Here is a 56,669-nt window from a genome sequence, read left to right as displayed (position 1 = left end):
GTAGTTCGTCCAGAATCACCTCGTGCACGGTGCCGGGACGGTCGGCTGCCAGTCGTCGCACCCAGCCGGCGGCTGGCCTTTGAGTCCTCATCGCACGCAAGATAACGCGCCTTTGTTTCAGCTCCGGGTCTTATCGGTCACGCTGTCACGTGGTCACCGGTCCAGCGCCGACCATGCTCTTCACAGGACCGTCGCGGACCTCATGACAGCCAGAGGTCCCGGTTGCCCGCGATCAGTATGCGGCCGTCGGAGAGAAGGGTCACCGCGCTTGGGGGGTCCTGGCTGCAGCCGAGGCCGCCGCGCTTCCAACCGGAGAGCGTCGCATCACCCAACCAGACGGCACCGCACCACACGGTGGGTGCTTCCGGCTTGGACTTGGGCCGCACCGCCGAGCCGACCAGGACGGGGTGGCCCGAGGAGTCGACGGTCGCGGCGGTGATCTCGCCGGCGCCCATCGCGGACGTGTCCAGTCGGGCCCAGTGAGTGCCGTCATGGCTGGTCAGAACCAGCGGGAGGGAGTCGTAGACGGCGCCGGCCCGGGCATAGCCCCCCACCGCGACCCATTGGCCCGACGCGTACAGGACCCTGCGCACCTGGGTTCCCGGCGGCACCCCGACGATCTGGCCGGAGGTCCAGTGGCTGCCGCTGTCCGTGCTGTGCCAGAACGGAATCGTGCCGGTGGAGCGGAAGTCGAAGGCGTTGGTCGCCGCCGCGCCGACCGCGACGACCTCAGCGCCGTTGACGCCGAAGTCGCCCACGGGCGTCGACGGCGGCAGGCCGTCGACTGCCGGCAGCGGTACCCGGCTCACGGTCCGGCCCGCGTCGTCGGATGCGAACACGTACGGAGTCTCCGTCTTGTCGATGGTCTGACCACCGCCGATCAGCAGCCGCGACCCCACCCGTACCGCGGTGTTCACCGAGGCGTCGTCGGCGGTCTCCTGTTCGGGGTGGGCGTTGAACGTCAGCGGCAGCGTGGCCAGCCGTGTCTGCTGTCCGTTCGGCGCCCGACGGGTCACGGCGGCGCCGACCGCGAGCAGCGAACCGTCGTCCCAGGGCACCACCACGTCACCCGTCAGGCCGCCGCCGGCCCAGCCGCTGCGCATGGAGCCGGGTACGTCGGTAGCGTCGTCAGAGGTCGGCTTCGGGGTGATCGAGAGCTTCGTGCAGCCGGCGCTGCCGGTCCAGTTGACGTTCACATAGTGGTAGCCGTTGGCGAACGTTCCCAGGCCCAGGGCGCAGTCGCCCAGCGGCACCAGCTGGCGCAGCCCCTCGCCGGGCGCCACGTATCCGGTGTTGTGCGGGCCGGTCATCGTCGGGTAGTCGACCGCACCCGCGTACTGCTTGAATCCGAGTGCCGTCGCACTGGTGTCCCCTGTGCCGCCGCCCGTACCGGTGCTGCCGCAGCCGCCCAGTGCCAGCGCCAGTGCAGCGATCGTCGCCAGGCTCGTCATGGTGGTGAGCCCGCCCCCGCGTGTCCTCATCCCGCCACGCTACCGGCCTGCCGGCTTGTGCATCACGCCGCCAGAGCAGTCGGATCGGGTGCAGGCTGTACCGCAGGGCGCCGTCGGGCACTAGCGTGGAGGGCGAAGCCTGTACAGAAAGGTGCGACATGAGCGCTCAGAGTGTGGAGTACACCCACGACCCCCGTGTCGCACCACTGCCGCGCACCATCCAGGCCATCGGCGACGCGCTCAGCGGGGCTCCGCGGATGGCCTTCTTCGCCGAAGCGCTGTCCGCCGCCCAGGGCCGGCCCCTCGACGCCGTCATCGACCGCTGGTGGGCCGAGGCGATGCTCTCGCTGCTCCCGGGCCGGGAGCAGCGCCTGGCTGAGGTGATGGCCGGTGAGAACCTCAGCGTGCTGCCGGATGACCTTGGTGACGGAGCGTGAGTCAACCGTCGCCTCCCTGGACGGTGCGGACCGGTCCGCAGGCCACTCAGATCCTGGCGGACATGGGCAAACTTGATCCCGACCTTCACGTCGGGCTGCTGCGCTATCTGCGTGCTCTGGCCCTGGAGGTGGGAGCGGCTGTGGCCGCTGGGCGCCCGCCGGCCGGGGTTCGCCTCAGCGACGGCCGTTACAGCGTCGACGTCCGCCGCGAGCCCGTGATCGTCTACTACACGGTCCACCCGGATGAGCGGGAGGTTCGGGTGCCGGACCTGATCTGGCTGCGGACCTGAGGCAAGGCGGATGCCGTGACCGGCCCGCGACCGTGACCGGCCCGCGACGGTGACCGGCCCGCGACCGTGACCTGCCCGCGGTCGTGCTGGTGGGCGGCGTGTCGGCGGACGGTGCTGGCGTGAGTCGGGTCCGCGAGGGCACAGTGTCGTCATGTCCGAACGACGTGATCGGCGGCGCCTGCAGGCCCGTGCCCGCGCTCTGGGTGTCTCCATCGAGCAGGCCGGGCGCCTTCGGTCCCGGCGACAACCGCCACCGCCACCGCGTCCACGGATGGCGGAGCCTGCCTGGCCGCCGACCGTGGCGCCGCACCGTGGCGAGGACTCCTCCGACCCGCCGCCGGTGTGGTCACCGCCCACGTGTTGCCGGGCCACCCGGACCCGAGAGGTCCTGGCCGGCGGCACCGTCGTCATGCTGACCGTCCACGAACGCGGGTGCATCGTCTGGGCAGCGCGCTGACCACTGCTGACGGCACGTCGTGGTGACCTCCGGACGCCGGGATCGTTGTGGATTCCGTACTGCTTGATCTTGGCCCGGCCAGGCGCGAGAAGTCCCGGCCCGACCCGGATCCGCGAAGACAACGGCCGGGCGGGAGCGCGAATCGAACGGATACCATGAACAAGCTTCCGCAGATCACGATGGCCTTCTGGATCATGAAGGTATGTGCGACCACCCTCGGTGAGACCGGTGGGGACCTGGTGTCCACCACGATGAAGGTCGGCTACGCGGCCACCTCCGTGATCCTCATCGCGGTATTCCTGGGCACCGCAGCAGTCCAGCTGAGAGCCCGGACCTTCCACCCGGCCCTGTACTGGACCGTGATCCTCACGACGAGCACCGCCGGAACCACGATCTCCGACTTCATGAACCGCACCGCCGCACTGGGGTACGCCACCGGAGCGCTCATCCTCCTGCTCGCCCTGGCAGCGCTGTTCACCTTCTGGTGGCTCAGCGGCCTCACTTTTGAGGTGGCCCGCATCAAGCCCGGCCGCGGGGAGTTGGTCTACTGGGCCGCGGTGCTGCTGTCCAACACCCTGGGCACCTCGGCCGGGGACTTCCTGGCAGACACCTCCGGACTGGGCTTCGCCGGGGGGACCGCGTTGATCGCGGGTCTGCTGGCGCTCATCGTCCTCGCCGACCGCCTCACCCGAGCTCCGAAGGCCGTGCTGTTCTGGGCGGCCTTCGTGCTCAGCCGCCCGTTGGGCGCCAACGCGGGAGACTTCTTCAGCAAGCCGGTGGCCTTGGGAGGACTGGGCTACGGGCCGCTCGGGGCCTCACTGATCCTGGCTGCGACCCTCGCTGCGCTCCTGCTGCGTACCACGATGCAGCAGCGGCAACAGTCCCCTGAACCAGTGGGCTAGCCGGAGCCGGCCCAAGCGTCATTCGCCCGTGTGCCCAGGCCGGACGTGTCCCCACGCACGGTCTGTCGGCCCAGGAACCACTGCTCGTCGTCAGTGCGATGACGTAGTGTCAGTACGGCTGGGGCGTGGCGCTGGGGCGGATGCCGGTCGGCTCCGCATATGGGACACCACCCCGTTCCGGGGCGCGAAGGGTGAATAGCCTGTTTGACCCCAAGTCGCTGTTACGTTCGTCCGCCGTTCACCTTCCCTGCCCCCGGGAGACGCCCAGGTGGTTGGTGATCATGTCAGCCTTCGGTCGATTCCCCAGGCCGAGGAGGCAGACCGTGGCAGCAGTGGTGCAACCGTCCCGTCGAACAGTTCTGCGTACGACAGCCGCGGCCGGCGCGGCTACCGCGCTGCCGCTGTCCACGCTTTTCTGGAGCCAGGCTGCGGTCGCCGCCACCTCGGGTCCGGAGCAGATCCACCTGCAGTACGGGCGCCGCCCGGAACAGGAGATGACCGTCTCCTGGGCCACCGCCGGCTCCGTCAAGCGTCCCCGGGTCCGTATCGGCAACGCCCGCGGCGACTTCGGCTACACCGTCCAGGCCGAGACCCGCACCTACGTCGACGGCCTCAACCAGGTCGAGACCTACACCCACCACGCCCGGCTGCTCGGTCTTCGCCCCGACACCAGCTATGTCTACGAGGTCTCGCACGACGGCGCCACCCCGGTCCGCGGCACCTTCCGCACCGCCCCGGGCAAGGCCAGGGCCGCGTTCCGGTTCACCAGCTTCGGCGACCTGGGCGCGGGCGACCCCACCTGGAGCAAGTCCTCCATCAACGGCGTCACCGCCGTCCACCAGGTCGAGCAGTTCGCCCCGCTGTTCCACCTGCTCAACGGCGACCTCGCCTACGCCAACAACAACCAGTACCTGCAGCCGCAGTGCTGGGACGCGTTCATGAACAACATGGCCTACTCCGCCGCGAACCGGCCCTGGATGACCGCACTGGGCAACCACGAGGCCGAGGCGGGCAACGGCGCGCTGGGCTACGCCTCCTACCTGGCCCGCTTCGAGCTGCCCGACAACGGCACCCGCGACTACGCGGGCAACTGGTACAGCTTCCAGGTCGGCTCGGTCCTGGTGATCTCGGTGGACGGCAACGACATCGTGGTCGAGGACGACGCCAGCATCGACCCAGTCACCGGCCAGTCGGTCTACAACCACGGCTACAGCCAGGGCGCCCAGGTCCGCTGGCTGGAGCAGACCCTGTCCCGGGCCCGGCACGGGAAGGACGTGGACTGGATCGTGGTGACGATGCACCAGTTCGCCATGTCCTCCTCCGCGTCCAGCCACGGCGGCGACATCGGCATCCGCGAGCAGCTCCTGCCGCTGTTCGACCGCTACAGCGTGGACCTGGTCCTGGCCGGACACGACCACGACTACGAGCGCACCCACCCGGTCCGCGGCACCGACCCCGGCACCCTGCTGCGGCCCGCCGTGGTCGACGACGACCTGCGCGAGATCGACACCTCCAAGGGCACCGTCCACATGATCCTGGGCGGCGGCGGCACCGCCTCGCACGACGACGTCTTCCTGGGCAGCACCGACTCCTCGGGCATCCCCGAGGCCACCGTGCGCACCCAGCGGCTGACCTTCAAGGCGGACCCGGACGCCACCGAGAGGGCCACCTGGTCGGCGGTGCGCGACCCGAACACCGCCTACCCGTACGGCCTCGCGGTCTTCGACGTCGATCCCGGCACCCGGCCCGGCGGCCGCACCACCATCACCGTCAGCTACTTCCACACCCCGACCGCGACCGCGGCGGTCCCCTTCCCCGCCCCGGTGCTGTTCGACCGCTTCACCCTGCACCGCAACCGCAGCGACAGCTGGAGCGATGACCGGCACGGGCTGGTGGCAGCCGGCGCCAACAGCTGATCACAGTCAGCGGATCCAGCTCGGAGACACTGCGGAGCTGGATCCGCTGACCCCCGGATCCACTACGGCAGGGTGTGGCCGGCCGCGCGGAAGAGGCGGTACCACTCCTCACGGGTGAGCGGAAGCTCGGAGCCGGCCGCGCACTCGGTGACCCGGTGCGGGTTGGTGGTGCCGAGCACGACCTGCATGTTGGCCGGGTGGCGGGTGATCCACGCGACGGCGACCCCGGTGGGCGTCACCTCGTACTTCGCGGCGATCTCATCGAGAGCGGTGTTCAGCTCCGGGTAGTTCTCCCGGTCGCCGATGAAGACGCCGTCGAAGAAGCCCTTCTGGAACGGCGACCACGCCTGCACGGTGATGCCGTTCAGGCGCGCATGGTCGAGCAGGCCGTTGTCGCGGTCGACGGACTGGTCCAGGCCGGCCATGTTCGCGGCGAGACCAGAAGCGATCATCGGGCAGTGCGTGATGCTCAGCTGCGCCTGGTTGACCACCAGCGGCCGGCGTACGGCGGTCTTGAGGAGTTCGATCTGTCCGGGGGTGTGATTGGAGACCCCGAAGGAGCGGACCTTCCCGGCCTCGTACAGCTCGTCGAAGGCCTGGGCCACCTCCTCCGGCTCGACCAGGGTGTCGGGGCGGTGCAGCAGCAGCATGTCGAGGTAGTCGGTACCCAGCGCCGCCAGGGACTCGTCGACGGTGCGCAGGATGTGCTCTTTGGAGAAGTCGAAGAATCCGGGGCGGATGCCGACCTTGCTCTGGATGACCACCGACTCGCGCTCGGCGCCGGTCAGTTTGACGGCCTGTCCGAACCGTTCCTCGCAGGCGTGCCGGGTGGGGCCGTAGATGTCGGCATGGTCGAAGGCATTGATGCCGGCGTCGCGGGCGCTGCCGTACAGGGCCCTGATGTCCTCGTCCTGGAGGTTGGCGATGCGCATGAGTCCGAGGACGACGTTCGAGGCGTGGGCTTGGGTATGGGGAATGGGGAGCATCTTCACGTGATCATCCTCGCCCAGCGAACGGGGCGGGCGCCAGTGTGGACGGCACGTTCGCGAACAGATGTCCTCGGCAGGCACACGCGCCAGCACCTGAAGCATCCCCCGGTTGTACGTTGCGGCCACACTCGGTGTGGGACTGCCCGGTGGGCCCCGGCCGGCGGCCGCCGGTCAGTCGATGCCTTCGATGATGCGGAAGTCGCGCTCGAAGCCGTCGGGGAGGGCCACCATCGCCTTCTGGTACACCTCGCTCTCGTACGCCGCGACGGCCTGTTCGAAGCTGTCGAACTCGATCAGGACGACGCGTTGCGTGATTCCGGCCTCGTGGGCGACGACGCGAGCGCCACGGGACAGGACGCGTCCGCCCCCGGCCTGGACAGCCGGACGGGCCAGCGTGTCGTAGGCAGTCAGCGCCTCAGGGCCTGAAACGGCGGGGTAGACACTTACCCAGTAGCCCTTGGCCATGGAAACCTCCTGTGTTCGGGATAAGCGCAGGTTAGGGCCTGATGTGCGGTCGAGGGAAAGACCGGTACGGGCTAGAGTCAGAACGGATCGTTATCAATCGGCGGGGAGGGCGTGTGGCGCCGGACACGGTGAGCCTGCGGTACTTCCTGGTGCTGGCACAGGAGTTGAACTTCACCCGCGCGGCCGCGCGCATCGGTATCGCACAGCCCGCGCTCAGTGCTCGGATGCGCCGACTGGAGGCGGAACTCGGTACGGCCCTGCTGGTCCGCACCACCCGCAGCGTCGCACTGACCACGGCCGGTGCGGCTTTGGCGGAGTGCGTGCCGCCCGCGCTGGCGGCGCTGGACCGGGCATGGGACACCGCCCGCAGCGCGGCGGCCGGCGAACTGGGCACACTGCGCATCGGATACAGCCTCAGCACCGGGGCCGAGACGGCACCGGCCCTGGTCGACAGACTGATCCGCGACAACAGCGGACTGCAGGTCGGCGCGGTCCCGATGGCGACACCGGAAATCACCCCCGCGGTCGCCGACGGCCGCATCGACGCCGGGATCACCCGCGGTGAACAGCCGGGCCGTGGCGTGCGCCGGCTCCTGCTGCGGCGTCAGCGCGTCGGGGTCCAACTGGCGCAGCACCATCCGCTGGCCCGACACCCAGAAATCGAAATCGCCGACGCGGCCGCGTATCCGCTGCGACTGCCGGACCGCGCGGCCAACCCCGTGATCCACGATCAGCTGGCCGCACTGTTCCACAACACCCGACCACAGCCCCGATTCCACACCCCCGCAGTCGCCTTCGACATGTCCCAGCACGACCTGCGCGACGGAGTCACCCTCGCCCCGGCCGGCGAAGCCGCGATCACGACCCAACCGGCCGCACTCACCTGGCGACCGCTGGCGGGCGCGCCCACCCTGACGATCCACCTGGTCCTCCCACGCGAGCAGTCGCCGCTGCACCACCGCATCCGTACCGTCGCCAAAACCCTGGCACACGAGCTGCACTGGCTGCCGGACTGAGGCACAAGAGGCCAAGCGGGACGGACGCCCGCAGCCGGGCTAGGCACCGCTTGTTCCGGCTTGGGCGCGGCGGCGGGGAGCAGGGCGTCAGGCACGATTGGCAGCGTGGCCGCCCTGTCAGTCGGAGGACTTTTTCCTGCCAGCGGCATGGCGCATTCCGCGCTGTCCTGGTTCCTGTGTGTTGGCTTAGGGTCGCGGCCTGGGGGCAGTTCACCACGTTCAGGGGGGACACAATGGGTCGATTCAAGCGCCTCACCGTCACCATGGCGACGGGCCTTGCCCTGGCCGCCGCAGGGCTGGTCGGCACCGCCGGTACCGCCCACGCGGACGGCGACTGCGGGGCCACCTGGAACAACGTCGGATCGCCTGCCAACTTGTACTTCTACGACAGAACCATCAGCCAGTATGTCTACGCCGGTCAGGTCGAGCAGGAGTACCAGAATTGCGGCGGTGGTGTCGTCAACGCCCGTGCGCACTTCCAGTGGTCCGGCTGGTTCCAGTACGAGTATTCGAACAGCGCGGTCATTGTCCGGCTGTACGCCACCAACTCCAGCGATCAGGGCGCGGAGGAGGGGCTGACGAACCGCAAGGACGTGTACTCCGACGCCGTGGAGATCCACCATGCCAATCCGGATGCGTGGCAGGCCCAGGCGTCGCTCTACGGCTGCAATCCCGGCTACGCGGCCGGCACGTACTGGTACTACGGAACCGGCTCCGACTGGGGCACCCCGAGCACCGGTTACTGCTGAACCCGCAAGACATGCTCACGGTAGTCGTTGCCGATCCTGGTGACGGCCTGCCCGGCCGCGAATGTTCCAGCGGGTGCGGCCGGCCCGTGGCGTAGTCGGCCGGCCGCACCCCGCTGGGTTCACAGGACCTTGGTGAGGCGGTCGGTGAGGAGGCGGGTGAAGCGGGCCGGGTCGGGCAGGTCGCCGCCTTCGGCGAGCAGGGCCGCGCCGTAGACGAGTTCGGCGGTCTCGGCGAGCGCCGGATCGTCGGCGTTCTTGTGATGCGCCTGCTGCAGGGCGGTGACCAGCGGGTGGGTGGGGTTGAGTTCGAGGATCCGCTTGACGGCGGGCAGCTCCTGGCCCATGGCCCGGTACATCTTCTCCAAGGTGGGGGTCAGGTCGTGGGCGTCGCCGACGAGGCAGGCGGCTGAGGTGGTGAGCCGGGTGGACAGGCGGACCTGCTTGACGTAGTCGGCCAGGCTGGTCTGCAGCCATGCGAGGAGGCCGGCGAAGTCCTGCTCCCGCTGGGCCTTGTCGGCCTTGGTCTGCTCGTCCTCCGTGTCGGCGTCGTCGTCGAGGTCGAGCTGGCCCTTGGCGATGGACTGGAAGCGGTGTCTGTCGAAGGCGGGGATCTGGTCGGTCCAGACCTCGTCGACGGGATCGGTGAGGATCAGTACCTCGTAGCCCTTGGCGGTGAAGGCCTCCATGTGCGGGGAGTTCTCCACCAGGGCACGGGTCTCGCCGGTCAGGTAGTAGATGGTGTTCTGGCCGTCCTTCATCCGCGACACGTACTCGCGCAGCGTGGTCGTCTTCTCCGGGTCGTTGGTGGAGTGGGCGGAGACCAGTTGGAGGAGGGCGTCGGTGTTGTCCCGCTCCTCGATGAGTCCTTCCTTGAGGACCCGGCCGAACTGCTCCCACAGGGAGGTGTAGGCGTCGGTGTTCGTGGCCTGCATGTCCTTGATCGCAGCGAGGACCTTCTTGACCAGGCGCCGGCGCACGGCGGTGATCTGACGGTCCTGCTGGAGGATCTCGCGCGAGACGTTCAGCGACAGGTCGTGGGCGTCGACGACGCCCTTGACGAAGCGCAGGTAGTTCGGCATCAGCGCGTCGCAGTCGTCCATGATGAACACCCGCTTCACGTACAACTGCACGCCGCGCTTGGCGTCGCGGGAGAACAGGTCGAACGGGGCGTGGGCAGGCAGGAACAGCAGCGCCTCGTACTCGAAGGTGCCCTCGGCGCGCATGTGGATCGTGTCTGCGGGCGGCTGCCAGTCGTGGCTGATCTGCTGGTAGAACTCGTGGTACTCGGCCTCGGAGACCTCTGAGCGCGGGCGGGCCCAGAGCGCCTTCATCGAGTTCAGCGTCTCCAGCGTGTCACCGCCGCCTGCGCCGCTCGCAGCGTCGGCGTCCGTCTCGGCGGTGGCGGGAGCCTGGGCGGCCATGCGGATGGGCCAGCGGATGAAGTCGGAGTACTGCTTGACGATCTGCCGGATCTTCCAGCCGGCCAGGTAGTCGGCGAGCCCGTCCTCGCTGTCCTCGGCCTTGAGGTGGAGGGTGACGGCGGTGCCGATGGGCAGGTCGTCGGCTTCGCCGATGGTGTAGGTGCCCTCGCCGTCGGACTCCCACACGGTGCCCTGGTCGGAGCCGGCACGGCGCGTGTGCAGGGTGACCTTGTCGGCGACCATGAAGGCGGAGTAGAAACCGACGCCGAACTGCCCGATCAGGCTCTGCGCCGCGTCCGCGTCCTTGGCTTCCTTGATCTTGGCGAGCAGGCCGGCGGTGCCGGACTTGGCGATGGTGCCGATCAGGTCGACGACGTCGTCGCGGGTCATGCCGATGCCGTTGTCCCGCACCGTCAGGGTGCGGGCGTCCTGGTCGACTTCCAGGGTGATGTGCAGATCGGAGGTGTCCAGGGCGAGATCGGAGTGGGTGAGGGATTCCAGGCGGAGCTTGTCGAGGGCGTCGGACGCGTTGGAGATCAGCTCGCGCAGGAAGATGTCCTTGTTCGAGTAGATCGAGTGGATCACCAGCTGCAGCAGCTGGCGGGTCTCCGCCTGGAACTCCAGGGTCTCGGTCGTGTCGGCCACGGAGCGTCTCTCCTTCGTGCAAGGTGTCGAGTGGGTCGAGTGGGTCGAGTCGGGTCGGGTCTGGTGCTGGTCAGTGTCAGCCGGGCGGCAGTTCGGGCCGGTCCGGTGCGGGCGGTGCCGTAGCAGGATAGAAAAATTCGCCGGCCGATGCGGAATCCCGGTGTGGCACTCGCCACCGCGACCGCAGAGAGCCCGGCGGCCCGCGCTGGTCGCGGGGTCCGCCGGGCTCTCCGGTTGTGCGGGTCTGGATCAGCCGGTGATGCTGTTCGAGCCGTCCTCGAGGTGACCGACGTAGCGGCGGGACCAGGAGTGGTCCCCGCTCACCGTCACCGTGATGTCGTACCAGCCGCCGCTCCTGGACAGCGGGTCGACGGAGTGGGTCGCGTGACCGTGACCGGAGACGTGGTAGGTGGCCGCGCGCTCCTGGATGTAGTGGTTGGAGACCACGGTGAAGGTCACGGACTTGCTGCCGGTGTTGCTCAGCGTCAGTTCGAGCTTGGGACGGGAGCCGTGGCCGTTGGCGCCGTACTCGGCCCGGACCTCGGCGGTCCGGCCCGAGGCGTCGACGTCTCCGGTGAACTGTCGCAGGAAGCGGTTGGAGCCGACGATGGTGATGTCGTAGGCGGTGTCGCCCGCGACCGCACCGACCGGAGCCTGGCCGGGGACGGTCCTGGCGGAGGAGTGCGAGGCGTCGACCGTGTACTGGCCCGGGAACTTCGCCGGGTACTCGGTCAGCGCGGGCGTGGCGGCGAGGTTGTTGTAGACCGAGAAGTGGCTCGCCCTGCGCACGTGCGGGCCGTTGTTGCTGAAGGCCAGATCCGCCGTCACCGACCCGCTGTCGTCGGTGCTGAAGCCGACCAGGTTCGCGTTCGGCTGGTCCGACAGCGGCCGTGCACGTTTGGTCCCCGGCTCCTGACGGGGCATCGCGTTGGTGGTGACCGGCGGGTGGTAACTGGCGGCCTCACCGATGGGAGCGAGCGTCGGCAGCTTCGGCAGGCCGAAGACCGGCGAGGTGAAGTCGAAGGCGTTGGTCAGGTCTCCGCAGACCCGGCGACGCCAGTCGCTGATGTTCGGGCAGATCGCCGGCTTGTTCTGGGCGCTGCTCCACTTCTCCAGGAACTGGATAACCGAGGTGTGGTCGGAGACCTCGGAGGTGACCCAGCCGCCGCGGGTCCACGGCGAGACCAGCAGCAGCGGAACGCGGAAGCCCAGGCCGACCGGCACCGGCTCCGTGAAGCCGTACTTGGACAGGTCGGTGCCCGTGACGAACTCGTCGCGCTCGCCCGCGGGGGGAACGGGAGGGGGTACGTGGTCGAACTGGCCGTCGTTCTCGTCGAAGTTGATGATCACCAGTGTCGAGTTGAAGACGTCCGGGTCGGCGTTGAGCGCCTGGAGCACCTCGTGGACGTAGTAGGCGCCGTCGGTCGGGGCGCCGTCGGGGTGCTCGGAGTAGCGCTGGTTGGTGACCAGCCAGGAGACCTGCGGCAGTGTGCCGGCCAGCACATCCTGCTTGACCGCCGACGCCAGGTTGTCGGCATTGCCGACGTCGGGGTCGTTGGGCTCCGCCACGATCGCGACACCGTGGTCGTAGAACACGTTGCCAGGCTGGGGAGTGCCGCCCTGCTCGGGGTCGAACTGCGCGAAGTGCTTGAAGTACTCGAGGCCGTTGTCGCCGTAGTTGTCGCTGCCCTGGTAGACCTTCCAGCTGATCCCGGCCTTCTGCAGGGTCTCCGCGTACGACTCCCACAGCAGGTCGCGGCCCAGTTCGTCGCCACCGCTGTAGGCGGTGAAACTGCTGTACTTGTTGGCGGCGTCGATGGTGCCGCCCCAGTGGTAGGTGCGGTTGGGGCCGGTCGCGCTCAGCACCGAGCAGTGGTAGGCGTCGCCGATGGTGTACTCGTCGGCCAGGGCGTAGTGGAACGGCAGGTCGGACCGGTCCAAATAGCCGAGCGTGGTCGGTCCGCCCTTGCTGGCGTACCAGGCATTCATCAGGCCGCCGTACCACGCCGTGTGTTGGCTTTCCCAACTGTGGTCGGTGCCACCGTAGTTCTGCGCGCCGATCTCGGAACTGGGCGGCTGGTGACCGGCGGGGTAGGCCGAGACCGGCGCGTCGCTCAGGTGCCACGGATACTGGGTGCCGGTGATCGGCTGGCCGGGCGTCGTCACGGGCTGCTGGAAGACGGAGAGGCCGCCGGGCTGGGTGATCGTGGAGCGGTCGCTGAAGCCGCGCACGCCCCGCAGCGAACCGTAGTAGTGGTCGAAGCTGCGGTTCTCCTGCATCAGGATCACCACGTGCTTGATGTCGCGGATGTCGCCGTGCAACTTCGGCCGGGGGGGCCGACTGGGCCTCGGCTGCCGGGGCGGACACGCCGATCGCCGCAGCGCTGGTGATCGCGGTAGCCGCACCGAGGAAGCCTCTGCGAGACAGTCTTGGCATGGTTCAACACCTCCGGAAGGGTTGGGGGCGCTGCGAACCTACTGACCACGCGCGGCATGCCAGTGAATCGGGCATGAACGACAACGGAAATGATCATTTGTCGACTTGTTGCTGCGATGGGGCATCAGGGGCGCACCGCGGGCAAGGCACATGCCCCGGCAAGTGGCTCCCTGGCCCGGTCGAACTCCAGCGTCGCGCTCCCGGCACCGGCGCCCGGCTCCAGCGACGGTGCGGTGCGGGTCAAACCGTGGAGCGATCAACCGAGTAGATCTGGGCGACCGCGGCATGCGGCAGTCCCAGCCGCAGCACGACCAGGGTGACCAGGACCCCGGTCTACGAGGACAAGGTGACGGTTCGGTCCGGCTCCCGCCATGCGCCGGCGTCACCGCCACGGCGGTCACGAAGCGCGGATTCGCGCGCAGTGAGCGTGGCGAGGCACTGGAAGGAGGCGGCCGCGAGGCTCTGGTTCCAAGGTCGCTGTCGGGATGGGTCGATGGGCCGATGTGCTTCCTGTCCATCGGTGTGATCCTGAGGACTGTTGGATCGAGCCGAGGAGGGACCGTGCAGGTGGAGCGGGTGGATTGGGTTGAGGTCCCGGCGGGGTTGCTGTGTCGGGGTACGCCGATTGACGAGGTCGAGCGGGTGGCGGTCCGTTATGCCGACACCGGGGTGCCGGTGGCGTGGTTCCGGAAGGAGGCCCCGCGTGCGGAGATCTTTCTCCCGGCGTTTCGGATCGCCCGCACCCAGGTCACGGTCGGCCAGTGGGCGATCTTCGCTGCGGCCACCGGCAGGCCTGTTCCGCAGGCGCCGGGGGACCACCCGGTGGTCGGGGTCGGCTGGGATGCGGCGACAGCCTACTGCCGGTGGCTGGGGGAGCAGTTCGACGGCCTGGAGGTGAGGCTGCCCGCGGAGGACGAGTGGGAGCGCGCCGCTCGCGGCGAGGACGGCCGGGAGTTCCCGTGGGGCACGCAGTACCGTACCGGCCTGGCCAATCTGGCGGACCTAGGCATCGGCACCACGATGCCGGTCGGCTCGTTCCCCGAGGGCGCCAGCCCGTTCGGTGTGCTGGACATGGCCGGCAACGCGGACGAGTGGACCTCCACCCTCTACGCCCCCTACCCCGGCGCCCCCGCCGACGTGCCGGACGTCGAGGACTGGGCCTTCGATCCGCACGTCACCCGGGGCGGCTCGTTCCGCCACGACCGGGACCTGGCCCGGTGCGCCCGTCGCCACGGCGCCTACGAGCGGGATCTGGCGGCCATCGGCGTGGGTTTCCGTCTGGCGGCACCGGCGCAGTAGGACGGGAGGCCGACACCCGAGTACCCCCTCATGGGCGGCGTGCCCGCAAGCCTGTGCACTTTCGTCTGCACCGGCCTGCGCACGTTTCCGTCGCATCGAGCGCTTCTCACCCGTTTCCCCGGGGCCGGCTGGTGCTGCTTCGTCGGACTTGGGCGTAGGGCTGCCTTCCGGTGCCGCGGAACTCGCGGCGCCGGACGTGGCGGCCTCGATCAGGAGGGCGTTCTCCGAAGCGGTGGCACCGGTGCGGGTGACGTACTCTGCCCGGTCCAACGCCCGCCGTAGTCCGCTTTCGCCGCACTTGGCGCCGGAACCGGAGTGGACAACGAAGACGGCATGGGGGGTCCGTGTGGTCTCCGCATCGGCTGGGCGCTGGCGCTCTATCGGTCACGACGGATCAGCACTGGGGAAACCCGCCGGGGGAGTTGTGCGCATGCCAGACGGCGTAGTTGTCCACGTAGGCGCCGTATACGTAGTCGTCCCAGTTCACCCAGTCGGTTGCGGGGTCCCACTCCTCGACGACGTGGTACCAGACGTCGCCCTGGTTGTTGATGTTCTGTCCCACTGACCAGCAATCCACCATGATCTGGTCGCCGGGGTGGAGGTCTGGGTGCGTGTCCTTGTCAGCAGTCCAGGGTGCCCAGTAGAGCCCCACGTTGTGGCTGGTTTTCAAGCCGACCTGGTAGCAGCAGCTCGTCGAGGCGTGAGCGGGAGCATTGGCCAGGAGCATGCCACTGGCAGCCATCGCAGCGACCAGAACGGCACGGCTCGCACGCTGGACCGATCTCGACTTCATACTTCTTCCTCACGTGACTGTGACGCAGGAGCAACTGTCCTGGTGAGCGTTGAGCATAGGAGCGACTTCGGTCACGGGTAGAGCCGTTTTTCAGTCATGTGATCTAGTGCTCCGGGTGCGGCCGATCAGGTCCGGTGCGGGCCGGGCGTGTCCGGGGGTGCTGTCGCCAGGTGCGGTGCCTGTTTGTGCGACGGTCTTTAGAATGACTGAATGTGACGGGATTTCAGATGGGTTTGTCGCGGCGTGCCCGTACGGAGAAGCTGCGGAGGTTGGCCTGGCAGTCGGGTGTCGTGGGTGGCGTGGCTCTCTGGGGCTACTTTGCCTTCAGTCCGTTGGGTCTGGCCGGTCTGCGGGGCTGGGGTGTGGTCGCGGTATGTGCGGCTGCGGCGGTCGTCAATGCCGTTGTCTCCATCAACCGGTGCCTGGCGGTGGTGTGGGTCGAGGACGAGGGGATGGAGATGCGTTCCTTGTTCACCCATCAGTACATCCGCTGGGACGGCGTGAGTGACATCGCGGTCGAACGGCGGGGTGTGGACCTGTCATGTGTGCTGCGGGTCTACCGCATCAGGGGATACCCGGTGACCGTGCCCGGCTGGATCGCGGCGGAGGTGGATGGCCTTGCTGAGGCGGACCTCCGCGACAGGGCAGCGGTCCTGCGCCAGCAGTGGCACCGGGTCGTGCGGCCGGTCGAGAAGGGTGCGCCGTAGCTGACCGCGATCTTTCGTGGCCGTCGGTGGCCGCAGGTCCGCCACTACCGGGCGTGTGCTTGTCCCTCACAATGTCCCCGTGCGACGGAGCGCGCGCTGTGGTCCAGGTCAGCGGCGTTCTTTCAGCTCTGGTGATTTCCCCGGCGGGGTAGTCACCGAGACAGTCACCTGCAGCCCAGCACCAGGAGCTTGGGCCGGTGGAAGCCGGGGTCCGCCCTGGTGCGTCCGGAGCGGATCACGCGCCCGTGCCGCTCTCACGAGCCCCTCCCCTGGCCCGTCGCCGTGCCTCACGTTGGAAGTGCGGGTCGACCCAGCGGAGCCGGCGAGAGGCACCGTTCGGTAGCAGCCGCGTCGCCCGGGTGTGCCGGACTCTTGTGGTTTGCTGACAATGGCAACCTAGTTGGCCAGTCGGGGCATTATGGGGACATGAAGCGTGGGGGGCGTAGAGAACGTCGGCGTCAGCGGCGAGAAGCCGACGTGGAGACCTTCGGGGACGTCTTGCGCAGGGTCCGCGGCAGACCACTGACGCTCCTGACGCTCCTGGTCGTCGTGGTACCGCTGGCTGGCATCGGCGTCGCGTTCGTCCCGCAGCCGTTTCAGAGTGCGCCAGGGGCTGTGATCGGCATCCCCGCCGTGATGTGGATCCTAAGGCGGGACCAGCTCAGGCGGGCGGCTACGTCGGCGAAGGACGATGCGGCCGAAGGCTCCTGAGTCGAGTGCAGGTCACGGCCGACGGGCCTGTCCCGGGTGGTGTGGCTGGTCGAGGCAGGTGTCACTGAATTCACCGACCGATCTGGGTTCAGGGGGTCGACGGTCGCGATACTTGTCTGCCGAGGGAGTCAGCGGCTCCAGGCGTAGAGGCCCCCGCCTGTGCCCGCCACAGACGCCGCGAGCTGGGCTACGCCCTGGAGTACCGCCAGCAGATCATCGTTGGTCGTGTCGTCTCCGTCGGCGGACCGGAGTCTCGCGGTCCAGGGTTCCTCGAAGTACATGTCCCACTCAGCGATGGCACTGTCCGGCTCAACGAAGCGGCAGGCGCCACAGCCCGAGTTGGGCGCTGGCGACAGATGTCGCGGTCAAGTGACCCGTCGGTGTTGGCCATGCCGTGGTCACACCAGGCGCGCCAAGATCATCCCGCTAGTGCGTCGGCGGCGTGGGGCGTTCAGAGTCCTGGGATCAAGGCCGGGTTGATGCCAAGCGCGGTGACTCCATCGCGCACTACTTCGATGAACTCAACGAGATTGGGGGCGAGGCTCTCCCAGGTTGCCGGGGAGCTTGGGGCGTCTGTGGCGAAAACGGAGCCTACCCGCCAGCCTTCATCGGTCGCCGTGATGTGGACTGCTCCGGGCACGTCGTACGACATCGAGTCGAATGTGAAGTTCCCTCTTTCGCCGTCCGGAAGACGGAGCCAGAGCGAGAGGGCGGAGGCCAGTTCCGCTACCGGAAACTGGTCCTCGCTCCATACCGTGCGGCTGTTGTCGCTGATGGCCAAGTCGGCTTCGATGTCCACGAGCAGCACCGCTACAGGGGCGGAGCTTGCGGTGAGTCCGCGCCGAGGCAGATCCGGCGCGCGGAAGTTCCGACAGACGAACTCCACTGCTTGATCTCCTCATACAGGGCCCAGCGACCCATCGAACTGACAGAACATCTCAATCCAGGCAACCCTAGTCGGAGTGCCCGGCACGGCCCGGCGAACGCCACGTCAGAATCGTTTCCCCGAGCCTCCAAGATGAAGGAGTGGCTGAGGCGTGACCGGAGGCGGCCAGGGGGTCAGGTCGCCCTGGTCCCCGACGCCGGGCGCATAGGCGTGCGCGCCTGCTGGTGGTCACCGTTCGGATTGTCGCCCGCGGTTGCGTGTCATGGGGTGTCGGCGGAGGTCGCGGGGATTCCTGCCGGGGCGGTGGCGGTGGCGGTGTTGGTCGGGCGGTGGTTGCGGGCGGTTCGGTCGTCTGCGGCGAAGGCGGCGGCGGTGAGGACGCAGCCGACCGCGGCCAGGCCGGCGCCGAGCCAGCTGGGTGCCAGATAGCCCAGTCCGCCGGCGATGGCCAGGCCGCCGATGGCCGCGCCGAGGCTGTTGGCGGTGTTCATGGCCGACTGGTTCACCGCGGCCCCCATCAATTGGGCGCGAGGAGCGGCCGCGATCAGCCGCGCCTGCATGGCGGGTCCTACGAACAGGCCGGTGGCGCCGACGAGGAAGGCGCCCCCGAACAGTCCCGCGGTGGTGTGCGCGATCAGGGCGAAGACGACCAGGGCGGCGATGATGCCGAGGAAGCCGGCCATCAGGCTGCGTCGCAGCTGCCGGTCGGCGCACCAGCCGCCGGCCGCGTTGCCCACGGTCATCCCCAGGCCCACGGCGACCAGCACCCAGGGCACCGCGGCCGAGGACAGTCCGGTCACCTGGGTGGTGATCGGCGCGATGTAGCTGTCGACGGCGAAGAAGCCGGAGAAGCCGATGGCGGCCACGGCGGCGGCCAGCCACACCCGTGGCGCGCGCAGCGCGGCCAGCTCGGAGCGCGGTGAGCCGCCGGGGTGTGCCGGCGCCTCCGGTACGACCGCCCGGACGGCCAGCAGGGTCAGCAGGAACACCGCAGCGATCGCCAGATAGGCGCTGCGCCAGCCGGCGCTCTGGCCCAGTCCGGTGATCAGCGGGACGCCGACCACGTTGGCGGTGGTCAGCCCGCTCAGCACCACGGCGAAGCCCTTGGCCTGGCTACCGGGGCCCAGCAGGTTCGCCGCGAGCATGCCGGCTGCGCCGAAGTACGCGCCGTGCGGCAGCCCCGCGACGAAGCGTGCCAGCAGCAGCAGTGCGAAGTTCGGGGCGACCGCGCTGGCCAGGGTGCCGACGACGAACAGCACCAGCAGCCCCAGGACCAGCCGCTTGCGGGCGACGCGGGCGCTCAGTGCGGCGATGGTGGGCGCACCGGCGACGACCCCGAGGGCGTAGACGCTGACCACCCACCCGGCGTCGCTGTTGGCGTCTGCGGAGGAGTGGGCGTAGGTGCCGGGCAGCAACCCGCGGGCGATGTCGGGGAGCAGGCCCATCGGGACGAACTCGGTCAGCCCTACGGCGAAACCGCCCATGGCCAGGGCTATGAGTGCGGCCCGGCGGCGCGTTGCGGTGAGTGGCGGCATAAGGGTCGAGTATAGACAACACTGTTGCCTAAGCCGACGGCGCGGTCCCGGACCGCCACTCGGACGGTGACCGTGGGGCCCAGCAGCCCTCCCGGCCGCCGCGGCCAGCCCGCCAGGGGGCAGGTGGTAGGTGCCGGTGTGGTCGATGACGGTGGAACCCGTCGCGGCACTGCGGCCCCTCACACCGGCCCGCACCGTCACCGGCCGGGTGGCCTGTCTGATCGGCAGCGACCTCCACCTGGAGACCCCCAGGGCCTGGTCCTGCTGGACACCCGGCTCCTGACCGGATGGGCCCTGGACCGGGCCGCAGCCGGCACACCGTTCACCGCCGAGCTCGAGCCCCTGCACACCCCGAGCGAAGAACAGGAGCAGGACGCCCTGTTCTGACACCAGCGCAGGGCCGCTGGGGGAGTGGAGCAGCGGAACGGGCTCTTGATGCTGCGCCGGTGGCTGGTACGTGACTGCGAGCACCGCCCCGCCTCGGCCCAGTCCCGGGTCTGCTGGGCGAGGGGCGACGTGATGACCCGTTGGCTGGCCAGCAGTGCAACCTGATGGCGCGTCGTGTGACCGGCGGGGAGCTGATCCTGGGGTGGTGCTGGTACGTCTGGGGGGAGCGCGAGCGGGAGACCGCTGAACCGGTCGAGGGGCTCGTGAGCAGGTCATGCGGCTCACCGGTGTCCTGGTCATGGAGCGCGGCGAGATCGGTGGCCACCCACGGGTCGGTGATGCTCTGACGCATGCTCTACTGCCGGTCGCGGAGGGTGCGTTGTGTGGCGGTCGGTCGTGACGCGAGGGTCGAGGACCGTCGCATCAGCAGCGGTTTCCCGTAGGTCTCTTGTCACAACTGGTTTGTGATGCAAAGCTGCGTGTATGTCAGATGTTTCGGTGCCTTCGCCGGGCACCCCCCACGAAGTCCTTGCCGGTCTCCGCGACCTGACGGGCAGGGTCCGCTCAGCCCAGCGCGGCACCTGGCTCCCCCTGCTGCTGTTCGGCGTGCTCACCCTCGGCGGGATCCTCGTCGACCGCTTCACCTTCAGTGTCCACATCGTCTCCACCTGCCCGGCCGTCCCCGGCACGGCAGGCGGTGTTCAGCCGGGCTGCACCGTCACCAGGCAGGGGTCGGCGGTCTACTGGACGCTCGGAATCGCCGTGGTCTACGCCGCGACCGCTTGGTTGTACATCCGCCGTTCCCGCAATCGCGGCGTCGGCACCCCGGTCCGGCCCTACGTCCTCGCTGGAATCGTCCTGGTCGCCCTGGTGGCCGCGACCTCGTTCTGGGGCACTCGGCACGGGATGCCGCAGCCCGGCGCCCCGCTCGACCTCTGGGGCCTGCAACTGGATCCCGCCTCGGGGCTGACGCAGTTCCTCATGCAGCTCACCGGAGCGGCCGCATCGGTCGGGTTGCCGTTGCTGGTGCTGGCCTGGGTGGAACGCAGTCGCGCCCTGCTGTTCTTCGCCCTGGCCTACCTGGCCATCGAGCTGGCGCCGCTGTCCACCGGCTGGGCCGGGATCGGTGCCACCTCGCCCTGGTCGGGTCTGCCGCGCCTGGTCGTTCCCGCCGCGTTCCTCCTGTTCGGCGCTGTCGGCTTCGCCGTGAGCCAACGGCGTCGTCAGCGCGACGTGTCATGACTGCTGAGCCCGATGAGCACCCCGTCAACGGCCTTGACGACGTGGTCCATCAGCGCGTTCGTCTCGGCATCCTGACCGTCGCCCACCAGGCACGGCGGGTCGAGTTCGGCTTCCTGCGCTCGGCGCTCGGCCTGACCTCCGGCAACCTCAGCCAGCACCTGGCCGTGTTGGAGAAGGCCGGGCTGATCCACGTCGAGAAGGGCTACGAGGGGAAGCGCGCCCGTACCTGGCTCTCCTTGACCCCCGCCGGCGCCCGCGCCCTCCAGGACGAAGTCACCCAGCTCAAGCGACTCATTCGCCAGATCGAACAAGGCAGCTCAGCCCCGAAGTCCTAGCCCGGGCACTGGGGCACGCGTCCGCAGGGATTGGCTCGCGCCGCAGCCCGGTGAACACCGACAGCATGCCGAACACCGTTCAAGGAACCAGAGGGGGATGTGTGACCATCACACCGGATATTTCCGAGACGGACATGTCGCGCCGTCGCATGCTCGCAACCGCGCTCGTCGTCGGCGTCGGGGCCGCCGTGCCGCTCGGCGTCGCACGCCCCGCTTGGGCGGCTGCTACCGCCCCTGGCCCGGCGCGGCTCACCCTGCCCGTGCCCACCGGGCCGCACCCGGTGGGCACGGTGCCGCTGCACCTCATGGACGCTTCACGCCCGGATCCGGTGGCCGGCCCGGGGCATTACCGCGAGTTGATGGCCAGTGTCTGGTACCCCGTCAGGGACACCGGCGGCTACCCGCGCGGGCCCTGGATGCCCGACGGCGCGATGCGGGCGTTCCTGACCTACACCGGCTTCCCCATCGACCCCGCCCTGGTTCCGCTCACCGCCGGGCACGTGGGCGCCCCCGTGCACCGCACGGGCCACCGGCTGCCCGTCGTGGTGTACTCGCACGGCGCGGGCAGCCACCGCGCCGACCACACCGTCATGGTCCAGGAACTCGCCAGCCACGGCTACGTCGTGGTCACCGTCGACCACACCTACGACGCGATCACCGAGTTCCCCGACGGCCGGGTGCTCACCCCGGACAGCTACAACGTCTCCCTGTACCCGAAGGACTACGCCGCCGACATCCGCTTCCTGCTCGACTGCGTGGAGGAACTCGCCGCCGGACGCAACCCCGATACCGACGGCAAGCAGCTGCCCGCCGGCCTGCTCGGCGCCCTGGACCCGCAGCGCATCGGCATGCTCGGCTGGTCCAAGGGCGGCACCGCCACGGCCCTCACCATGCTCGCCGACCAGCGCGTCAGCGCCGGGTTGAGCCTGGACGGCCCGATGCAGCCGACCATCACCGCCGACCTGGACCGGCCGTTCATGATGATGACCGCCGTCTTCACCCGGGCGGCCATGCCGGACGTCGCCGAGTTCTGGACGCATCTGCGCGGGTGGCGGCTCAACATCCAGGCCGACGGGGCCCTCCACTTCTCCTACGGGGACAACGAGGTGCTGATCCCGCAGGCGGCGAAGCTCCTCGGCATGACCGAGCAGCAGGTCCAGGACATGATCGGCACCCTCGATCCGGCCCGGGCGGTGCGGATCCAGCAGGCGTACCCGCTCGCCTTCTTCGACCTGCACCTGCGGCACCGCCGGGAGCATCTGCTCGACGGCCCGAGCGTGGCCTTCCCCGAGGTGAAGTTCATCCCGTGAAGTCCGGGTCCGCGCGACGGCCAACCGGCGGTGGGCGGCGGGGTCAGGGGTGGGGGCTAGGGGTGGGCGGTGTCGTGGAGTGTGCGCAGGAGTTGTCGTTCGGAGTCGTCGAGGTAGGCGGTGAGGTGGATTTCGGCTTGGCGGGTGTCGCGTGTCTGCAGGGCGGTGAGGAGTTCGCGGTTGCGGGTCAGGTAGGGGGCGTGGAAGCGTTGCGGGTCGCCGGTGGCGTGGAAGGCGAGGCGTAGTTCGGCGTGGATGCGGTCCATGAAGGCTTCCAGTCGCGGGGATCCGGCCAGTCGGACGATTGCGCGGTGGAAGTGCAGGTCGGCTGTGGCGACGTCGGGCCAGCGCTGCTCGGCTGCTGCTTGTTCTCCTTCTTCCACGGATCTGCGGATTTCGTCGATGGCCCGGTCGGGGGCGCCGGCTACTTCGCGGACGGCGGCGCCTTCGATGAGGCGGCGCAGTCGGTAGAGTTCGGTGACGTCGTCGGGGTGCGGGGTGCGGACGAATACGCCGCGGTTCAATTCGTGGACCAGGAGCCGTTCGTGGGCCAGGAGCCGGAATGCCTCGCGCAGGGTGTTGCGGGATACGCCCAGGGCCGCGCCCACGGTTTCCTCGGACAGTCGTGTTCCGGGCGCGATGTGACCGTCTGTCACCTGTGTCCGTAGGACGTCGGCGATCCGTTCGGCGGTGCTGCCGCGGCCGAGGGGGCCCTTGGCCTGTTCCAGTGCCGTAACCCAGCCCGGGGCTGTATGCGTGGTCATTGTCCCGTCCGGTGGTGTTGGCGGATCCGCAGCGTCGGAGTCTGGTTGAACAAAAGTTACCCTCCTTCGGCTCAGCTGGGAACGGGTGGAGGGGTGGTCTCTGGGCTTGTGGGGCGAACCCCTTGATGGATCGTTGAACAATCCATACGGTGGGGGCGAGGGGTGACTGCCGGGGCACAGGGGCGGAGACGATCATGGGTGTGGGTCGTGCGGATGGTGCGTGGAGCACGGTTGGGCGGCGGTCGGCCGCGGGAAGGGCGGCCCGGAGTCTGGTCCCGGCGGCGGTGAGCCTCGCGGGGGCGTGCGGGTTATGGGTGCTCGTGCGCGTGATCGCACAGGCCTCGTTCTCCCGGCGCGCCCAGTGGATCGACCTGGCGGCTACGGCTGCGCTCCTCCTGGCCTGCTGCCTGGTCGGGGTCCGCCGGTTCCTGGGCCTGAGGTGGTTGGTGGGCGCGCTGCTCCTGCTGGGGATTCTGACGGTGCAGCGGTCCGAGCTGGACCAGCAGGCGCTGCACCGCTTCGGGCGCACCGAACACGTCAGGGTCCTGTCCGTCCAGGCATCCCAGGACGGCATGAGCGGCGGCCAGGTCGACTTCTACACCGTCTCGGTTCTCGACGGTCCGCCGCTGGCCCCGGTCCGGGGCGGCGTGTTCACGCAGTGGCCCTGGAGGGTGGGGGGCAGCTACGTGGTGACGGTGGACCCGAGGGGGCTGGCAGGGGTCGGGCGGGGCGGCGACCCCGGTGCGCCAGTGGTCCAAAGGGCGCTGCAGGTCCCGCTCGGCTTCGGCGTGGCCTGGGCCTTGTGGCGGCCGGCGCACCGCCTGCGGTACCGCAGGCGCTCTGCGGGGGCTGCGCGGGGGCTCCGCGGGGGCTGCGCGGGGGCTGCGCTGGGGCTGCGCGGGGGCTGCGCTGGGGCTGTGTGCCGGGAAGGGGGGACGCGCTGATGAGGGGTGAGGGCTTTCCGGGCGACGGCCAGGCTCCGCTGCCCGATGCGGTGTTCCTGGTGACCGCCGGCCCCGAGCAGGTCCGGGACGAACTGGCGAGGATCCCGGGGCCCGCGGTCCGGCTGGCGCACGCGGTGTACCGGGCCTCGGCGCATCTGCACGGGCAGGCCGGTCCGCAGTCCCGCCGGCAGCTCTTGGCGCTGGACGCCGCCCGCTTCGGGGACCTGGGCCTGTCGGCGCGGATCGCCGCCGCACCGGTCGGGGACGGTGCGGACATGGCGGACACAGCGTGGAGCGTCGCGTGGGCGACCGGCAGCACGGTCGACCACCGGTTCCGGCACGCTCTGGTCGGCCACAGCGAACGGGTCTGCTCGGTGGCGACGGGACTGGTCGAAGGCCGCCCGGTGGCCGTCACCTGCAGCAGCGACGACCGCACGGTCCGGGTGTGGGACCTGGCCACCGGACAACCTGTCGGCGAACTGCCCGTCGGGGACAGCGAGGTCCGTGCGGTGGCCACGGGAGTGCTTCGAGGCCGGACCGTGGCCGTCGGCGGCAGCCGGGACGGGAGCGTGCAGGTCTGGGACCTGGCGACCGGCCACCGTCTCGGCGATCCGCTGACCGGCCACACCGAAGTCGTCGCCACGGTGGCGACCGCGGTGCTGGACGCACGCCTGCACGCCATCAGCGGCAGCCGGGACGGGACGGTGCGGATCTGGGACCTGACGACCTGCCGGCTCGTCGGCGAAGCCCTCACCGGGGACAACGGCCCGGTGCAGAGACTGGCGACGGCCGTCATGGAGGGCCGGCCCGTCGTGGTGGTCTGGAGCTGGGACGGGACGGTCCGGGTCTGGGACCTGGCCACCAGACAGCCCCTGGGCAGCTTTCTCGCCGACTGCGCCGCAGGCGTGCCGGCCCTGGCGACCGCGCAGCTGGACGGCCGCCCGGTCGCGGTGACCGGCAGCCAGGACGGGAGCGTGCGGGTGTGGGACCTGGCCACCGGACAACCCGTCGGGGAGCCTCTGGCCGGCTCGACCGAAGCGGTCTACGCGCTGGCGACAGGGTCGGTGCAGGGCCGCCCCGTTGTCGTGGGCGGCTGCATGGACGGCACTGTGCGGGTGTGGGACCTGGCCGCCGGACAACCCGTGGGGGAGCCTCTGGCCGGCCACGTCGACGGGGTCTGGGCGGTGGCGACCGCCGTCGTGGACGGCCGCACGGTCGCGGTGACCGGCGGCAACGAGGACGGGGAGGCGCGCGTGTGGGACCTGTCCCGGGCCCGCCCGGTCACCGGCGGCCCCCGCGGCCACACCGGCGAGGTGCGCGCGGTGGCGGCCGGGCAGGTCGACGGCCGCCCGGTCGCGGTCACCAGCAGCCGCGACGGCACGGTCCGGGTGTGGGACCTGGCCGCCGGCCGGCCCCGCGCCGAACCGGTGATCAGTCCTCCCCAGCCGGTGGACGCGCTCGCCACCGCGGTGGTGGACGGCCGGCCCGCGGTCCTGACCGGCAGCTGGGAGGCCGTGGTCCGGGTCTGGGACCTGGCCACCGGCCGGCCCCTGGGGGAGCCCCTGGTGGGCCACACCGGCCAGGTGCAGTCACTGGCGGTAGCAACGCTCGGGGGAACCGCGGTGGCCCTGGCCGGCTGCCGGGACGCGACGGTGCTGGTGTGGGACCTGGCCACCCGCCGCCCGATCAGCGCACCCCTGACCGGCCACTACGGCTCGGTGGGATCGGTGGCCACCGCAGAACTGGAGGGCCGCACGGTCGCTGTCACCGGAAGCCTGGACACGACGGTGCGCCTGTCGGACCTGGCCTGCGGCACCCCGGTCGGCAGTCCGCTCACCGGCCGCATCGGCCTGGTGAACGCGATGGCCAGGACGGTGGCCACCGCACAGGTTGAGGGCCGGGCGGTCGCCGTGGTCGGGGGCTGGGACGCAACCGTGCAGGTCTGGGATCTGGCCAGCCGCGAACCCGTCGGCAAACTGCACACCTTGCACACCGACTGGGTCCAGGCGGTGGCGACCGGTGTGGTGAACGGCCGCCCGGTGGCCGTCAGCGGCAGCAGGGACCGCACCGTACGAATGTGGGACCTGACCGACGGCTGGCCCCTGGGAAGCCCACTGGCGTTCCCCGGGCCAGTGCGCGCGCTGACGCTCTGCCAGGACGGCCGACTGGTCGTCGGCTTCGGATGGGAGGTCGCGGTCCTGACACCCCAGTGAGCGCGCTGCGCGCACCATGGGGCGGCCGCGGCGTCGGCAGCGGGTTCCCTCGCACGCTCTCCGAACGCGGGCGCTGGCCGCGGGGCCTGTGCCTGCCGCTGCCCCATGGGGGCTGGCCTGCTGTGCTGAAGCGGCTGGGCCCCGCGGCACGGGGTCCAGCCGCTTCCATCAGCACAGGACGCGAGAGGTCACTGCGGATGCTCTCTGCAGTGCTCCGCTGTCCAGGTGGTGGTGTTGCGGGCCCGCTGTCCCGGCCCGCCGCTTGGCTGTGTCTCCTGGGGAGTACGGTGCGCCTGGTCTCCGACGCCTGACACTGGCACAGCACGCGGTCCGGCTGGGACCTGTTGACGACGCCATCGCGATCACCGCTGCCCAACTGCGCGAGATTGGCGGGCGCCTGATCGAGGCCGGACACCGGCAGGCCGGCGATCCCGACATCCTGCTGGTCATGGACGCCGGTTTCGACGTCACCGGCCACACCGGCCACGCCTGGGGGTGAGCGCGTTGGGGTGGCGGCGGCTTCCGGTGTGGTGGGACTCGGCGGGCGTGCGCGGGGGCCGGTGGTTGGGCTGTGCGGGTGGCTCGGGCGCCGGGCTGCGGTGGAACTACTCCTGGGCTGCTGCCCAGTGGGAACGGAGCGTGGCGACTTTCTCGTTGAATTCGGCTCTGGTGTCCAGGCGCGTGCCGTGCATGACGCCGGGGAGGTTCGCTGTGCGGCCGCCGGGGAGGTAGGCGCGTACGACGCCCCAGCCGCCGAAGCGGTCGCCGGTATGCACTTCGACGTCGAAGTCGGCGATGTCGGTCCAGGGTACGAACCGGCGGCTGGTGAGGGTGTGCCACGTTATGCCGGTGTCCGTGAGCGTCGCGGATCCGAACACGCGCCAGACGCGGTGGCACCAGAAGGCCGGCGCGGGGCTGGCGAGGATGGTGCCGGCGAGCCAGGGCCCGGCTGTGTGCAGGCCGTGGGGTGCGTTCGAGCCGACGAACCAGATGACCAGTGCGGTGAGGGTCGCCGAGAAGAGCACGGCTGCGCGCAGGGTGGAGCGGCGTGCCCGGGAACTGAAGGCTATGCGGATGCCGTGCCCGGGCACGTCATGGTTGTCGCGGTTCAAGGGCTTGCCTGGCATCGGCGGCGGCCCGTCTGGGCGTTGGTTGGCCATGTGGCGCCAGCAGGAGTCGAACCTGCAACTGACGGTCCCTCGGACCGCCCCCTCTGCCCGTTGGGGAACAGCGCCTTGCGTAGCGTTGGTGCGGTGCGAACGCCTACGGGACCGGTCCTGGACCGGTTCCCTGTGCCGCCTGGCTAGGACGCCGTGGAGAGTGCGGGAGTCACCGAACCGCGCCTTCGCGCCAGCCTGATGCTACGAACCGGGAGCGGCGCAGGCGACAGGTTTTCCTGACTCGCCCCCGGGCTTGACCGCCCTCCTCGTGCGTCACCTGCGCCGACGACCTGCGATCCTCGCTGGCGGTCGCTCTCGCCAGGCTCCGGAGACCTCGCGCACGGATGCGAAGACCGGTTCGGGCGGGCGGAGCGGCCCAGCCGCCGGGGGAAGTAGGCCAGCAGCGAGGAGTCGAACGCGGTGTCGTGCAGTCCCGGCCCGCACGCGGCCTTCCACCGCGGGCACCCAACCGCCAGGCCCGCCGGCGAACCTCCATTGCGAGCCGGGACCTTGGGACAGGCGCGTGGCTCCGCTACTTGTCGTGCCGGTGACGCTTTGCGCGGTTGACGAGGATCACCACCTCACGGCGACCAGCGCGCGAACCACTGCAGCATCGCCTCGAGGGACCGATCTTGGAGCAGCCTGCCTGTCGACGTCCGGGGTGGCGGCCTGTCTGTGTCAGGGCCGTAGTGCGGCCGACATCAGACGTACCACCTTCATGAACTGCTGCGGGCTTACGGAGTCGATCGGGGCCGGGAGCGGGGTGCCCTGGGTGCGGGCGAGGACGATGTCGTCAGGGACGGCGCGCAGGTGCACGATGGCCAGCCCGGGTGGCACGCAGAGGAGGTATTGGCCGAAGTTGCCGATCGCCATGAAGGAGCCGCGCCCCACCAGTCGCGGGAGCCACCAGAGGTAGCCGTAGTCGAGCTGGACGTCGGCGCCGCGGTTGACCTGCACTGACGTGCTCTCGGACGTCCAGGCCGCGGGTACCACCTGCCGATCGTCCCAGCGGCCGTCCTGCAGCATCATCGTGCCGATCCGTCCGAGATCGCGGGCGGAAAGGAAGATGTGATGGGCGAGGTGTTCGGAGACCTCGGGACGGCCGAGCAGCCGCTGGCGGGCCGGGTCGAAATCCTCGAAGCCGACCGGTGCGGCCAGGTCCTCGGCGAGTGCTGTGAAGACGGACCGTCCGGTGCAGCGTTCGAAGATCGTGCCCAGGGCGTTGAAGTCCCAGTTGTTGTAGAGGAACAGCGTGCCCGGTGGCTGTGTGCCCCGGGGCGGCGCACTCTCCTCGGGGCCGGCCACGGTCGACGGTGGGTGGTAGACCCCGGAGCTCGAGGTCAGCAGGTCGCGCACGGTGGCGCGGCGTTCTTGCGGCAGCAGCCCGCCGGTGTCGTCGATTCCGAGCTCGTCGAGGGTCGCGTCGAGCCTGATGGTTCCGTCGGTGACCGCCGTTCCGTACAGGACGGACAGGATGCTCTTGCGCGCCGATGCCATGAAATGGGGTGTGCTCGTCTCGCCGTGGTCGAACACGACTCGGCCCCGGTCGAGCACGAGGAACGCGGTGGTGGGCAAGGCGTCGAGCGCGTCGACGACGGGCTGGAAGGCGCTCATGCCGGGCCCGGTGTGGAGCGGCCCGCCAGTCCGAGCATGATGGCTAGCGCGGCTCGCCGGGTCACGCCGTGATCGGTGAGCACTTTGCCCGCGCGGCTGCCGGGCGCGCGCAGGAGGCCGAGGAACAGGTGGGCCGCGGCGACGCCGTGCCCGTCCGCCTCGGCGACCGCGCCGTCGATCGCCCGGCGGGCGTCCGGTCCGATACCCGGTCGAGTGCGGCCGGTCGCCTCGACCGGCTGTTCGCTGTCCGGCTCCCGCTCCAGCGCGGCTCGAACGTCGGACGGGTCGACGTCGAACGCGCGCAGCACGGCGCCGGCCAACCCGGCTGGGTCGTCGAGGACCGCAGCGAGGAGGTCGCCGCTGTCGACCGCGTCGCGGCCGTACTGACCCGCCCGTGTCTCGGCGCGGCGCAAGCATCTGAGCGCCTCCTCGTCGAAGCGTTGCACAACACCGGCGCTGACCAGGTCATCGACGGTCAGCCACGCGAGGAATGGCGCGTATCGCTGTTGCGCACCCTGCTTGCTGAGACCGCGAGGCGCGCCGATGTCCGCCCAGGAACAGCCCTCGGCCCGCGCCATCTCCACGAACAAGCCGATCAGGCTGTTTCCGAGCATATTGAGGTCACTGGCGAGCTGCTCTGCGGCGGCGATCTGCCGGACAGGGTCGCGGGGCTCGTTGATGCCGGCGAGAACCACCAGGCCAGCCAGTTCGGACAGGGTAGGCATCTGAGGCATGTCAACACTCTAATCGCAATGTTGCAGACGTCAACACTTTCATTGACGGAGTGAGTCCGTTGCAGAGAACTTGACCCAGTCTGAAGCCTTTGCCTTCGATGACTTCGACGGCGGGGAGGTCGAGCGCGTGGCCGCCGACCGGGCGCGGGGGCCGATCCCCAGAAGCGGGACTTGCCTGGACCGCCGCCCTGACGGGCACCAGCGACACATCAACCGGCGCGCAAGACCCATGACCTCGTCCGCCAGCTCCAACGCGTCGGCCATCAGGCCCCCGCCGCCTACCGCCTGAACAGCCGTCACGGACGCGTCTCTCTGATGCTTCTGGTCCCGGCGGGCCGGTTCCTCGCTGGCGATGAGAGCCGGTCGCTGTTGGTCGCCGACTTCTGGATCGACACCTTCCCAGTGACCAATCGGGACTACGCCGTGTTCGTAGCCGCCACCGGCGCGAAGCCTCCGTGCCACTGGGAAGGCAACCGATGTCCGGACGCCCTCGCGGACCATCCGGTGGTCTACGTCGACTGGCACGCTGCGGCTGCCTACGCGCAGTGGTGCGGGAAGACGCCGCCGACAGCGAGGCAGTGGGAGAAGGCGGCCCGAGGCCGGTCCGGGAGCGTGTACCCATGGGCCAGGAGCTCGGCCTGCTGTCTCTGGCCCCGGTCAGGTGAGGTCGAAGGTGACGTTCCCGGAGCCGTTCCAGTCCGGCGCCTGCGTGAACGTGAGGGTTCCATCCTCTGCCTCGACGACTTTCACCATGATTCCGCCGCGATCCTCGCCAGGAAACGCAACGGAGAAGTGGGGATCCATCTCCATGAGGAAGTCCCAGCCGGCTCGCTGGGGCGTGTCGAGGGCGTCGGCATGCCGACCGGTCGCCCGCCACATGCCGGCCGCGTCGACGGTGACAATGATGTCGATGTCGTACATCTCAAGGCACGTCGAGTGGTTGGCCCACCATTCGAGTCGGGCCTGACCCGCGAGTCGATCCATGAGCACACTATGCACGTAAGTACTCCAGCTGTAGATCTTGAGCTTGGCACTGGGCGGAGGGGCCTGTCGGCTGTATCCAGCCGGTGCGCTGGGGCCTGTCGAGCAGGCACTATGCACCGATGAGCACCATCATCAAGTTCTTCGTGGCTCCGGGCCACGCTGCTGCCGCTGCCGTCGTAGATGTCGGACCCGACGACTTCTTGGAGTCGCTGACGTTCGGGAACTTCGACGTCGAAGAGGCGCTGATCGAGTGGGAGGGCATCTTCACCGGTCGGACCTTCGAAGAACTCGTCTCCGCTGATGTTCCCGAAGTCGTCGCCGATCCTGGTGATGGCCAAGGCCCGGTGGTCCTTGCGGTCTCCAGGGCTCTCCAGGACGCTTTGGCCGCTGCTGTTGAGGAACGGCTTGTCGAGGTCAGCCGGCTGTGGGTGGTGGAGCGGGCGGCGGACGGCGAGGTCTTCGACGAGGGGATTGCCGTGCAGATCTTGAACGGTGTGGCTGGCCTGGTCCGCTCCATCGGCCGGAAGTCGGAGGGCCTGTACTGCTGGACAGCGTAGAAGGACGCGGCCGCCGGCTGCCGGAGAAATGGTCTTGCTGGGGGTCTGCCTGCCGCGATGCTGGTCCCGTGCCGGGGCAGAGGAAGCGGAAGCGACGGCAGGAGGCCGGCCGTCAGCAGGCTGCTGCCCGATTTGCCGAGGCCGGGCACTGGGATGTGCTCATCGAGACTCAGGATGAGTCGGACTGGCTTGCTCAGGTTCGCCGCCTGCGGGCCGAGAAGCGGCAGATCGACTCGACGGCGGTCCGCGTCGATACGCTCTGCGGACGGGGCTTCAGCCAACCACCTACCGGTTGAGCCTCTTCGTACCCTCCGAAGTCCCAGCCGAGCCGGCCTAGCTTGAGCCGCCCCTCGTGACCCGATCAAGCACGACGCAGCGGCACGCGGTTCCCCGAGGCCGGTGTCAGTCCGGAGTCGGCCACAGCGGACGGACGTACCGCAGTCCGGTCTCCGGAACGATGTTGAACAGTGCACACAGATGAAGGGGATCGCCCCCGCTGGCCGCCGCCTCTTCGAGGAGACGGTCTTCGCGGAGTTGCTGTGCCGTCGCCGGCACGCCGCGCAGAAGGAGATGCATCCACCCGACGGTGACCGTTCTGCCGGGCCATCAGACTCGTCCGAAGCCAATCGGCGTGCCACCTGCGGAGGTAGTCGGCGGCGACTTGGCGGGCGAAGCCGTGCAGGAGCCGTACGAGGCAGACCCCGAGACCCCGGCATGACACGGCGTCCCTTCTCCCTGTGCCGGGCGTGTCAGAGGCGGCATCTAGGGTCGCTGCATGGTTGATCGGGATTGGGCCGGGGTGAGGAAGCGGATCGCGGAGTTGCGCGCGCTTCCCGGGAGCCAACAGGTGTTCGGGACACTCGGACACCGGTGGATCCTTGAGGATCCGCTGGGCGAGGGCGCGCTCGTCGAGTTGGAAGCCCAGGTAGGCGTGCGCCTGCCTACGGAATACCGGGGCTTCCTCACGAACGTCGCCGCCGGGGGAGCGGGGCCGTCCTCTGGCCTGTTTCCGGTGCGACGTGTCCAGGGACGCTGGCGCTGGGAAGGAGACGGTGCCGACCTGGCCGATCTGTCCAGGCTCGCCGCACCGTTCCCCGACCAGGGACCAGACCCGGACCTCCTCAGCCGGCTGCTGGCCGAGCGTCCCGAGGAGGAGGACTTCGAGGAGATCGAGGACTTCGACACCGCCATCGAGATGTGGGACGAACGATGGGACGCCGTCATGTTCGCCCCCGAGCGCACCGCAGGCGCCATCGTGATCTGCCACCACGGCTGTTCTCAGCGCGACTGGCTGATATTCAGCGGCTCCCACCGTGGCACGGTGTGGTCGGATCCCCGCGTCGACGACGCCGACCTTGAACCCCTCCTCAACGCCGAGGGCAAGCCCCTGACCTTCACACGCTGGTACACCGACTGGCTGGACCAGGCCGAGCGCACCGTCCGGCAGTCATCCGCAGGATCCTGACGACCGGAACCGGGCAGGGCTGTGTCGAAGGGACGGCGGCTGCGGCACTATCCTTCCATGATTGCTGATCAAGCTGCGTTCTACCCCGACGTTGTGGCGGAAGGGAGCCTCGCGGGGGTCCTCCAGGCCGCAGCGGATGCCGATGGCGTCGCGGTGCCCATCACAGTCTCCGCGTCGCACCCGCTGTACCACGCCACAGTGACGAGTAGTGTTCCCCGTCGGTCCAGGCTGACCATCAGCGCCTACACCTGGCAGCGGCGGTGGTCGATCCGCGGCGAGGAGTCGTTTCAGGGCCTGGAACTGATCGGCGGAGACACCGATGACCTTGCCCAGATCGTCAGGGCTGCACAGGCCTGGCACCAGGGAACTGCGCTGACCGAGATCCGTGGGGCCGCGCCCTTCGTGCATCTGAGCGGCCGCTTCGAGGTGCCCGACCACGACCCAGCACCGCTGGCCCAGTCCGAGTGGCAGCACCTGCGAACTCGGGCCGCTGAGGCAGACGCCCCGCAGTTCCAGGCACTGATCGAGGCGGCATACCGGCAGCCGGCGTTGCGGGCGCTCTATCCGTTCACCAGCATGTGGACGCTGCGGTTCTCCACCTGTACGCGCCCAGGACTGGCTGACCTCGGGCTCTTCCTCGATGCGCATCGCGGTGCTCGGTACACCCTGAGCACCAGCCTGGTCGACGGCGAGGTCCTCGGCGAAGCCGCGACAGCAGAAGGCCTTGCGTTGATCGCGGTGCGCCACCTCCCCTGCGGTCTTGGCCCGGTTACGTCAGGAGCCAGCGGTGCACCCCGGGGCTGATGGAAGCCCTACACAACGGGCTGTGCATCATGCGGTGGTGAGTGAATCGTCGTTGACCGAGCACGACGACCGTTGGATCATGAACCTGAGGGGTCTGACCGTTGTCGGGATCGGCATCAGCTATCAACTGTCCCTGTGCCTGGACACGCAGGCGCGTGTGGTTCTTGGATGCCCCTTCCAGCTGACCCAGGGGGTCGGCGACGGCCGCAGGGACGTTGTCCTTGATCCGGGGCGGCAGGATGTGGCGGCGGCCATCGGGCTGTTCGGAGCGAGAGTCTTGTCTGCGGTGGCCTCCAAGACGGGCTCGATGCGGCTGGTCTTCGACAACGGGTGCCACCTGAACAGCCGGGCGGACCCGTCGTTCGAGGCGTGGGAAGTGCGGGGACCGGGAGGATGGCGGATCGTCTCGATGCCGGGCGGGGAACTCGCGGTCTGGTCCGGGCGAGGCTAGTGGCGAATCAGACGGAAAGGGCGGACCAGGAGATGGATGGTGACCGGCGCCATGCCGCTGCCGACGCGCTCGTCGAGCTCGGGCGAAGCCCGCACTACCGCGACCGCGCCGATGCAGGCCACGGCCTGGCACGCTTCGCCGAACTCCAGGAGGCCCAAGGGCCGCTGCTGGACCTCGTGCTCGATCCCCACGACACCTTCGTCACCCGGGTCACCGCAGAAGCCCTGCTCCAGCGAACGGACAGGATCGGGCTGGCGATCGTCGCTTCCGCGCTGGCGGTCACCGACGAGAGTCACGGTGAATGGATCCACACAGCGATCCACGACGTGTTCGGCATCTTCTCAAACAAGCGGGACAGCGCCGTGCAGGTGTGCGAGGAACTGCTGCAGGATCCCGATGACCGGGTTGCCCGGGGCGCCCGTCAGCTTCGCGAAGCGCTGACCGAGATCGACCCGGTGCTGCGCCCCGCATAGAAGCGTGTGAACGGACGCGGGCAGGGTCGCCGTGCCCCTGCACGGCGACCCTGCGCGGAGCGGAGAGCGGGGGAGGGGCCACCCGACCTCGGGCTCTTGGCCGCCGTCGACGCTGGCCGCCGGCAGCGCGCCGCGGGGCCGCCCCTTCGACGCCGCACCCCACGGCGACCGTGCTGGATCGCGGCTGCCGGAGGGCATGATCAGTGGGCGCCGTGGCACCCCGTACCGGGCAACGGTGCTGACCCGCACCCGCCGGAAGATGGTCAGCGCGAGGACCGGGCGGTTCACCGTCATGCAGGCAGTTCGGGGTCCAGCAAGACAGCGTGCGCCCTGGCGATCTCCGTGACGGCGGTGCAGTAGCCGATCACGTACCAGCGGACGAGCAGGCCGCCCCAGGCCGCTGCAGGAGTATGCAGGAGCGGGGAGGACGACATCGCAGTGGCAGTGTCGAGGGCGGCTGCCAGATCCGCGTGCGCCTCAGCCGCACCCTGGTCGATGCCCGCGGCGGAGTACCAAGCAAGGTCGACGCTCAGCAGCACGGTGGCGCCTGCGGTCCGGTAGGGCCGGTCAGCGGCGGGCTGTCGGCTGCGCCACCTGTGACCGGAACCGGGAACGCGGGATCCCAAGCGACGAGGTCGAACATGTCCAGGCCCTCGATGGGCAGTTCCTCCAGCTGGCCCTCGTCAGTGGGGTCGTCCGCGTCGGCAGCCGGCACAGCGGGCGGGTCGTGCAGACGCTGGAGGATCTGCAGCCGTCCACACGGAGCCATGTCGGGGTCGGCCCACTCACGCAGCGTCCAGACCTGCCCGGGCGGCCTGCACCAGCGGGTCACCGTCGGTGGCCCGTTCGCACGCCATCCGAAACGCTACCCGCTCGGGCAGCAAGTCCTGTTGCGCCAGCGAGTCGGCGATGCGGTAGAGGACTACAGCCACCAACTCCAGGTGGAGGATCAGGTCCAGCGGCACGGCGGTGAAGTTCGGCCGCCTGCTGTCCGAGCAGCTGTACCAGCGCCCGGCCGCCGAACTGGTTCCTGTCCGCTCCGCCGCCCGATCCCGCCGACGCACAAGCCGGTCACCCCCGGCCAGGGGGTCCTCCTTCGCGGGCGGGGCCGAGGGGCGCAGCCAGGAACTGGACGGCAGAGGCGCGGCGGAAGAAGTCGGATGCGGGGCGGCCGCAGCCCCAGCAGTCCTGTTCGGGGCTCGCCATACTGGAGATCTCCTTCTGATGACTGGGCAGGAAGCACCCGCGCGGCCGGCCAACCATTTAAGGTGGGACCGGTCGTAGGGCGCAGAACGCTGGTGCCCGCCAGGACCTGGTCCTGGCGGGCACCGTGCTGTGTGGGGGGAGCAGCGGATCAGACATCTCATGTCGCATGCGCGTCAAGCGCAGGCTCCGCGTGGGGACTCCATCTGGGCAGGAACCTGCGGGTCTCACGCTGGCCCTGGCTCGACCGCTCGACGTGAGGACGACGACCATGGGCGCCAGCCGCCTTCCGTACAGAGCCACGATGCTGCCGAGTCCCCAGGCGGCGACGGTCAGCGCCAGGGCGACTGGGCGTCCCGGGTCCGGGGTTGCCATCCACACGGCGGCGGTGGCGGCTCCGTAGCCGAGTCAGAGCAGGCGGGCGGTGACGGAGCCGGTCAGCGCCAGGAGCGGCAGGACCGGGGCGGCGAGCTGCCACAGCGCCCGTCCGGCCTGTGATCCGGGCGGGCGGTGATGTCTCCGCACCCAGCGCGAGGGCCCGACCTTGGACAGGTGGCACTAGGGTGTGCCGGTGATCTTCAGGAGGAAGCAGAATGCCTCGGGCCTTGCCGCCGCCGTGTCCGAGTTGGAAGACGCGGTCGCCGCTCGTGATGGCGACCGCACCGGGTGTGCCTTCACCGACGTGATGACCAGGGTGCAGACGGCGTCGGATGCGGAACGCGGTCCGGCGGGGCCTCGGTTGGCGGCGTTGATCCCCGCCGTCGGGCCCATCGGTCCGCGGCCGATGCTGGCGATGGCGGCCGGCTTCTGCGTTGAACGCGGCGCCGATCCAGTGGCTTGCGCTGTGCCGGTCCTTGACGGCGTTCACCGAGACCTGCTCGATGCCCTGGAGTTCGCCCGCCGTTGGACGGCAACCGGCGGGGCCCAGGACGAACTGCCGCAGCCGGACGAGAAGATCATCGACGACGTGCTGCTGGCCCGCCTCGACGCCGACACGTGCGTGGCCACGCGGCTGGCTCTGGCCTGGTGCTCGGTCCAGGAGTGGCAACCGGCCGCGTTGGCCGTCCTGTGCCGCAGCGCCGAGGTCCGCGGTCGGCACGCAGCCGCGATCCTCCCCGCCTGCCGCGACCTGGCGGCTCTGAAGCGGCACGACCTCAAGTGCCTGGCCTACGCACTGGCGGTTCTGGACGACGAGCTCCTTGTCGTGCTGCACAGGCCCACCAGAACCGGATTCGAGGTGCGTATCGGCGGCATCGGGGACAACTTTCAGCTGCACACGCTGCTCGCTCACGTTCTCGTCGGTGGTGGTCATGTGCCCGGCACCGCACCCTGCGCGGAGAGCGTCCGTCTGGCCACGGACCCGAAGCCCGCTCGGGAGCGCACCGAGATCATGGCGACGGGGGCCTTCGAACTCCTCGCCCCGAACGGCACGCGAATCTGGAACGAAGGGCTACCCGACGACATCCCTGTGGTGGAAGGACGACGCCTGCTCGTCCTGGACGAGCCGGCTTACCAGCGCAGTTGGAACGCTGACCGGTTCTTCCCGCATCTGCCAGGCACGGCCGAGCTGACCCGCGTCCTGACCACAGAAGAGACCGGGGCTTGGTACGCCCGCACGGCGACTGACGCCGGAACGGGCCGGCCTTCGTGACCGGGTGGACCGAACACGTGACCCGGCTGGGCTTGCACGACGTGGAGGTGATCCTGGTCCGGCCCCCGGACGGCGGCCGAGATCTGACCGCAGCACCCGGTATGCGGGTCAGTGGAAGATGAGGTGGATCACCTCGTCGCTTACAGGCATCAGACACGTCGTCTCACTGCAGGCCCCGTAGCTGACCATCACCTCGGCTTGGTGGGCGCCGGTCTGCCGGACCGGCACGGTGAAGGTGACCGGGCCGTCCGGATACACCGGGATCTCGGTCGGTAGCCCGGCTGGACGCAGCAGGCGGGTCGCGCGGTTGGCCGTCGGCATGCCCACGGCGGTGAGGTCGCCGCGGACCGACAGCCTGGTAGGGATCCCCAGCCCGTCCACGCCGTGCGCGGGCAGGTCAATGCTGTAGATGTGGAATCCGGCCTGTCGCGGGCTGAACGTCACCTGAAGCGAATGCTGCCCGCCGGACAGGGGCACCAGGGTGACGGCGACCGCGACCCCCTGGGCTGTAGCGCTGCCCGTCGCTTCGGGAACCCGACTCGTACCGCAGCCGCTCAGGACGAGAACTGCCGTAGCAACGGCGCCCGCAGCCACGTTCCACCAACGCGAGCTCGTCATCGGCTTCCGCTGGGCGCCCAGCGGCTCAAGAACGCGGCAACCTGAGCCGGGTCCATGGTTCTCGCGTTGGAGAAGGCACCGTCGTTGGTGGCGGTGCGCAGCGTACCGGTGGACTTCAGCACGACCAGTGCCGGAATACCGCTGGTCTGCAGGTTCACGTACTGTCCGGCGAGGTCGAGGTTGTGGTTGAACTCGCCCACGTCGACGGCGACCACGAGATAGTCCTTCGCCAGGAGCGGTTGCACCTGACCCGAGCGGAACATCACGTCCAGGGCCCGACAGTCCGGACACCAGTCGGCGCCGAAGTCCAGCAGCACCTCCCGGTGCTCCTTCACCGCTGTCGCCAAGGCAGCCTGGATGTCAGCTTCGGCGTTTCGCGTGGCGTCATATCCCTCAGGCAGGGCCTGAGCGGTCGCCGACCTTGCTGCTGGGCTGCCGCTGGGGACCGCGCTGGGCACCACCGTCGCGGTGGGTATCGCCGCTGTGGCCACCGGGCCCTGCCCCGCAGTGGTACTGCTCGACGCGCATCCCGCAGTCAACGCGACCGCTGACAGCGCCGCCGCCAGGCCAAGACGTGTTCGGTGCATGGGGGTCCCCTCCCGCAAGTGATCAGTCGCAGGAGGATAGCCGTAGCCGGTGGCCGTCTCACACCAGATTCCGTACAGCAAGCGAGCCACGGGGCACCGCTGACGCACCGTGAACCGCCGCCGTGCCCTGGCGGCCTGAGTTGCCCAGGAGAGCAGCGAAGCCTGCCAGGAACTGGCGACCACGCCGGCGAAGTCGTCCAGGGCGACCGAAACCGCTCGTGCTCGGCCATGCAGGGACGCGGGGAGGGCCGCCGTGCAGCTGCACGACGGCCTCGGGACGGAACGGGATGGAGCGGGGGAGCGGCTACCAGACGCCGGGCTCCTGGTCGCGGTCGGCTGTGGCAGTCGGCAGTGCGACGCGGGCGCGGTCGATCGACGCCCCAGTTCCAGTCGGGCGGGCACGGCTGCCGACGGCGACTGAGGATGATCAGCGGGCGCAGCCGCATCCCGTACAGGGCCACGGTGCTGGCCAGCGCCCACAGTGTGATGGTCAGGGCGAGAGCGACCAGGCGGCCGGGATCGGGGGTGGCCATCCACACCGCGGCTGCGGTGGCCCCGCCGTAGCCGCACCAGGCCAGCCTGGCGGGATCTGGCCGGCTCGGACGATCTGGAGCAGCAGGGGGGCGGTGCGCTGCCACAGCGCCCACACGGTGCCCGGGTCGGTGGGCAGTCCGGTGGCATGGGCGGTGATGTAGGCGTGGACGGGGCGGGTGAGGGTCTGCACGATCCCGGCGTGGTGGGCTGCGATCCGCGAGTGCCGCCACAGCTGCAGCGCCAGGTCGAAGCCCTCACCGATCAAGGTGGTCACGACGGTGGCCACCACCAGGGTGGCCAGGATCCGGATCCACGCCACCGTGGCGCTCCACCCACCCATTACGGCGCGCTCCACTTCCTGCAGCCGCCTACCGGTCCAGGGCCGGGTCCCGCATCGTGAAGTGGGTCGACCAGGCTCCAAGTCGCAGCACCTGCGGACCGTACGCCATCGACGACAACAACCCGACGCGCGAGGGTCAGAGCCATCGGGAAGGCGCGATGACCCGCAGGCGTACCGCGGCTCAGGCCAAGGTGACGTTCATGCCGCCCTCTGTCAGGACGTCGAGGACTTCTGCGAAGAGGTCGTAGGACTGGCCTTCCGGGGCCAGCACCCGGGACAGGTGCTCGCGCGCGGTCGCGGCGTCCCGCCAGAGCAAGGTGGCAGGAGCGGTATAGCCGAACGTTCCGCGTAGGCAGTCGACGAGGGCGTCCAGACAGCCGCCGAAGTAGCCGCCCGGCCCATTCACCGCCTCGCCGATCGCCAGGTAGAGGCCCGGTTCGTCAGTGATGTGCTGGCCGTCGAGCTCGTAGGAGTGACCGGCTGGCCGGTCACTGTGGGTGCGCCGGCAGCCCCGCTCTCGGACGAGGTCGTGCCAAGCACCCCGCAACCGTGTGTCGAAGCCGGCCCAGGCACCTGGCGTGTCTGGCGGTCCGGCGAACCATCGCTCCCAGACGGGCCGGGCGTACTCGGGAACAGGCGCGAAGAGGCCCCCGTCGAACTCCAGGTCGAACAGGTCTGTCCCGTAGGAGGACGGGCGCCAGGCGCCGACCCTGGCCCACAGCAGTCGATCGGTGAGCGGCTCACCGTGGTCGTCCTGTATCTCCAAGGTGGCCTGCTCCAGGTCCAGCGCTCGCCGGGTGCCCTTCGCCAGTGCAGCCCTCAGCTGGTCACTCGGGGCGAGTCCCCGCAGGACGAGCGGGAGCGCCGGCTGGTCGGCCGGCAGGGCACGGGCGATTTCCCGGCAGGAGCCCAGCCACCGGTGCTTGTCGTGCACTCGTACCGGGCCTCGGAATCCCTCGGGTGGTCCTTCATAGTCGTCCAGGCCAGTGAGCACGAGGCTGTCTGTTCCGGGCTGCTGCCCCAGGCTCTCCGCGTCCTCCAACAGCCAGGGATCAAGCGCCTTGTCTTCCGGCACCAACCACACCCGGCTGCCGACCCAACTACGTACCTCTGTTTGTGGAACCCAGCCGAACAGCTCGTAGGCCCCGCGCTGCGGTTCCCCGAACAACCCTTCCGCCCCGGCGCAGACACCCCAGGCATGACCGTGCTCCGTCTCAACCAGCGTGTACCGCGTCCGCCCGCGATGCTTCCCGTCCTCATGCACGGTGGGCATCATGCCGGGATCCGGACCCCACGGCGAAGCCATTTCCCCTGTAGCCGATCACGATGCCGTAGAGCAGCGCGGTCATGGACCACCAGCCCGCCCTCACCGGTCAGCTGCCCCCGGCACGAGCCCGGTCCACGAGCATCCCGATCAGCTGGTCGTCCACCGCCCCAGCGGCAGCAGCGTCCACGGTCCCCTTCGTCACGTCAGTCACTGATGAATCCTCTTCCCCAGGCCAGCCATCCGGCTACCTGGCACGGCGGGTGATCCGCCGTTAATTCGACACTCCCGATCCCATGCCTCCGGGCCAGGTGTGAGGTGGCCCCATGGCCGTACTGTCGGCAGCCGCAGGGTGCCGTGGTCGTTCTGGGTTGGTTGGGTCGCCTGGGTCACGGCTGTGGCGGCAGGGCTCGAACCTGTGTCCACCGGGTCTCGAGCCGGTTGCTCTACCGCTGAGTTACACCACGGCCGTGACGTCCGGGGGTGCGTGCGGGGACAGGGCCCGAACCTGCGTGCGCCCGGATAGGCGGCGCCGGGTGCTTCACCGCTGGCCTGCTCCCGCAAGCGTCGTGATCCTTGCCTGCCGTGTGTGGCCGGTCGACCGGAATGCCGCGTGGCCGGCTCGCTCGCTGGGCGCGGGGATTTGCGCGGGGAACACCCTGGTGGTGCATAGGAGTTGCGCGGCCTGCGGGGCTCCCTGTCCGGTGGTAGTTCCTCAGCCGGGCCGGTGGGCTTGTCGGTCTGGTTCAGGTCCGCGGGATGGTGAGCCGCCCGATCTGGCTGGTCCTGTGCGAGGCGTGTGGGTCCTGGAGGGGGCGGGTCAAGCAGCGGTGCCGTACCAGGTCCGACTGTTCGGCTGCAGTCAGCCTCTTCGGCTGGCCGAGGAGGTCCTGGTCTGGGTCGGGCTCCTGGTCGACATTGAAGTGAAAGGCGGTGTCGGTGAGGTAGTCGCGGCGGAAGTCGGTTTTCCACTGCGAGTTGTGGCCCCAGCCCAGTGAGCCGTCGAGCGTCTCGCGGTAACGGCGCATGAACACCTCGTGCAGCGGTGAGCGGTCCGCAATGCCCGCGACCAGGTGCTGGGCGCCGGCACGCACCGTCACACCGGTGCGGTTGAACAGCATCTGCCCGAACATCAGGCCCGGCCAGACCGTCCCGGTGATCTCAACCGGTGCCTGAGGGCGCTGGTGCTGCGTGACGTGGACGACCTCGTGGAAGAACGGTTCGAACATGGCCTCGCCGATCGGGGTCATGCCGAGCCGGGAGAAGGCAGCCAGGTACTGGGCACGAGTGACATGCGGCCAGCGCTCCGGCTCGTGGATGTCGTGCGCCCAGGGCGTCTCGGAGCCCGGGGGCAGCTGTGGCTGGAACTTGTAGATCAGTGCGTCGCTGACACGGCTGAGTGCGTACAACAGCTCCAGGGGATCTCCGAACTCGTACGTGGCCCGGGTCCATCCGCCGAACACGGCCAGCGGCGAGAGGGCCTCCCGGACCGCATCGGCGTGCTCGTCCAACCACGGGTCCACCACAGCGAGGAAGGCGTCCACCCCCTGGTACTCCTCCACAGCGTGGAAGAGCCGGCGAACGCAGAGGGCGGAGGACACGCAGTTCAGCGTAGACAGCCGCGCCCGCGCGGTCGACGGGGTTTCCCGCGAGGTCGTATCAGCCGTACGGCCGCGTACCTGCCTCTCTGGGGCAGCACGGGAGAGCCGAGACGGCCCGCCCGAACCGGGAGGGTGTTCAGCGGGCTTCGGCGCCGAGGGCGATGTCGAAGCCGGCGCCGTTGCGGGCCAGCCCCATCAGCAGGATGCCGGTCCATTCGAGGACCGGGGCCATCTCGAGTCCTCCCGTGTCCAGGGGCCGCAGGTCGATGCTCTCCAGAAACGCCCCTGGGCGGTCGACCACGCATTGAACGCGATCACCCATGCCATGACGTCCTGGGCTTGCTTCGCCCCCACCTTCACCGTTGCGGAACTGGCTGAGCCGCTCTTCCGCATGCGACACGCCGGTCTTGTGTCAGCTGGGTTGATGTTCTAGCTGTTCAGCAGGGCCTGCTGTGCCAGCGTGCGGACCCGCTCGATCGTGACCGCCGAGGGGGCCGCGTCGGACCTGACCCGCGGCTGCGCCTGGTGCTGGAGCCGTCCGGCTCCAGCTCCACGGGTATCCAGCCGCGCCGCCCGCCCCGGTCCTGGCGGATCTCGGTGTCCGGCCGGTCGCTGCTCCAGTAGTCGTTGGCACGCTCCGTCTCGCTGTTGGCAGGCAGCACCGATACGTCGCTCTGCTCGGGCATGCCCTGCACCAGGCCGCCGAAGGCGACACTGCGGTGCACCTGGAGCGACTCCACGAAGGAGTGGGGTAGCTGCACGCCCAGCTCAGCCTCCACAGCGGTGATCTCCTCCGGCGTCGCGGCAGCACCCAGCCGCACCTCGAACCCGGGAAAACGATCGGCCAGCTGCCGCTCGATCCGGCCCCAGACCCCGGTGACGGCCGCCCGCAGCGCGGTCCGGTCCTGCGCTACGGGTTCGGGCGGCGCCGACAGCGGACGCAAGGGGTCGACCACGCCCGCCGCCTCCAGGAAGGTGGCGGCCTGCGCCTGCTCCTCCTGCGACACCAGCGCCAGACGCTCGGCCGCCTGCCAGCGGACCCCGGGCTCCTGGCCGGAGGACCTGACCACCGACCGCAGCACGTCCCGAACCCGGTCACGGTACTCCGCACCGCAGGACAGCACCTCGGAAACCGAGTCCGGCCGTTCACTGCCGCGGTCGGCCAGGTGCCACTGCGGCACCTGCGACAGCGCCTCCAGATGAGCCTCAACGAGGACCGGGAGCAGCTCCGGCGGCGCACTGACCAGCGGCTGAATCACCGACGTCAGCGCGACGCCGCGGGTGGAGCAATCTGCTACCGCTTCAGCGGTCTCGGCGATGCGACCCAACGCCAGCAGGGCCCGTACCGCCAGGGCCGCCGTTCCGCCGGGCTCGGAGCCGGCGATGGATCTCAACCGCCGCACCGCCTCCGCCTCCTGCGCCGGACCCAACAGGGCGAAGCCCGCCGCGCACTCCGCCGCGGGATGCCCACCAACCGTACGGAAGGCCTGCTCGGCAGCGTCGAGGTAGGCCGGACGGTCCAGCAGCGCCAGGGCCACCAGGGTCAGCAGTCCCTCGTGGGCCGGCGGATGCTCATCCCACCAGTCGTCCCCCCGAAGGGCGTTGGGATCCGTACCACGATCCGCGAGGAATCCCGCCAACTGGGTAACAGCACCCGGGACCTCCGAGGGCGTCAGCTCGGCGATCGCCTTCGCCGCCGGGGGCCGCGCGTCGAAACCGTGCACCAGGAGGTGCTTGAGCACCTTGCCCACGCCCTCCCTTTGCAGGCTGCGCTCCGGAAGCTGCGCCAGGCGTCCGCGCGCGGCGGCCACCACTGCGGCCGTGTCGGAGACCGGCCCCTGCGGCAACAGAAGCACTGCCGGGCACACCCCCGGGTGCCCCCCGTTCTGCTGGACATCCATCAGCTCTACTCCCTGGTCCAGTGGCGGCCACGCGTCTACGCGGTCATCCGATCATGGGCGCCGACGCTACCCCAGCGTGCTGACACAGCAGGCGAGGGGAGGTGATCAACCCACTAGCCGGTTCAGCAAAGAACGCGATTTTGTCGGCCCGGCCCTGTCGCTCTATTTGTGACGGCCCCGCCCCGGACGGTTACTGAGGTTGTAGGCGGGGTGTCGTCATGGTGAGTCCGGTGCCGGCGAGGCATCCGTCGATGAGGTCGGGCCGGTACTGGACTTGGCGAAGGCCTCGTCTCAGGGCGCGCATCAGATGGGTCGGGTCGGTGAAGGCGGTGTTGGCCTGGCAGCGGCGCCGGAGCAGGGACCAGATGCCCTCGACCGGATTGAGCTGAGGGGCATAAGGCGGCAGGTAGTGGACCGTGAGCCAGTCCTGGGCGTCGATGAACTCGCGCAGGCGGCGGTCGCGGTGGAGGTTGAGATTGTCCCAGACCAGGACGATCGGCTTGCCGAGTTGCTGGTGGGCGTCGGCCAGCAGGTCGCGGTAGTCGGTCCAGGCGAAGCTGCGGCGCCCGCCGGACTTGTGGTCCTGGTGGATGATCGGCCGGTGGATCAGCCGGGAGCGCTCGCCCTGCTTGTAGCCGGTCAAAGCTGCGATGGAGATCCGCCGTTGTGAGCGCCCGCGGACGCGGACTATCGGGGTGACACCGCGGGGTGACCAAGTGCGGGCGGTGGGCGGCGTCATCGAGAAGCCGGCCTCGTCCTCGAAGACGAGGTAGGCGTCGAGCGCCGCCGCGGCGCTTCCACGGACGGCCAGGTCTCCTTCACCCACCCAGCCACGGCCCCCTCGTCGCGCTCGACCGCGCGCCGGGCCGGGACCTGGTGGCTCCAGCCATGACGACGCAGCATCTGCGAGATCCCCGACAACGTGAAGGACTTGTGGAACCGTCGACCGATCAGGGTCTTGATCCGCGCCAGGGTCCAGGTCTGGTCTGGCCAGCCGTGCGCGACCGGCCCCTTGGCCAGCTCGTCCTCCAGCACGGCGAACAGCCTGTCGCTCAGCTTGGGAAGCGAGACAGGCCCGGCGGACCGCAACCCGTCGGTGCCGGCCTCCTGCCAAGCCTGCCGCCATCGCTGCACCGAGCGGACACTCACCCGTAAATCCCTGGCGACCGACCCGTTGGAAGCGCCCGAGGCGAAGAGCTCGGCGGCCTCCAACCGGATCCGCTCGCGAAACACCTGCCGTTCAGGCGTCAGCCCACCACCGTGCGGATACCTCATACACCCGGCATACCGCGACAATCACACTCCGTCAGCCCCCAACGACATCACGCTTCCAAAGTCAGTAGAGGACCCGTCCCTGGTGGTCCTGGACACCCAGTCGCTGCGGGCGGCCGCCGGGGTGCCCAGGACGACGACGGGACTGGACGCGGCGAAGAGGACACCGGGGCGCAAGCGCGGGCTGGCCGTGGACGTGATAGGGCTGATCATCGGCGTGGTGGTGCTGCCCGCCTCGGCCCATGAGAACATCGCCGGGATCGCGCTGCTGGACCAGGCCGCCGAGCGCTGCGGCAACCGCCTGGAGAAGGTCCTGGTCGACCAGGGCTTCAAGGACGCCGTGATCATCCACGGTGCGGTGTTGGGCATCACGGTCGAGGTCGTGCGGCGCAACCCCGAGGACAAGGGGTTCGTGCCGCAGCCCAAGAGGTGGGTGGTCGAGCAGGTCAACGGCACGCTGATACTGCACCGGCGCCTGGTGCGCGAGTACGACCACCGCCCCGAGAACTCCGCCGCCCGCGTCTACTGGGCGGCCACCGCGAACATGGCCCGCCGGCTCACGGTTCCCGCGTGCCCCTGGCGCGACCTCGAGCTGGCCGCGTGAACGTCACCGACCTCCTGCGGCACCTCCAGGCCGAGCAGGACCAGGCCGCCGCCCACAGCGAGGACCTGCACCAGCAGATCGACCACCTCACGACGGCCCTCGCCGAGGCCCGAGCACACCTCGCGGAACTGCAGACCGCCTGCAAGGTCATCGAAGGCATCATCGGGCCCGGGGCCGAACCGCAACCGGCGCCGGATACCTACCAGCGCCTCGTGGCCCACTTCAACGACCACCCCGCTCAGCCCTTTCGGGCCCGCGAACTGCACGAACTCCTAGACCTGCCCACCGACGAGGCCTCCGTGAACACCACCCGAAGCCGCCTGGGCCGACTCGTCCGCCAAGGCGTCCTCACCCAACCTGGACGAGGCATCTACCAAAAACGGACTTAACGCCCTCTGAGAGCGCCCAGTTCTGGTGGCAGCCCGCTGCTGGGACGGTAACCACACCGCCGCCTACTGCCTGGACCTGCACCATATGAAACACGGTGAAGTCCATAGTCCATACTGCCGCCCACTGGTTCGACCAGGTCTTCCAGCTCATTGAGCAGCCTTTGGACCCGGACCTGGCCGCACCGGTCCAGTCCCGACTGCGCGGGGGAGACCTGTTGCAGACGGGCATCTTCATCGAGCACATCACTGGGCCCGATCCCGAGGAGCCGGCCGGTTGCCCGGGCCGGGGGCTGGAGGCTGTGGTCGAGACTCTGCTCGGCACCTGTGACGAGGACTTCGGCGCCATCGCCCCCGCCCGGACCGCCAGCTGGTCGACGACCTTGAGGCGGTCCTGCCCTGAGCGGCGAACAACCGCGGAGCCGCGCCCATTGGCTGGGGTTGGAAAGCGTGTTGGGGGATGTGCTGAGGGCTCCGAAACTGGGGTTTCGGAGCCCTCAGCACATCCCCCAACGGGGCGGCTGGCTCTATCGGCGGTACTGGGTGCGGCGGTCTCGGACCATCGGCTGGAACCATGACTGTCACTCAGGTGTGTTGGTCGGCCTGCTGGTTACGGCCGGGTGGACTGGTTGTAGAACTCGTCGGAGTCAGCTGGGGAGCTCGAAAGCTCCGGGTATGCGCTGCCCGCCGCGATACGGTTCATCAGTTCGACGTTTGCCTGATTGCGCTCCTCGTACTGGCGCCGGGCCTCCGCCCAGCCCGGCGACTGGACCTGCCGGGCGATGTACTCCTCAACGGCGGCCCTGATGACGGCATTCGGCGTGGTCTGGGCGATCTCCGCGAACGCCTGGGTGGTCTTGAAGTTCTCCGCGTCGAACCGGACGGAAACGACGACTTGCTTGCGCTTGTCTGCTTGCACAGCATCTCCCCTGATGTCTCCGGCACGCCGAACCAAGGTCTCGCCAAAGAACGGCGCGCTGCACATCGTTGATGGATTGTCAACTCCTAGTCGGGAGCCAACTTTGCCTACACTACATCATCACGTGTGTAGTCTCTACGCTTTGTCCGACTCGCTTACAGAGCTACTATCTGTTACACCATCAGAGACTTGAGTACTACAGAACTACACGAGCCCAGAGTTTGGTGTTGCTTAAGTCGCCTGTAGTGTTGCCGCAAAACAGGCGGCCGGCAACGGCCCCGCGCATAGCGATGGTGAGGTGCACAAGGATGAGCGTCTCGGACCAGGTCGAAGCGACTGGCCATTTCGCCGAGCTCACGCGCGCCTTCCTGGTCAACGGCCGCCGCCTGTGCCAGCGGCCTCCGGAGGCCGACCACGTGCCCGACCTTCCCCCGTACCCGAGCGCGGACGACGACATGTACGGCCCCTTTCCCGAGATCGGAGCTGCGGCGACCACCGACTGGTGGTGGCGCTACCCCGCGGTGGCGCAGCAGAACTGCTTCTTCGAGGTCCAGCGAGCCGCCCTTCATTGGGACCGGCGGGCTCTGGTGGTCGGCGAGGGTGACGGACTGAATCGGCGCGAACGGCGCGATGTGATGCGCGAGGCGTTCAGGAACAAGCGCACCCTGGTCCTGGTCGATCAGACCGGCGGACAGAACAACTTCAAGGAGTTCATGTCGGGCCGCAACGACGCACTCGCGTCCTCGGTCACCATCGCCATGTCCTCCCGGGAGACCCGGGACGTTACCGCCGGTGTCGCCACGTTCTCGAACGTCGTGGTCGCCGACAGCGCCATCGCCTTCGGCCGCGAGATCGGGGAGGAGGACTGGCGGCTGTTGAACGAGGACAGTAACCAACTGCCCACCCGCGAGGACGTGGTGGTGCTCCCGAGCGAGTTCGCCGAGATGCACACCGAGTCCCTCCACGACATCTTCGGCAGGGACGGGCTGTGCTGGAGCGACTGCACCGCCCGGGGAGTAGTGGACCTGGTGATGCTGGGCGCGATGCCCATCGCACTGCACCTGCGTACGCAACTCTGGGAGGTGGCAGCCGCTATGGTCGCCGTCGCCGCAGGACTGTTCGTCCACGCGCTCGGCGAGGGACGGCAGTCGAAGGCGAGTCTGCATGGCATGTTCCTGGCCGCCCTGAACTCGGGATCCTCTGGGCTGCCCGTGCTGACCATCTCGAAGGACGAGCACATGCTGCGCCGGTTCCTCGAATTGATGGACAAGGTCCCCGGCGGGTCGGTGAGTTGACCATGTACTTGATGGGCGGCCATACGGCAGGTCTCCAGGGCCGGCCGGCTCCTGCGCTGGGAACAGGGGGCATGAGCGGAATATCACCGTGGGTGCGCACCGGTCAAGCTGGAGGGTCCGCGCCGTGTATGTGGGCCAGGTCACGTCCGCGGCCTCGCGATCGGGGTTGCCGGAACCTGGCCCGAGCTCCGGCGGCAGTCTGCCCCGGAGACTGCCGCGCTGTGCTGCAGTCTCGTCCTGCGGCCGTCGCGGGTGGGGAATTCCCAGTCCAGCAACGGCGCGGGCGCGGTACGGCACTGGTGTCGCCGGAGGGCCCCAACTACCACTGGCGAGGGTGGCACTTTGTCAAATCTGCTGGTGAATCGGCACCTGGTTGTCCGATGCGGCGGACAGGAGGTCAAAAATATTGGGAGACCCTCCCTAGCGGGGGAGGGCCTCCCGTGCCGAGGAGCGCACCCAGTCAAAGAGGCAACATCTCTCGGGAGCCAGCGAACCGGCCGAACACCATGAAAGCCAACTTCAGGGCGTCACGTGAAGAGTACCTCCGAACAGCGTCCACTGCGAAGCGATCCATGAACAATTCGGTCGCCTGACCTGGCGAAACGAGCGGAACCGCACAGGAAGGCCTTCGCGGATGACCGGATTGTTCACGATTGGACTAGACCACTAGTTGGGACGGATAGGACTTACTGGACGCGGGGCCAAACGGGCTTATCGGTCATCGGAAGCCGCCCCGCTGAATATGTTGGCAAGGGCAACAAATCCCAGAAGTGGAGTGTGATCATCAGGTTGACTTCCCTTGGTTGTTCAGCGTTCCGGTAATCAGTCCGGGACTGGTGGAGCAGCCGTGTCACGTGCTGCATGATGAATGCACGATTCGCAGACTTGATCGAGAAGTGACCATGCGTCAGCAGGGCTTAGCGGAGCCCGGTCACTACGAACGCGGATGCCGAGTCGAGCACAGCACCCAGTCAAGAAAGAGGACCCGTTCGCCGGGCGCCCAGGTCACCGACCAGGCGCCCGGCGACCGCGGCCCATCACCTCGGGCGCCCGCCCACCGCGGAGCCCTTTGCAGAGAGGGCCATCGCCGTGGCCAGCAATACCTCCGGCACGTCCGGGCCGATCAACCCGATCTTCCTCAAGATCGGGATCATGCTCAACTTCATCCTCTTCAGCGTGGACAGCGGACTCGCCTTCGACCTCGTCTTCCACGACACGGCCAACAGCATCCTGTTCGCCATGGCCGCCTTCGGCCTCCTCCTGGTCCTGTTCCCGCAGGAGAGCTTCAAGCTGGCCTACCTCGAGAAGCAGTCGGCCGCCCCGGCACCGGACGACGTCCTCGACCCCGAAGCCATCGAGGACGAACTACACGCCCCGAAAAGCAACGAAGTCGAGGACGACGAGCCCGCACCCGAGACCGACGCCGAGGCCGACAACCCCGCCCCCATCGACGGAACGCCCTGATGGCTCGCATAGAGAGCCCGTTTCCAGCGGGAGCCCCACAGACGCTGATCGCCTTCGTGGGGCTCCTGCGGCTGCTGCGCGCTGACGCTCATCTGACGTATCGGCAGCTGTCCGAGCGGGCGCACTTCTCGGTGGGGACGCTGTCGCAGGCGGCGTCGGGGAAGCTGGTGCCCCGCAAGGAGGTCGTACTGGCCTTCGTACGAGGCTGCGGCGGAAGCGTCGAAGAGTGGTCCGAGCGCTGGGACGACCTCCAGCGCGACCTGCAGCCGACTGCACCCGCTACGGCTGCGTCGGCCTCCGAACCGCAGGTCGCTGACAAACAGGAGGCGCCGCGGCAGAACAGCTGGCAGCGGTCACGGACTCGGATGGGGCGCAAGCCTTCGCCCTCGCAGGAGAGTCCGTCCGAGCGCCGCTACGTCGAGAAGACCATGACCGAGCTGGTCCGTTCCGCAGCGACCTCCGCGGCCCGCTCGGAGCAGTTGGGATACGGGTTGGGGAAGTCGAATGTCATGGCGCCTGACCCGGTACTGGGCGCACTGTCCCTATGCACCACCGCCAAGGACTTCCTCGGCATGATGGCCGAGGCGCAGAAGAGCAGCGGGAAGTCCTTGCGCGACATCAGCGACGAGGCCAACAACCGCTTTCACTACGGCCTGTCCAAGACCAAGCTGAGCGACATCCTTCGGGGCACCCAGCTCCCGGAGACCAAGACGCTCTACGTGTTTCTGCGGTCCTGCCGCGTCCCGAGACACCAGATCGAGGCGTGGCATTACCACCTGACCAGGCTCAAGATCGCGGAGATCCGGCATGCCGAGACCCTCAACGAACCCCCCGTACTGGAGATGAGCCTCCAGGCGATCCGACGCTCGCCGGCAGCAGCGACCTCACTGGTAGCCCTCCTCGGCGTCGCCGGTGTGCTCGGGATGCTCGTCTCTGTCTTTCTATCTCGATGATCGCAGCGGAAGGGTGCAGCCCGCCGGTTCCCCGGCGGCCTGCACCCTTCCTGCTGCGATAGGTGGAGACCTCGGAGAGGCCGCACGTCGTCGATGACGACGTGCGGCCTGCGGTACTTCCCAGGCGTACGTGTGGGGCTAATGGACGTGCGGTGCCATCTCGTTCGCGGGGACACCGACGACCGGCTCGCCGCAACCGGGCGCGGACAGGGGGATGATGGCGAAGCCGGAGATGTCCGGCTGGATGCCAGTCCGCTCGGCAGCATTTGCTGATCGTTGCCGTCCTTCAAGGCCGCCCAGCTTCTTGTCAGAGCCCCGGACGCCGTAGATGAGCGCTCCGCCGCGGGGCAGCCCCTGGCGACGTCCTTGGCGAACTCGTTCCACAGGCCCGACTTGGGCGTGAAGCTGGACAGTCGCTCCTTCCAGTCCAGGTCGTCGCTCTCGTGTCATCGGCAGGGGACCGCGCCGGCGCCGCCGGCGGCACGCGGTGGGGCGGGATGGCTGGATTCACGGGTCCGTTGCTTGACCGCGCGGGGAATGCTGGGACCGGACCGTGCGAGCACGACCGAGGGGGACGCGATGGGACGGGCCAGCAGGACCAAGCAGAGCCGCACCCGCGAGCGGAGCCGTGAATGGTCGGCGACGGCCGCCGCGCGCGAGGCACACCAGTTGCGCCGCGAGGCCCTGGACCTGCTGCCCGGGCACCCGTTGATCCGCCGCCAGTTGCGGGACATGTCGCACGATGCTCTGATGACGGCGTTCCGTACCGCGGTGCTCAGCGGGGGCATGGACGAGGACAGTGCCAAGGAGTACGCGCTGGCCACGATCTTGGGCGGGGTGGGGTACGCGCCGCCCTGGTCCAGGGACGACCCGGATCTGGAGCAGTACGCCGACTGGCTGATGGACCGGCACCGGGCGCTGCTGGAGCGCGCGGAGGTCCTGGTGGTCTCGCCGGGTGCGCACGCCGCGGTGATGGCGGCCGCCTCCACTCTGGAGGTCGCCGAGACGGCCACCTTGGACCGCGAGACCGACGTGCCCATGCCCGTCGGCCTGCTGGTGCTGCCCGAGCCGACCGTCCTGACCAACCGCAACGGTTCGACCTCGGACATCAAGGCCTACGGCTGGGCCCAGGCCGACCTCCACAACAACTACCCGGCCCACCACACCGGTCTGCCGGGGATCTGGATCACTCACTTCATGGACCGCGAAGGGCCGGTCCAGCCGGAGGGATGGAGGCAGATGCTGGCCCTGGCCCGCTCCCTGGGCCACCCGTACCCGCGGCTGATTCCCGACGGTGAGGAGGGGATGGTGGCCAACGGTGCGTTGAAGGGCCGCAGCGCTGAGGAGATCCGTGAGGTCTCCCAGCACGTCACCGAGATCAACACGGCGCTGCGCGGCCACACCCTGCAGCAGCCCTCGGAGGTGGGGGAGTGGACGTCCGGGCAGGTCGTCGAGGATTCCCTCGGGGACTTCACCCGGTGCTACATGTTCGCGTTCTGGCGCCTGGCCGCGCAGGGTTCCACCGCCGTCACCCCGGCGCCCGCCGGTCCCACCGCGGCCACCGCCGGCCGGCCGGCGACCACCGCGCTCGGCGCCGAACCCGCGGTACGCATCGTGCGCCTGAACACCAAGGCCACTACCGCGTCCGGCGCCGGCACCGCCACTGCCACCCGGACCTACCACCACCGGTGGCCCGTACGGATGCACAAGGTCAACCAGTGGTACCCCCGCGAGGGGGAACACCGGATCATCTGGCGCGGCCCCTACATCAAGGGACCAGCCGACGCTCCGCTGCTGCTCACCGACAAGGCCTATCGTGTCGACTGACCCGGGACGGCGCTGCGGTGCACGTCAACGATGGCGCAGGACCGACGCGTGAATTGCTGCACCGATGCGCAGCTGGCCGGCAACGCGCCCGCTGGGTCACCGCGGACTTGAACGTTTCCCAGCGCACGATGGAGCGCTGCCACGCCACGGGCCTGCCCGGCGCCGAAGCCGTCCTCCGGCTCCGCACCGTCGTCGCCAACAGCGACCTCGAGCTTCCGCCACCACGCCGCCCGCGAACACCAACGCCTCTACCCCGCCCCCGACCAGCGGAGATACGCCCTGACAAGCTGACGGATCCGGCCAGGAGGACTTCGGAAACGGGCCGGACACCGTGTGATCCTCCGCGTCATAATGCCTGCATGTCGTCACTGCGCCGGCCCGCACCGCGTCCCTGCAAGAGCTGTCTCTACCGTCGCGACGTCCCCTCCGGCGTCTGGGCGCACGAGGAGTACGAGAAGCTCCGCCGCTACGACGCCCCGACCGTCGACCAGCCGCCCCGTCTGTTCCAGTGCCACCAGACCGACGCCGACAGCACGATCGCCCGGATCTGTGCAGGCTGGGCCGGCTGCCACGACAGCGCGCACCTGCTCGCGCTGCGGATCGCCATCCTCGAGGGCAGCATCGACGAGACGACCTACCAAGCCATGCTCGAGTACGAGTCGTCGGTCCCCCTGTTCGCCTCCGGCAACGAAGCCGCCGACCACGGCCAGGCCGACACCAACGATCCCCGCGACGACGCCGAACGGCTCGTCGCCAAGATCACCCGAACCCGGCGAGACCTCACCACCTGACCCCGATTCACAGCTCCGGCTTCGTCATGCCGTCACTCAAGACGAGCCGCACCCAACGACCTCCCGGGCCCCAGCCACTCAGCCAGACAAGCAGAACCCTCACCCTTTCGGGGGGCGCGGCCCCTGGACAGGTTGCGATGCGGGATCATCGGGCGAGGAGTCTCACCCACCCTGGGAAACTGCCCATGAACCAAGCCACCACGTCACCCCGCCCCACACGGCGCCTCCCACGCGCCCACCAGGAGGCCCACTCCAACCAGCTCTCCCGCCATCTGCGCCGCAACGGTTCCCGAGCCCTGTACGAGGCGGCGTGCGGGACCGGGAAGACGTTCACCGCGCTGCTGGTGGCCGAGCGACTGGGCGCGGAACTGGTTCTGTGGGTGATGCCCACCCTGGACCTGATCGCGCAGACCGCCCAAGCATGGCGTCAGGACGGCCGCACCGAGCCGATGCTCGCGGTGTGCTCGGCCGACTTCTCCACCCACCCGACCCTGGCCCGAGCCGGTATCACCACCGTCAGCGACGTCGGCGACCTGGCCGCGGCCCTCGCCGACGACGGACCCCAGACGGTCCTGACAACCTATGCCTCCCTGGAGAAGTTCGAGCAGGCCTACCGGGCCTTCAAGGACCTGCCACCCTTCGACCTGACCATTGTCGACGAGGCCCACCGCGTCTCAGGGCACGCGGACAAGGCATGGGCCGTGATCCACGACGCGAAGAAGATCCGCACCCACCGCCGCCTCTACATGACCGCCACCGCCCGGGACTGGGATGCCCCCGACCTGACCGAGGACCCGCAGACGGGACTGCTGCGCCGCAGGCCCCAGCGACCGGGGCCGGACCAGTTGGCGGTGGCCTTGTCGATGAGCGACACCACCGTCTTCGGCCCCTGCGTCTCCTACCCCCTGGCCCAGGCCATCGCCGACGGCATCGTCGCCGACTACCTCGTCCTGGTCCCCACCATCACCGACGACCAGCTGCGCACGCAGCTCAACCGCCCGCTCGCCGACGCCCGCCGTACCACGGCCCTGCACCTGGCCGTCCTGGGCGCGATGAAGAAGCACAGCCTCAAGAAGGTCATCGTCTACTTCAACACCGTCGCCGACGCGGAGAGCTTCACCACCGAGTTCCCCGCCACCCTGCGCGCCCTCACTCCAGAACACCGCCTCCCCACTGCCCCCACCACCGTGTTCATCAGCGGCGACCACACCCCCGAGGAACGGGCCGAGATCCTGCAGACCTTCACCACCACCCCCTACGCGATCATGGCCAACGCGAAACTCCTCGCTGAAGGCATCAACCTGCCCCACATCGACGCCGTCGTGTTCGCCGACCCCACCCGCAGCGTGGTCCGCTGCGCCCAGGGGCTGGGCCGCAGTGTGCGCAAGCCCGGCGGCGACAAGACCGCCTACCTGATCGTGCCCACGTACATTCCCCCGGGCGCCGACCCCCAGGACATCCTGGGCTCGGCCTACGAACCTGTGTGGGCCATGGCCGGCGCCATGCACGAGCACGACTTCACCATCCGCGACAACCTGCCCCACCGCAGCCACCGCCGCCTGACCGAGACCCGCCAGGAATCGGTCCGCCGCTGGCGCTTCGACTTCGACGCCGACCCCCAGCACGTAGCCCGCGCAATGGACCTGGTGGCCTTCAACCCCGGAGGCCCCACCTCACTGCCGCGCCGCCGCCTGCTCGCCGCAGCCCAGCGCTACCACGACGAACACGGCGACCTCGCCGTCCCGGCCACCTACACCGACGCCTACGGCTACGCCCTGGGACGCACCCTCGCCGAGCAGCGCGCTGCCCACCGCCTCGGTGCCCTTGACCCCGTATGGACCGCCGAGCTCGACATGCTCGGCATCGTCTGGGATCCCGCCGAGGCCAGCCGCCAGGGCAACCTGATGGTGTGCCAGGAGTTCTACGACATCCACCAGCACCTCGCCATCCCCGAGAGCGAACCCGGCGGCAAGTACCTGGTGGAGCAGCGAGCCCTGGAAGCCAAGGGACAACTACCCGCAGCGCAAGCCCGTGCCCTGGACCGCATCGACCCCCACTGGCGTCTGCCCTACGGAGCCGACTGGACCCGCAAGTACCACCTGGTCCGATCCCACCTGCGCTCGCTGACCGACCCCGGCCTGCTGACCGTCGACACCCAGGTACGCGACATCAACGCCGGCGGCTGGCTCCTACGCCAGCACCGCCAGTGGTCCAGCCTGCAACCGGGTCAGCGTGCCCTGCTGACCCAGGCCCGACTGGACCCGGACACCCACCCGCTGAAGCCGCCCACCACGGTGCGCCGGACCTTCACGGAGAACGCGGACCTCGGCGCCCAGTTTCATGCCCGGTACGGACGGCCCCCCAAGAACCGCGACGAGATCACCGTCAACGGACAGACCGTCAAGATCGGACTCTGGTACACCAAGGCCAGAGCGAATCAACGACGCGGACAACTCACCCCCCAGCAAAGCGAACTGATGTCCCAACTCTTCGGCCCCGACTGGTCCGGGGACGTTCCAGGGGCAACCGACCCTCGACCCGAGACAAGCGACCCCGAGGGGACAACGGAAAATCCGTAGATCCAGATAGTTTTTCGCGAAAGTAGCACGGCACTGATCAGACCCCCGAACCTACAACTTGGAGAGCACCACCCTAGGACTTGACGCCGCGTCAACCCACCCTTGCCAGGTAGCCAGGGCCGCGGAGCGGCCCTCAGGGGAAGCGAGGCGAAGCCGAGACTTCCCTGACAGAAAAGCGAAGCGTTCTGTCCCGGCGAAGCCGGCAGATCCGCGAAGCGGATCATGATCTTGCGAAGCAAGATCCCTTCGCCGCGAAGCGGCGAAGATCCACTGCGAGCGAAGCGAGCCGTGATCGTTGGAGCTATCGCGCAGCGATAGCTCTTACCCGCTCCGCGGG

The 56,669-nt window shown here is 69.2% G+C and carries 52 protein-coding genes, 1 tRNA gene and 3 pseudogenes (1 of these 56 running past the window's edge); 30 read left to right on the top strand and 26 right to left on the bottom strand.

Annotation, left to right across the window (positions count from 1 at the left end; all coding sequences use genetic code 11):
- Together ABUW04_RS00285 and ABUW04_RS00280 are read right to left on the bottom strand one after the other, a co-directional pair.
- Positions 1-91: the start of a GntR family transcriptional regulator gene (locus ABUW04_RS00285; protein ID WP_380561486.1), read on the bottom strand. 611 nt of this gene lie to the left of the window's left edge; the window shows 91 of its 702 coding nt (coding positions 1-91); it begins with the start codon at positions 89-91; the stop codon falls past the left edge of the window.
- 109 nt (positions 92-200) lie between these two features.
- Positions 201-1,481, bottom strand: coding sequence for a hypothetical protein (locus tag ABUW04_RS00280; protein ID WP_380561484.1), 1,281 nt, complete (start codon positions 1,479-1,481; stop codon positions 201-203).
- 128 nt (positions 1,482-1,609) lie between these two features.
- Between ABUW04_RS00280 and ABUW04_RS00275 the strand changes: the two genes are divergently transcribed.
- The 4 genes from ABUW04_RS00275 to ABUW04_RS00260 all read left to right on the top strand — a co-directional run bounded on the left by ABUW04_RS00275 (position 1,610) and on the right by ABUW04_RS00260 (position 5,453).
- Complete coding sequence (locus ABUW04_RS00275; RefSeq protein WP_030252524.1) at positions 1,610-1,888, top strand: hypothetical protein; 279 nt, start codon at positions 1,610-1,612, stop codon at positions 1,886-1,888.
- A 62-nt stretch (positions 1,889-1,950) separates the two neighbouring features.
- Positions 1,951-2,178: a hypothetical protein gene (locus ABUW04_RS00270; RefSeq protein ID WP_063757472.1), complete on the top strand. Its 228-nt coding sequence runs from the start codon at positions 1,951-1,953 to the stop codon at positions 2,176-2,178.
- 612 nt (positions 2,179-2,790) lie between these two features.
- On the top strand, positions 2,791-3,537 hold the full coding sequence (locus ABUW04_RS00265; RefSeq protein ID WP_380561482.1) for a COG4705 family protein: 747 nt from the start codon (positions 2,791-2,793) through the stop codon (positions 3,535-3,537).
- Positions 3,538-3,860: 323 nt separating this feature from the next.
- Entirely contained in the window at positions 3,861-5,453 is a 1,593-nt protein-coding gene (locus tag ABUW04_RS00260; RefSeq protein ID WP_380561480.1) for a purple acid phosphatase family protein, read from the top strand.
- A 62-nt stretch (positions 5,454-5,515) separates the two neighbouring features.
- Here the strand turns inward: ABUW04_RS00260 and ABUW04_RS00255 are convergent, their stop codons facing one another.
- Together ABUW04_RS00255 and ABUW04_RS00250 are read right to left on the bottom strand one after the other, a co-directional pair.
- Positions 5,516-6,439, bottom strand: a complete 924-nt coding sequence (locus ABUW04_RS00255; RefSeq protein ID WP_449341748.1) for an aldo/keto reductase — start codon at positions 6,437-6,439, stop codon at positions 5,516-5,518.
- Between the two features lie 174 nt (positions 6,440-6,613).
- A complete protein-coding gene (locus tag ABUW04_RS00250) occupies positions 6,614-6,907 on the bottom strand; it encodes a DUF1330 domain-containing protein (protein ID WP_380561476.1) in 294 nt (97 codons plus the stop codon).
- Between the two features lie 113 nt (positions 6,908-7,020).
- On the opposite strand from ABUW04_RS00250, the gene ABUW04_RS00245 reads away from it, so the two are divergent.
- A complete protein-coding gene (locus ABUW04_RS00245; RefSeq protein ID WP_380561474.1) occupies positions 7,021-7,923 on the top strand; it encodes a LysR family transcriptional regulator in 903 nt (300 codons plus the stop codon).
- 233 nt (positions 7,924-8,156) lie between these two features.
- Positions 8,157-8,672: a hypothetical protein gene (locus ABUW04_RS00240; RefSeq protein WP_380561472.1), complete on the top strand. Its 516-nt coding sequence runs from the start codon at positions 8,157-8,159 to the stop codon at positions 8,670-8,672.
- 119 nt (positions 8,673-8,791) lie between these two features.
- Here ABUW04_RS00240 and htpG read toward each other — a convergent pair whose 3' ends face one another.
- The 3 genes and pseudogenes from htpG to ABUW04_RS00225 all read right to left on the bottom strand — a co-directional run.
- Complete coding sequence (htpG, locus tag ABUW04_RS00235; protein ID WP_380561470.1) at positions 8,792-10,738, bottom strand: molecular chaperone HtpG; 1,947 nt, start codon at positions 10,736-10,738, stop codon at positions 8,792-8,794.
- 249 nt (positions 10,739-10,987) lie between these two features.
- Positions 10,988-13,060 (bottom strand): phosphocholine-specific phospholipase C, encoded by a 2,073-nt coding sequence (locus ABUW04_RS00230; RefSeq protein ID WP_380561467.1) that lies wholly within the window; start codon positions 13,058-13,060, stop codon positions 10,988-10,990.
- Between the two features lie 67 nt (positions 13,061-13,127).
- Positions 13,128-13,175: pseudogene (locus ABUW04_RS00225) on the bottom strand (twin-arginine translocation signal domain-containing protein); the annotation flags it as partial.
- A 501-nt stretch (positions 13,176-13,676) separates the two neighbouring features.
- Here ABUW04_RS00225 and ABUW04_RS00220 point away from each other — a divergent pair.
- The gene (locus tag ABUW04_RS00220) at positions 13,677-14,474 is read left to right on the top strand and encodes a formylglycine-generating enzyme family protein (RefSeq protein WP_380563393.1); all 798 of its coding nucleotides are present in this window, start codon (positions 13,677-13,679) and stop codon (positions 14,472-14,474) included.
- A gap of 394 nt (positions 14,475-14,868) precedes the next feature.
- Here ABUW04_RS00220 and ABUW04_RS00215 read toward each other — a convergent pair whose 3' ends face one another.
- On the bottom strand, positions 14,869-15,036 hold the full coding sequence (locus tag ABUW04_RS00215; RefSeq protein ID WP_157623677.1) for a hypothetical protein: 168 nt from the start codon (positions 15,034-15,036) through the stop codon (positions 14,869-14,871).
- A 443-nt stretch (positions 15,037-15,479) separates the two neighbouring features.
- On the opposite strand from ABUW04_RS00215, the gene ABUW04_RS00210 reads away from it, so the two are divergent.
- Positions 15,480-15,974, top strand: a complete 495-nt coding sequence (locus ABUW04_RS00210; RefSeq protein WP_380561465.1) for a hypothetical protein — start codon at positions 15,480-15,482, stop codon at positions 15,972-15,974.
- A gap of 1,162 nt (positions 15,975-17,136) precedes the next feature.
- Here ABUW04_RS00210 and ABUW04_RS00205 read toward each other — a convergent pair.
- Positions 17,137-17,484 (bottom strand): DUF7878 domain-containing protein, encoded by a 348-nt coding sequence (locus ABUW04_RS00205; protein WP_380561463.1) that lies wholly within the window; start codon positions 17,482-17,484, stop codon positions 17,137-17,139.
- Between the two features lie 347 nt (positions 17,485-17,831).
- A complete protein-coding gene (locus ABUW04_RS00200) occupies positions 17,832-19,106 on the bottom strand; it encodes an MFS transporter (RefSeq protein WP_380561461.1) in 1,275 nt (424 codons plus the stop codon).
- 145 nt (positions 19,107-19,251) lie between these two features.
- Here ABUW04_RS00200 and ABUW04_RS00195 point away from each other — a divergent pair, with 145 nt between their 5' ends.
- The 4 genes from ABUW04_RS00195 (at position 19,252) to ABUW04_RS00180 (ending at position 22,380) form a co-directional block, all read left to right on the top strand.
- Positions 19,252-19,389, top strand: coding sequence for a hypothetical protein (locus ABUW04_RS00195; protein WP_380561459.1), 138 nt, complete (start codon positions 19,252-19,254; stop codon positions 19,387-19,389).
- A gap of 587 nt (positions 19,390-19,976) precedes the next feature.
- Positions 19,977-20,735: a hypothetical protein gene (locus ABUW04_RS00190; protein WP_380561457.1), complete on the top strand. Its 759-nt coding sequence runs from the start codon at positions 19,977-19,979 to the stop codon at positions 20,733-20,735.
- Complete coding sequence (locus tag ABUW04_RS00185) at positions 20,732-21,070, top strand: winged helix-turn-helix domain-containing protein (RefSeq protein ID WP_380561455.1); 339 nt, start codon at positions 20,732-20,734, stop codon at positions 21,068-21,070. The genes ABUW04_RS00190 and ABUW04_RS00185 overlap by 4 nt, the downstream gene beginning before the upstream one ends.
- A gap of 149 nt (positions 21,071-21,219) precedes the next feature.
- The gene (locus ABUW04_RS00180) at positions 21,220-22,380 is read left to right on the top strand and encodes an alpha/beta hydrolase family protein (protein WP_380561453.1); all 1,161 of its coding nucleotides are present in this window, start codon (positions 21,220-21,222) and stop codon (positions 22,378-22,380) included.
- 56 nt (positions 22,381-22,436) lie between these two features.
- Here the strand turns inward: ABUW04_RS00180 and ABUW04_RS00175 are convergent, their stop codons facing one another.
- Positions 22,437-23,144, bottom strand: coding sequence for a GntR family transcriptional regulator (locus ABUW04_RS00175; RefSeq protein WP_380561451.1), 708 nt, complete (start codon positions 23,142-23,144; stop codon positions 22,437-22,439).
- Between the two features lie 320 nt (positions 23,145-23,464).
- Here ABUW04_RS00175 and ABUW04_RS00170 point away from each other — a divergent pair, with 320 nt between their 5' ends.
- The 3 genes from ABUW04_RS00170 (at position 23,465) to ABUW04_RS00160 (ending at position 26,800) form a co-directional block, all read left to right on the top strand.
- Complete coding sequence (locus ABUW04_RS00170) at positions 23,465-24,088, top strand: hypothetical protein (RefSeq protein ID WP_380561449.1); 624 nt, start codon at positions 23,465-23,467, stop codon at positions 24,086-24,088.
- On the top strand, positions 24,088-26,301 hold the full coding sequence (locus tag ABUW04_RS00165) for a WD40 repeat domain-containing protein (protein WP_380561447.1): 2,214 nt from the start codon (positions 24,088-24,090) through the stop codon (positions 26,299-26,301). The genes ABUW04_RS00170 and ABUW04_RS00165 overlap by 1 nt, the downstream gene beginning before the upstream one ends.
- A 262-nt stretch (positions 26,302-26,563) precedes the next feature.
- Complete coding sequence (locus ABUW04_RS00160) at positions 26,564-26,800, top strand: hypothetical protein (protein ID WP_380561445.1); 237 nt, start codon at positions 26,564-26,566, stop codon at positions 26,798-26,800.
- Positions 26,801-26,906: 106 nt separating this feature from the next.
- Here the strand turns inward: ABUW04_RS00160 and ABUW04_RS00155 are convergent, their stop codons facing one another.
- The 4 genes from ABUW04_RS00155 to ABUW04_RS00140 all read right to left on the bottom strand — a co-directional run bounded on the left by ABUW04_RS00155 (position 26,907) and on the right by ABUW04_RS00140 (position 29,809).
- On the bottom strand, positions 26,907-27,461 hold the full coding sequence (locus ABUW04_RS00155) for a hypothetical protein (protein ID WP_380561443.1): 555 nt from the start codon (positions 27,459-27,461) through the stop codon (positions 26,907-26,909).
- Between the two features lies 1 nt (position 27,462).
- Positions 27,463-27,536 (bottom strand) — tRNA-Leu (locus tag ABUW04_RS00150).
- Between the two features lie 603 nt (positions 27,537-28,139).
- Complete coding sequence (locus ABUW04_RS00145) at positions 28,140-29,075, bottom strand: serine hydrolase domain-containing protein (RefSeq protein ID WP_380561441.1); 936 nt, start codon at positions 29,073-29,075, stop codon at positions 28,140-28,142.
- Positions 29,072-29,809 carry a Clp protease N-terminal domain-containing protein gene (locus ABUW04_RS00140; RefSeq protein WP_380561439.1) on the bottom strand — a complete coding sequence of 246 codons (738 nt, stop codon included), beginning with the start codon at positions 29,807-29,809 and terminating at the stop codon, positions 29,072-29,074. Before ABUW04_RS00140 ends, ABUW04_RS00145 begins: the two co-directional genes overlap by 4 nt.
- A gap of 315 nt (positions 29,810-30,124) precedes the next feature.
- Here ABUW04_RS00140 and ABUW04_RS00135 point away from each other — a divergent pair.
- Positions 30,125-30,433 (top strand): annotated as a pseudogene (locus ABUW04_RS00135) (formylglycine-generating enzyme family protein); the annotation flags it as partial.
- Positions 30,434-30,466: 33 nt separating this feature from the next.
- Here the strand turns inward: ABUW04_RS00135 and ABUW04_RS00130 are convergent.
- Entirely contained in the window at positions 30,467-30,793 is a 327-nt protein-coding gene (locus ABUW04_RS00130; protein WP_380561437.1) for a hypothetical protein, read from the bottom strand.
- A gap of 119 nt (positions 30,794-30,912) precedes the next feature.
- Here ABUW04_RS00130 and ABUW04_RS00125 point away from each other — a divergent pair, with 119 nt between their 5' ends.
- The 5 genes from ABUW04_RS00125 to ABUW04_RS00105 all read left to right on the top strand — a co-directional run bounded on the left by ABUW04_RS00125 (position 30,913) and on the right by ABUW04_RS00105 (position 34,543).
- Positions 30,913-31,350, top strand: a complete 438-nt coding sequence (locus ABUW04_RS00125; protein ID WP_380561435.1) for a hypothetical protein — start codon at positions 30,913-30,915, stop codon at positions 31,348-31,350.
- A gap of 775 nt (positions 31,351-32,125) precedes the next feature.
- Positions 32,126-32,815 carry an SMI1/KNR4 family protein gene (locus tag ABUW04_RS00120; protein WP_380561433.1) on the top strand — a complete coding sequence of 230 codons (690 nt, stop codon included), beginning with the start codon at positions 32,126-32,128 and terminating at the stop codon, positions 32,813-32,815.
- 57 nt (positions 32,816-32,872) lie between these two features.
- Entirely contained in the window at positions 32,873-33,619 is a 747-nt protein-coding gene (locus ABUW04_RS00115) for a DUF6193 family natural product biosynthesis protein (protein ID WP_380561431.1), read from the top strand.
- 37 nt (positions 33,620-33,656) lie between these two features.
- Positions 33,657-34,070, top strand: coding sequence for a DUF6188 family protein (locus ABUW04_RS00110; RefSeq protein ID WP_380561429.1), 414 nt, complete (start codon positions 33,657-33,659; stop codon positions 34,068-34,070).
- Positions 34,070-34,543 carry a hypothetical protein gene (locus tag ABUW04_RS00105; RefSeq protein ID WP_380561427.1) on the top strand — a complete coding sequence of 158 codons (474 nt, stop codon included), beginning with the start codon at positions 34,070-34,072 and terminating at the stop codon, positions 34,541-34,543. The genes ABUW04_RS00110 and ABUW04_RS00105 overlap by 1 nt, the downstream gene beginning before the upstream one ends.
- Positions 34,544-34,833: 290 nt before the next feature.
- Here the strand turns inward: ABUW04_RS00105 and ABUW04_RS00100 are convergent, their stop codons facing one another.
- Positions 34,834-35,082, bottom strand: a complete 249-nt coding sequence (locus tag ABUW04_RS00100; RefSeq protein WP_380561425.1) for a hypothetical protein — start codon at positions 35,080-35,082, stop codon at positions 34,834-34,836.
- Between the two features lie 246 nt (positions 35,083-35,328).
- On the bottom strand, positions 35,329-35,508 hold the full coding sequence (locus tag ABUW04_RS00095) for a hypothetical protein (RefSeq protein WP_380561423.1): 180 nt from the start codon (positions 35,506-35,508) through the stop codon (positions 35,329-35,331).
- Positions 35,509-36,311: 803 nt separating this feature from the next.
- Between ABUW04_RS00095 and ABUW04_RS00090 the strand changes: the two genes are divergently transcribed.
- The gene (locus ABUW04_RS00090) at positions 36,312-37,397 is read left to right on the top strand and encodes a hypothetical protein (protein ID WP_380561421.1); all 1,086 of its coding nucleotides are present in this window, start codon (positions 36,312-36,314) and stop codon (positions 37,395-37,397) included.
- A 108-nt stretch (positions 37,398-37,505) separates the two neighbouring features.
- Here ABUW04_RS00090 and ABUW04_RS00085 read toward each other — a convergent pair whose 3' ends face one another.
- The 7 genes from ABUW04_RS00085 to ABUW04_RS39705 all read right to left on the bottom strand — a co-directional run bounded on the left by ABUW04_RS00085 (position 37,506) and on the right by ABUW04_RS39705 (position 45,517).
- Complete coding sequence (locus tag ABUW04_RS00085; RefSeq protein WP_380561419.1) at positions 37,506-38,015, bottom strand: hypothetical protein; 510 nt, start codon at positions 38,013-38,015, stop codon at positions 37,506-37,508.
- Complete coding sequence (locus ABUW04_RS00080; RefSeq protein WP_380563391.1) at positions 38,012-38,602, bottom strand: thioredoxin family protein; 591 nt, start codon at positions 38,600-38,602, stop codon at positions 38,012-38,014. The genes ABUW04_RS00085 and ABUW04_RS00080 overlap by 4 nt, the downstream gene beginning before the upstream one ends.
- A 490-nt stretch (positions 38,603-39,092) precedes the next feature.
- The gene (locus ABUW04_RS00075) at positions 39,093-39,476 is read right to left on the bottom strand and encodes a hypothetical protein (protein ID WP_380561417.1); all 384 of its coding nucleotides are present in this window, start codon (positions 39,474-39,476) and stop codon (positions 39,093-39,095) included.
- 181 nt (positions 39,477-39,657) lie between these two features.
- The gene (locus tag ABUW04_RS00070) at positions 39,658-40,752 is read right to left on the bottom strand and encodes a barstar family protein (protein ID WP_380561415.1); all 1,095 of its coding nucleotides are present in this window, start codon (positions 40,750-40,752) and stop codon (positions 39,658-39,660) included.
- A gap of 734 nt (positions 40,753-41,486) precedes the next feature.
- A complete protein-coding gene (locus tag ABUW04_RS00065) occupies positions 41,487-42,341 on the bottom strand; it encodes a hypothetical protein (RefSeq protein WP_380561413.1) in 855 nt (284 codons plus the stop codon).
- A 437-nt stretch (positions 42,342-42,778) separates the two neighbouring features.
- The gene (locus ABUW04_RS00060; RefSeq protein WP_380561411.1) at positions 42,779-44,197 is read right to left on the bottom strand and encodes an SMI1/KNR4 family protein; all 1,419 of its coding nucleotides are present in this window, start codon (positions 44,195-44,197) and stop codon (positions 42,779-42,781) included.
- Positions 44,198-44,432: 235 nt separating this feature from the next.
- A protein-coding gene (locus tag ABUW04_RS39705; RefSeq protein WP_449341745.1) for an IS630 family transposase occupies positions 44,433-45,517 on the bottom strand; the annotation gives its coding sequence in 2 pieces (ribosomal slippage) (positions 44,433-45,064 and positions 45,064-45,517; 1,086 coding nt in all).
- A gap of 58 nt (positions 45,518-45,575) precedes the next feature.
- Here ABUW04_RS39705 and ABUW04_RS00045 point away from each other — a divergent pair.
- Positions 45,576-46,118, top strand: a pseudogene (locus tag ABUW04_RS00045) (transposase); the annotation flags it as partial.
- Positions 46,115-46,507: a hypothetical protein gene (locus ABUW04_RS00040; protein WP_380561407.1), complete on the top strand. Its 393-nt coding sequence runs from the start codon at positions 46,115-46,117 to the stop codon at positions 46,505-46,507. The pseudogene ABUW04_RS00045 and the gene ABUW04_RS00040, both read left to right, overlap by 4 nt.
- Before the next feature lie 607 nt (positions 46,508-47,114).
- Here ABUW04_RS00040 and ABUW04_RS00035 read toward each other — a convergent pair.
- Entirely contained in the window at positions 47,115-47,423 is a 309-nt protein-coding gene (locus ABUW04_RS00035; protein WP_380561405.1) for a hypothetical protein, read from the bottom strand.
- A 308-nt stretch (positions 47,424-47,731) separates the two neighbouring features.
- Here ABUW04_RS00035 and ABUW04_RS00030 point away from each other — a divergent pair, with 308 nt between their 5' ends.
- The 6 genes from ABUW04_RS00030 to ABUW04_RS00005 all read left to right on the top strand — a co-directional run bounded on the left by ABUW04_RS00030 (position 47,732) and on the right by ABUW04_RS00005 (position 56,332).
- Positions 47,732-48,718 (top strand): hypothetical protein, encoded by a 987-nt coding sequence (locus ABUW04_RS00030; RefSeq protein WP_380561403.1) that lies wholly within the window; start codon positions 47,732-47,734, stop codon positions 48,716-48,718.
- 1,089 nt (positions 48,719-49,807) lie between these two features.
- Positions 49,808-50,182 carry a hypothetical protein gene (locus ABUW04_RS00025; RefSeq protein WP_380561401.1) on the top strand — a complete coding sequence of 125 codons (375 nt, stop codon included), beginning with the start codon at positions 49,808-49,810 and terminating at the stop codon, positions 50,180-50,182.
- Positions 50,182-51,135, top strand: coding sequence for a helix-turn-helix domain-containing protein (locus tag ABUW04_RS00020; protein WP_380561399.1), 954 nt, complete (start codon positions 50,182-50,184; stop codon positions 51,133-51,135). The genes ABUW04_RS00025 and ABUW04_RS00020 overlap by 1 nt, the downstream gene beginning before the upstream one ends.
- Positions 51,136-51,714: 579 nt before the next feature.
- Positions 51,715-52,962, top strand: a complete 1,248-nt coding sequence (locus ABUW04_RS00015) for a hypothetical protein (protein WP_380561397.1) — start codon at positions 51,715-51,717, stop codon at positions 52,960-52,962.
- 359 nt (positions 52,963-53,321) lie between these two features.
- Positions 53,322-53,753 (top strand): DUF6283 family protein, encoded by a 432-nt coding sequence (locus tag ABUW04_RS00010; protein ID WP_380561395.1) that lies wholly within the window; start codon positions 53,322-53,324, stop codon positions 53,751-53,753.
- A 185-nt stretch (positions 53,754-53,938) separates the two neighbouring features.
- Entirely contained in the window at positions 53,939-56,332 is a 2,394-nt protein-coding gene (locus ABUW04_RS00005) for a Helicase associated domain protein (RefSeq protein ID WP_380561393.1), read from the top strand.
- Positions 56,333-56,669 lie beyond the last annotated feature (337 nt).

The organism is Streptacidiphilus jeojiensis, from assembly GCF_042510965.1.
GTDB lineage: Bacteria > Actinomycetota > Actinomycetes > Streptomycetales > Streptomycetaceae > Streptacidiphilus > Streptacidiphilus jeojiensis.
This window is presented reverse-complemented; position numbering and strand designations above follow the sequence as displayed.

Coding starts and splice junctions, on each gene's coding strand:
- ABUW04_RS00030 (WP_380561403.1), top strand. CDS start 47,732: ATGAGCGTCTCGGACCAGGTCGAAGCGACTGGCCATTTCGCCGAGCTC.
- ABUW04_RS00130 (WP_380561437.1), bottom strand. CDS start 30,793: ATGGATCGACTCGCGGGTCAGGCCCGACTCGAATGGTGGGCCAACCAC.
- ABUW04_RS00195 (WP_380561459.1), top strand. CDS start 19,252: ATGACGGTGGAACCCGTCGCGGCACTGCGGCCCCTCACACCGGCCCGC.
- ABUW04_RS00165 (WP_380561447.1), top strand. CDS start 24,088: ATGAGGGGTGAGGGCTTTCCGGGCGACGGCCAGGCTCCGCTGCCCGAT.
- ABUW04_RS00115 (WP_380561431.1), top strand. CDS start 32,873: ATGATTGCTGATCAAGCTGCGTTCTACCCCGACGTTGTGGCGGAAGGG.
- ABUW04_RS00155 (WP_380561443.1), bottom strand. CDS start 27,461: ATGGCCAACCAACGCCCAGACGGGCCGCCGCCGATGCCAGGCAAGCCC.
- ABUW04_RS00140 (WP_380561439.1), bottom strand. CDS start 29,809: ATGCCTCAGATGCCTACCCTGTCCGAACTGGCTGGCCTGGTGGTTCTC.
- ABUW04_RS00120 (WP_380561433.1), top strand. CDS start 32,126: ATGGTTGATCGGGATTGGGCCGGGGTGAGGAAGCGGATCGCGGAGTTG.
- ABUW04_RS00020 (WP_380561399.1), top strand. CDS start 50,182: ATGGCTCGCATAGAGAGCCCGTTTCCAGCGGGAGCCCCACAGACGCTG.
- ABUW04_RS00240 (WP_380561472.1), top strand. CDS start 8,157: ATGGGTCGATTCAAGCGCCTCACCGTCACCATGGCGACGGGCCTTGCC.
- ABUW04_RS00010 (WP_380561395.1), top strand. CDS start 53,322: ATGTCGTCACTGCGCCGGCCCGCACCGCGTCCCTGCAAGAGCTGTCTC.
- ABUW04_RS00075 (WP_380561417.1), bottom strand. CDS start 39,476: ATGGGTGGGTGGAGCGCCACGGTGGCGTGGATCCGGATCCTGGCCACC.
- ABUW04_RS00145 (WP_380561441.1), bottom strand. CDS start 29,075: ATGAGCGCCTTCCAGCCCGTCGTCGACGCGCTCGACGCCTTGCCCACC.
- ABUW04_RS00250 (WP_380561476.1), bottom strand. CDS start 6,907: ATGGCCAAGGGCTACTGGGTAAGTGTCTACCCCGCCGTTTCAGGCCCT.
- ABUW04_RS00265 (WP_380561482.1), top strand. CDS start 2,791: ATGAACAAGCTTCCGCAGATCACGATGGCCTTCTGGATCATGAAGGTA.
- ABUW04_RS00015 (WP_380561397.1), top strand. CDS start 51,715: ATGGGACGGGCCAGCAGGACCAAGCAGAGCCGCACCCGCGAGCGGAGC.
- ABUW04_RS00220 (WP_380563393.1), top strand. CDS start 13,677: ATGTGCTTCCTGTCCATCGGTGTGATCCTGAGGACTGTTGGATCGAGC.
- ABUW04_RS00280 (WP_380561484.1), bottom strand. CDS start 1,481: ATGAGGACACGCGGGGGCGGGCTCACCACCATGACGAGCCTGGCGACG.
- ABUW04_RS00005 (WP_380561393.1), top strand. CDS start 53,939: ATGAACCAAGCCACCACGTCACCCCGCCCCACACGGCGCCTCCCACGC.
- ABUW04_RS00125 (WP_380561435.1), top strand. CDS start 30,913: ATGAGCACCATCATCAAGTTCTTCGTGGCTCCGGGCCACGCTGCTGCC.
- ABUW04_RS00200 (WP_380561461.1), bottom strand. CDS start 19,106: ATGCCGCCACTCACCGCAACGCGCCGCCGGGCCGCACTCATAGCCCTG.
- ABUW04_RS00255 (WP_449341748.1), bottom strand. CDS start 6,439: ATGCTCCCCATTCCCCATACCCAAGCCCACGCCTCGAACGTCGTCCTC.
- ABUW04_RS00190 (WP_380561457.1), top strand. CDS start 19,977: ATGTCAGATGTTTCGGTGCCTTCGCCGGGCACCCCCCACGAAGTCCTT.
- ABUW04_RS00175 (WP_380561451.1), bottom strand. CDS start 23,144: ATGACCACGCATACAGCCCCGGGCTGGGTTACGGCACTGGAACAGGCC.
- ABUW04_RS00270 (WP_063757472.1), top strand. CDS start 1,951: ATGGGCAAACTTGATCCCGACCTTCACGTCGGGCTGCTGCGCTATCTG.
- ABUW04_RS00070 (WP_380561415.1), bottom strand. CDS start 40,752: ATGATGCCCACCGTGCATGAGGACGGGAAGCATCGCGGGCGGACGCGG.
- ABUW04_RS00080 (WP_380563391.1), bottom strand. CDS start 38,602: ATGCACCGAACACGTCTTGGCCTGGCGGCGGCGCTGTCAGCGGTCGCG.
- ABUW04_RS00180 (WP_380561453.1), top strand. CDS start 21,220: ATGCTCGCAACCGCGCTCGTCGTCGGCGTCGGGGCCGCCGTGCCGCTC.
- ABUW04_RS00185 (WP_380561455.1), top strand. CDS start 20,732: ATGACTGCTGAGCCCGATGAGCACCCCGTCAACGGCCTTGACGACGTG.
- ABUW04_RS00085 (WP_380561419.1), bottom strand. CDS start 38,015: ATGACGAGCTCGCGTTGGTGGAACGTGGCTGCGGGCGCCGTTGCTACG.
- ABUW04_RS00275 (WP_030252524.1), top strand. CDS start 1,610: ATGAGCGCTCAGAGTGTGGAGTACACCCACGACCCCCGTGTCGCACCA.